A 55,941-nucleotide genomic window follows, 5' to 3' on the forward strand; every position below is an offset into this window, starting at 1 on the left:
GACGACGCACGCCTGCGCGGCGCCGTGCACGACGGCCGCGCCGTGTGCAATCATCATGTCGAGCGTGACGCGCAGCGTATCGGGCATCCCGTACAGCACCATGCCGACGGAGTCGCCCACGATGATCACGTCGGCCACTTCGTCGACGAGCTTCGCCATCGGCGCGGAATACGCGGTCAACGACACGAGGCTGCCGATGCCCTTGGTTGAACGGATCGCGGTGACGGTCTTGCGGGTGGTGCGGGGATGAGCGCTCATGAACGGAAGCCGTGTGAAAGAAGAGCCGCCACGGTAGCATCGCGCTCGTTCGTGCAATGACCTTCGGAGGACGTCTTATGTTGCTGGCGGGACAATCGGGTGACCCTTACGCGGTGCCGCCGATGGCGCGCCTGCCGAGGCCGCTGTACGTGCGTGCGTTCGGGATTCCCGGCAACGTGAGCATCGACGCGCACAGTCATCCGTGGGCGCAGCTGATGTATGCGACGAGCGGGGTGCTCGAGGTGTCCACGCCGTCGGGCCGGCACTTGCTGCCGCCGCACTATGCGATGTGGATTCCGCCGCACGTGTCGCATGCGGTGTCGACGCGCGATTGCGTCGCGTTCCACAGCCTGTACCTCGATGCGGCGATCGCGCGCGACGACGTGCACGACCATTGCGCGATCCTCTGCATGACGCCGCTGCTGCGCGAGCTGGTGCTCGCCACGGCGGAATTGCCGGTGAACTACGACGAGACGGGGCCGGACGGTGCGCTCGTCTGCCTGATCGCCGACCGGATCGCACGGATGCGGCAGGCGCCGCTGACGGTGCCGCTGCCGCGCGATCCGCGTCTGCTGAAAATCGCGCGTGCGTTGCATGCGTATCCCGGCGATACGCGCAATCTCGACGAATGGGGCCATCAGGTCGGCGCGACGCGACGCACGCTGTCCCGGCTGTTCCGGCAGGACACGGGGCTGTCGTTTACCGAATGGCGGCAGGCGGTGCGGCTGTTGGCGTCGTTGCCGCTGCTCGATGCCGGCGAGCCGATCGGCGCGGTGGCCGCGCAACTGGGCTACGACTCGACGTCGTCGTTCATCGCGCTGTTTCAGGCGAAATTCCAGGTGACGCCCGGCGCGTATGCGAAGCGTGAAGCGCGCCGGCCCGTGCTGAACGCGTAGCGCGGCCGCACGCCGACATTCAGAACGCGAGCGCCTGCTGTACCGGATGGTAGGCGCCGCGCTCGAACCCCGCGCCTTCGAGCGACAGCAGCGCGCGCTTGCGATCGATGCCGCCCGCATAGCCGGTCAGGCTGCCCGACGCGCCAACGACGCGATGGCACGGCACCATGATCGACACCGGGTTGCGGCCGACCGCACCGCCCACGGCGCGCGCGCCGCTCATCGGCAGTCCGACGCGCTCGGTGATGTCGCCGTACGTCACGAGTTCGCCGAACGGAATCGCGAGCAGTTCCTTCCATACCCGTCGTTGAAACGCGGTGCCGCGCAAGTGAATCGGCACCGAGAACGTCTCGCGCGTGCCGGTGAAGTACTCGGCGACTTCTTCCGCGACCTTGCGCGCGAGCGGCGACATCGCGAGCGCATCCGCATCGGTCACGATCGCAACCGGCGGGAAGTATTTCTGGCCGACGAAGTAGAGGCCTGTGAGTGCATCGTCCTCGATGCGCACGGCGATGTCGCCCAGCGGGCTCGGAATCAGGTGAGCGGGAGTCATCGCAACACATCTCCATGAAGGCGCCACACGTGCAGTGCGGCATACGCGCGCCACGGCGCCCAGCGCGCCGCATGCGGCGCGGATGATGGCACACGGGCGCGTTCGGTGCGCGCGGGCAGCCACGCATCGTCGGCCGGGAACGCATTCGGCCAGGCCATCGCGCGCATCGCGACGTACTGCACCGCGTGCTCGTCGAAGCCGGGCAGCGTGCGCAATGCGTCAAGCGTCGTGTCGAGCGGCGCCATCGGTTCGAGTGAGAGCGTGCCGTCGTCGACTGCGCGGGCGAGCGACATGATCGCCCGTGCGGTAGCGCGCGCGATGCCGATCGTTTCAAGTGCGGAAAGCGGCAGGGCGGCCAGCGTCGCGGCGGAGGGCAGCGCGTGCGTGAGGCCCGGCGGCGCGCCTTCGATCGCCGTGCCGAAGCGCTCGGCGATGCGTGCGAGCACGGGCGTGCCCGCCTGCGTGGCCGCAAGCCGTTCACCTGCAATCGCACGGATTGCAATCTCGACACCGTCGAACGCGCCGGGGACACGCAGGCCCGGCGAGCCGCTCGCGAGTTCGCCGAGATGCGCGTCGATCACGTCGGGCCGGCTGTCGAGATCGAACAATCGGCGCACGCGCGCGAGCACGACCGGTACGACCGGCGTCAACGACGGCGACACGGTGACGGCCAGCGCGAAGCGCTGCGGCACGTGCGCGACGGACAGCCAGCCGGCCACGCGCCCGTTGTCGGCCTGGGTGCGCCCGTCCCGGTTCGGCAATTCAACGACGCGCGCATAGCCCTGCGCATCGATCCGCTCGACACCGTCGATCTGCCGCTGCGAAAGAAAGCGCATCAGGTCGTCCCAAGCGAACGGCGGGCGATACGGCAGCGGAAACGTCATGTCGCCGTCGGCCGACGCGCGGGCTCCTTTGCGCAGTCGTAATGGATTGAGCCCGTAACGCTGCAGGAACAGGTCGTTGAAGCGCCGCACGCTGCCGAATCCGGCCGTGGACGCGACGACGGCCACCGGCAGCGCGGTATCGGTCAGCAGCCGCTTCGCCATCAGCAGCCGGTGCGTCTGCGCGAACTCGACCGGCGACACGCCGAACTGCGCGCCGAAGATCCGGCGCAGATGGCGTTCGGTCACGCCGACGCGCTGCGCGAGCGCATCGACGGAATGGGTGTTCAGGAAACCGTCCTCGATCAGCGTGGCGGCTGCGTCGGCGAGCGTGCCCGACAGGTCGAGCAGCCCGTGGCCGGGCGCGAGCTCCGGGCGGCAGCGCATGCAGGGTCGAAAGCCGGCTTTCTCGGCGGCCGCGGCGCTCGGATAGTAGCTGCAGTTCTGCGCTTTCGGCGGCTTCACCGGGCAGACGGGGCGGCAATACACGCCCGTCGTCGCGACGCCGACGAAGAACCAGCCGTCGAAGCGGCGGTTCCGCGAAAGCAGAGCGTCGTAGCAGGTGTCGGGATCGAGGCGCATGAGACGACTGTAAACCATCCCGCCCGCCGATTCTGGCTGGAATCGGACATGTGTCTCGGCGGCCGTCCCCGTACGCGCCGGTCAGGAAAATCCGGGAAAAACGGTTAATGCCATGTAGTGAAACAGTCGTCTCTTTTGCCGTGACCATTTTGAGATGACTCATCGAAATCCCCGACTGACAGGGCGCCGGCGCACGCCCTATCCTTTGAAAAACGTTTTCCAGATTGATTGGCGGAATTGGCCGTGCGCGACAGGCGCGCCGCCGTCCGCCCCGGCGCCGGTCGCCGGTCAACGAACATCGTGCGGCGCGACGGGCGCGGCCGCGCATCGGAGACATTCATGCAATCTGCCGTCGTCGGTGCCGTGCGCGCAGCCGCCAGCCGCTACCGCTGGACCGTCTGTGCGCTGCTGTTTTTCGCGACTGTCATCAACTACATGGATCGGCAGATCCTCGGCCTGCTCGCGCCGATGCTCCAGCACGACATCGGCTGGAGCCAGGTGCAGTACGGCCGCATCGTGATGGCGTTTTCCGCGTTCTATGCGCTGGGCCTGCTCGGCTTCGGGCGCATCGTCGACCGGCTCGGCACGCGCATCTCGTATGCATTGGCGATGCTGGTGTGGAGCATCGCCGCGATGCTGCACGCGGCAGTGGGTTCGGTGATGGGGTTCGCGTTCGTGCGCGCGCTGCTCGGGATCGGCGAGGGCGGCAACTTCCCGGCCGCGATCAAGACGACGGCCGAATGGTTCCCGCGCCGCGAACGCGCGCTCGCCACCGGCATCTTCAACTCGGGCGCGAACATCGGCGCGGTGTTCGCGCCGGCGATCATCCCGGCGATCGCTGTGGCCTACGGCTGGCGCGCGGCGTTCGTGATCATCGGCGCGATCGGCATCGTGTGGCTCGCGGTGTGGCTCGTGCTCTATCGCCAGGCCGATACGCGCGCACTCGCCGCGGAGTACGACGAGCCGCGCGACGAAGCCGAAGCGCTCGACGCGGCGAACGCGAACGCCGGCGCGCCGCGCTGGGGCGAACTGATCCGCAAGCGCGAGACGTGGGCGTTCCTGATCGGCAAGTTCCTGACCGACCCGGTGTGGTGGTTCTACCTGTTCTGGCTGCCGAAGTGGCTCAACGAATCGCGCGGGATGGACATGCAGCACATCGGCCTGCCGCTCGTCTGCATCTATGCGCTGACGACGGTCGGCAGCATCGGCGGCGGCTGGCTGTCGTCGATGCTGCTGCGCGCGGGCTGGAGCGTGAACGGCGCGCGCAAGACGGCGATGCTGATCTGCGCCTGTTGCGTGCTGCCGATCGCGTTCGTGTCGCAGGTGCAGAGCCTGTGGGCCGCGGTGCTGATCGTCGGCCTCGCCGCCGCCGCGCACCAGGGCTGGTCGGCGAACCTGTTCACGACGGCGTCCGACCTGTTCCCGCGCCGCGCTGTGGCATCGGTGGTCGGCATCGGCGGGATGGCCGGCTCGATCGGCGGCGTGCTGTTCTCGGAAGTGATCGGCCAGGTGCTTCAGCGCACGGGCCACTACTGGGTGCTGTTCGCGATCGGTGCGTCGGCCTACCTGATCGCGTTGGGCGTGATGCACATGCTCACGCCGAAGATGAAGCCTGCGCAGCTCGACGCGTAATCGCGTAACCGTGTAATCGCACGCCTGCAAACGAACGCGCCGCCTTTGGGCGGCGCGTTTTTTTTGAAGGCTTGAAGCGGGAAACTCAGCCGACCGCGGCCGTGGACGCGCGCATGATCAGCCGCGGCTCGAACGTCGAATAGCTCGCATCGGTGCGGCCCGCGAGCGCGTCGATCAGCTTCTGCATCGCGAGTTCGCCCATGTTCTCGCTCTGGATGTCGACGGTGGTCAGCGCGGGCGCCGCGTATTCGCCGTACGGCACGTTGTCGATGCCCGCGACCGACACATCCTGCGGCAGCCGGAAACCGAGCGATGCGGCTTCCTTCATGAAGCCGAGCGCGATCAGGTCGTTGTAGCAGATCACGGCCTGCGGGCGCTGCGGCCCGAGCATCACGCGCGAACACGCTCGCTCGCCGGCCTCGGCGGTCGGCGCATGCGCATCGTGCACGTCGAGCGTGAGCCCGGCTTCCGCGAGACAGTCGCGCGCGCCCTGGATCCGCTCGTCGTTCACGCGTGCGGTGCCGAAGCCGAGATACGCGATGCGCGTGTGGCCGAGATTGAGCAGGTGGCGCGCGAGCATGTAGGTCGACAGCCGGTTGTCGATGCCGACGCTCGGAATCGGCAGGCCGGGGCTGCGCCGCAGCAGCACGAGCGGCTTGTTGAGATCGAGCATCCAGCCGGCTTCTTCGTCCGGCATCCGCGTGCTGACGATCAGCCCGTCGACGCGCTGCGCGAGCGCCTCGATCAGCGAGCGTTCGCGCGCCTGGTTCTCTTCGGTATCGACGAGCAGCAGCGTGTAGTCGTGCTGCAGCGCGACGCGGTTCGCGCCTTTCACCACGTTCGTGAAGTGCGGGTTGCTGATGTCGAGGATCACGAGGCCGATCGTGCGCGTGCGGCCGGTGATCATCGAGCGCGCGAGCGGGTTCGAACGGTAGCCGAGCCGGTCGATCGCCTCCTTGAGCCGTGCCTCGACGGTCGGCGAGAAGCGCTGCGTGCCGTTCACGTACTTCGATACCGTCGCGACCGACACGCCGGCTTCCGCCGCCACGTCGCGGATCGTCGGGGAAACTTTTTTCATTCGAAGGGTAACGTTTTCGTTCGATAACGCCGGATTGTGGCAGAAAAAGGGCACGCGCGGCCACGCGCCGATATCGGGAAAGTGCGGATGGCTGCGAACAGGTTCGACCATTGACGTTCGGCGGTGCGCCAACGTATAGTTGGAAAACGTTTTCCGATTCAGTCAGATTTCAGGTCAGATTAAGGAGATTCGATGAACGCCTCATCCACCGGCGCGCGCAAACCGTTCGGGCGCCTGCTGCTGACGGGCGCGGCCGGCAACCTCGGCCGCCAGTTGCGCGGCGCGCTCGCCGACTGGGCCGACGTCGTGCGCGTCAGCGACATCGCGACGCTCGGCGACGCGGCCGCGCATGAAGAAACGCGCGTCGTCGACCTGGCCGACCGGGCCGCGGTGATGCAGCTCGTCGACGGCGTGGACGCGATCGTCCACCTCGGCGGCATTTCGGTCGATGCGCCGTTCGACGATCTCGTCGGCGCGAACATCACTGGCACGTACAACCTGTACGAAGCCGCGCGCAAGCACGGCGTGAAGCGCGTCGTGTTCGCGAGTTCGAACCATGCGATCGGCTTCCATCCGGTCACGGAAGTGCTCGACGCCGATGCGCCGCTGCGCCCCGACAGCCTGTACGGCGTGACGAAGTGCTTCGGCGAATCGCTGTCGCGCTACTACTTCGACCGCTTCGGGATCGAAACCGTGTGCCTGCGGATCGGCTCATCGTTCGAAGTGCCAAAGAATCCGCGCATGCTCGTGACGTTCCTCAGCTATCGCGACTTCATCGAGCTGGTGCGCTGCTCGCTGCTGACGAACCGCGTCGGGCACGCGATCGTCTACGGCGCATCGGACAACCCGGTGAAGTGGTGGGACAACACGAAGGTCGGCTTCCTCGGCTTCCGCCCGCGCGACAGCTCCGAGCAGTTCGCCGGGCTGTTCCCGGTCACGGCGCCGACCGCCGACCACGACGATCCCGCGCAGCGGTTCCAGGGCGGCGGGTTCGTCGTCGGCGAGCCGATGGAGCGCAAGGCGTCGTAAGCGTCGCCGGCGTCGCGGCTCAGCGCAGGATGTCGGTCGCCTTGTGCCGCGCATCGACGCCGTCGATCAGGATCAGCGGGCCGTTCGCGTGCCGCGCGCGCAGCGGCTGGATCTGCCGGTACGCATCCGATTCGTACCACGCGCGCGCCGTGTCGAGATCCGGAAACGCGATCGCGATCAGGTCGCCGCGCCACACGCCTTCACGTACCTCCGGCCGCGCGCCGTGAATCACGAAATGACCGTCGTACGGCGCGAGCGTGCCGTCGATGCGTTCGAGGTATTCGACGATGTCGTCGCACATCTCGACATCGTGCAGGTGGGCGATGGCGTAGGCGGTCATGGCAGGCTCCTTGGCGTGATGCGGTTCGTGAGTCGATGGAGCCATGATCGTGGCGCGGGCGATGCGCGTCGATTACCTGGGACGTAAGCAAATCTGGGCGGCTGCGGAAGGGCGCCAGCGCCTGCGCGTGCCGGCAGATGCACCGGTCGCGCAGCACGGCAGCACCCTGTGTATCGCTTGCCCGCACGGACCGTCAGCCAGTGCAGCCGTGCACTCGCGTCGCCATCAATGCGTCTTGCTGCAAGCCGGATCGGTGCCTCGCCGCTCGGCCGAATCGCACCAGTAATCCGGCCGCCACGCTTCGAACGTGACCGCTTTCGCCGCATTGGCGCGCGTGACGCGCACCGGGTCGGCTTTCAACACGTCGCCGTTCGGGTCGTCGTTGAAGCGCCAGTTCCGGAACACCTCGCGATGGAATACCCACGTGCGGTGCGCATTGTCGTAGCGAAACGTGACACGGTCGCGCCAGTGGTCATGCCCTGCGAATACACCCTGTTCGACCGTGAAGGTGCGCGGTTCGATCGTGAGCGCGTTCTCCGCGACGCCGTCGAGATACGGGTCGCCCATCCCGCCTTCGTCGGCCTTCATGATCACGGTGTCGTTGCGCGCCGCGAGCCGGTAGTGCCCGTCCTTGCCCGGCAGGAAGATCATCAGCGGACGCAGCGACGCCTTGCGCATCGAGTCGTCGGGCTGATGCGCGACGACGACATAGCCGATATGGGGGCTGTCGGTCAGTCGCCCTGACGCGGCATCCATTGCTTCGTAGCCGGCGGGCAACTGCGCGACGATGTCGTCCGGAAGGTCGGGGGCGTCGGGGCACGCGTACGAAGCAGGCGTATCGGCGCACGTCCTGGCGCAAGCGCTGCCGATGCCGAACGTCAGCAGCGCGGCGAGGAGGAATCCTTTGATACGGGGGATCGTCATTCGGATCGGGTCTTGAAGTCGCGTTGCGGAAGCCGGCGCACACGCGTCGACCCGTCTCGCCGCCGCGCGGATTGATGGTTTTTCAGGTGCCGCAGTGTAACCACTCATGCGCGCTTGCGTGTCGGCCGCGGGACCGGCACGGGCGCCGGTACGGACGCCGGCGGTTCGTCGGCCTGCGCGCACAGCCGGTCGAGCATCCGTTGCGCGGTTTCCGCGCAATCCTCGCCCGCCGGCTTGTTCTCGATCTCGTCGATCAACACCTGCAGCTGTTGCCGGTTCTGCGCGAGACGCTGTTCGAGCAGCACGATTTCGTCGACCTTGTTCCGCAGCGCCACCAGCAGCTCGTCATGCGGCCACGCGCCGAGATCGGGCGGCAGCACCGCGCGGATCTCGTCGAGCGCGAAGCCCGCGCGCTGCGCGCGGTCGATGATCGCGAGCCGTGTCAACGCTTCCGACCCGTATTCCCGATAGCCGTTCGCCTGCCGGCGAGCCGGTTCGAGCAGCCCGCTCGCTTCGTAGAAGCGGATGCGGGACGCCGCGAGGCCGCTCGCCTTCGCCAGTTCGCCGATTTTCATGCTGTGCTCCAGAAGGGGCTTGACCTTAAAGTTGACTTTAAAGTTATCGTTGAGCATCGTCAATCGAGGGTGCCCTCCATGAACCTGTTTACACCGCTGACACTGCCCAACGGGGCGGTGATTCCGAACCGTCTGGCCAAGGCCGCGATGGAAGAGAACATGGCCGATGCGAACCACGCACCGTCCGACGCGTTGCTGCGCCTGTACCAGGCGTGGGCCGACGGCCAGGTCGGCCTGATCCTGACCGGCAACGTGATGGTGGACGGCCGCGCGATGACGGGGCCGAACGGCGTCGTGCTCGAGAGCGATGCGCATCTCGAGCGCTTTCGCCGCTGGGCGCAAGTGGCGCGCTCGGGCGGCGCGCACGTGTGGATGCAGATCAATCACCCGGGGCGCCAGATGCAGGCGGCGCTCGGCCAGACGACGCTCGCGCCGTCGGCCGTGCCGCTCGCGCTCGGTGCGCTGTCGAAGCAGTTCCCGGTGCCGAAGGAGATGACGCAGGCCGATATCGCCGACGTGCAGCGGCGCTTCGTGCGCGCCGCGCAACTCGCGGAGCAGAGCGGCTTCACCGGCGTGGAGATTCACGCGGCGCACGGCTATCTGCTGAGCCAGTTCCTGTCGCCGTTGACGAACCGCCGCCAGGATCAGTGGGGCGGCAGCATCGAGAATCGTGCACGCCTGCTGCTCGACATCGTGCGTGACGTGCGCGCGACGGTATCGTCGCAATTCGCGGTCGCGGTCAAGCTGAACTCGGCCGATTTCCAGCGCGGCGGCTTCAGCGCGGACGATGCGAAGCGCGTGGTCGAACTGCTGAATCCGCTCGGCGTCGATCTCGTCGAACTGTCGGGCGGCAGCTATGAAGTGCCGGCGATGCAGGGCGAGGCGCGCGACGGGCGTACGCTCGCTCGCGAAGCGTATTTCCTGGAATTCGCGCGCGACATCACGGCGGTCGCGCGGATGCCGCTGATGGTCACGGGCGGCATCCGGCGTCGCGTGGTTGCCGAGCAGGTGGTCGACAGCGGCGTGGCGATGGTCGGCATCGCGACCGCGCTGTCGATCGAGCCGAACCTGCCGCGCGACTGGCGGGCCGGCAAGGACAGCGCGCCGGTGCTGGAACCGATCCGCTGGAAGAACAAGGCGCTGGGTGCGCTGGCCAACATGGCCGTCGTCAAGTTCCAGCTCACGCGGCTGAGCGTTGGCCGGCGCACGCACCCGCAGGTGTCGCCGCTGCGCGCGCTGGTCACGCAGCAACTGGCCGCGCAGTGCCAGACGCGGCGTTACCGGAAGTGGATGGCCGGGCGCGCGGCGGGTACGCGTGCGTGACGTGCGGTCATGCGGCCCGGCGAGGGGTTTGCCGGGCCGCTGTTCGCCGGTCCAGGATGTTCATGCGGTCGGGTGAGCGGCCGCGCATTCGCGGTGAGGCCGCGATGAATGCCCCCGCCGCAATGCATACGTGCCGGCGTCGGGCGCGGCGCACCGCATCGCGCCGCGTCAGAACCGGTAGTTCGCCACCACTTCGAGCCGTCGGTCGTTGCCGAGCAGGTACTGCGTTTCGTTGTAGTACGCGGACTGCACGAAGCGCCGGTTGAACACGTTGTACGCGCGCGCGGTGATCGTCGTGTCCTTGCGGGGCTTCCACGCGAGGCCGAGATCGACCGTGGTGTACGACGGCATCACGAGCTGGTTCGCGGTGTCGGCGAAACGCTTGCCGACATACTTGACGCCCGCGATACTCGTCCAGTCCGGCGCGAAGCGCCAGCTCACCCACAGGTTCGCGAGCCGTTGCGGCACCGACACCGGCACGTTGCCCGCGCGCGAGACGGTCGTGCCGCCGGACGTCTGCTGGAAGTCGTCGTATTTCGCGCGCAGGATCGACACGTTCGCGTCGACGCGCCAGTCCTTCGCGATCTCTGCCCCGACCGTCGCCTCGAGCCCGCGCGACGACTGCTGGCCGATCTGGATCGACTGGTTCGGGTTCAGCGGATCGGCGGTCAGCAGATTGCTCTTGACGATCCGGTACGCGGCCAGCGTCCATTCCGCCTTGCCGCCGAGGAACGACTGCTTCACGCCGATCTCGATCTGCCGGCCGGTCGCGAGCGTGAAGTTCGCCTTCGACGCATTCAGCGACAGCAGCGAGGTGATCGGATCGGCCGCGACCGAGTACTGGCCGTACACGGCGAGGCCGGGCTGCACGTCGTACACGGTGCCGATGCGCCAGCCCGTGTTCGCGAACACCTTCGCGAACGCGCCGCCGTTCACGAGATCGTCGCGGTTCACGCTCGCATGGTCGTAGCGCAGCCCGCCGATCACCGACCAGCGCGACGTGATTTCCAGCCGGTTCTCGGCGAACAGCGCGTACTGGTTCGCCTGGCTGCGGTATTTCGGATAGGTGCCGGCTGTGTTGATGAAGCTGCCCGGATCAAAGTTGAACGGATCGACCGTCGACGTGCCCGAATACGGCGAGTTGTTGTCGTGCTGGAACGTCGTGTGATTGAACTCGAAGCCCGTCGAGAACGTGTTGCGCATCCCGAGCAGCGCGGTGGTCACGGTGGCCGCCGTCACGTTGCCGTATTGCTCCTGGTCGTGGAAGATTTCCGTGAAGCTGCTGCGCCGCACTTGCGCGGTCGACGGCAGGTACGTGTAGTACTCGGCGTCTTTCCAGTGACGGTTGCTCTTCATCCGGTACAGCGTGCTCGTCACGTTCAGGCTGTCGCTCGGCTGCCAGTTCGCCGACACCGTCGCCCAGCTGTCGCGAAACGCGATGTCGCTGTCGCCGACGTTGTAGTTCTTCTTGTCGAGCGCGCGATCGCGCGCGCCGTTCACGAGCGGCGCGCCGAAATACTGCATCGGATGCTGGAAGCCCTGCGCGTACGATGCGGTCACATACAGGTCGGACGTCACGTCGTAGCGCAATGCGCCGGAGATCGACAGGTTGCGCGAATTGCCGCGGTCGATCCAGTTCGACGAACGATTGCCGCTGACGTCGAAGCGGTACGACAGCTTGTCGTTGATCGCGCCGCCGCTGCCGAACGCGACCCGCGCGGTGCCCTCGGTGCCGCCGCCAGCCTGCAGCTCGTTCTGGATCGCACCGCGCGTCGGCTTCTTCGGCACGATGTTGACGACGCCGCCGATCGCGCCTTCGCCGTAGATCACCGACGCCGGGCCGCGCAGCACGTCGATATGGTCGACCGACCACGTGTCGAACGGAAACGTGACGCCGATCGCGCCGTACGGGCGCACGCCGTCGTAGAGCTGCGTGACCGACGACGCGCCGACGAAGCCGCGCGCGCCGAGCTCCGAGCCGCCGTTGCCCGGATGCGGCGATGCGCTGATGCCGGCGGCGCGGCTCACCGCATCGACGATCGCGCTGTCGCCACGCGTGTCGAGCGTCTTGCGATCGATCTGCTCTACGCTCGCGGGCGTCTCCAGCGACGTCAGGCCGAGACGGCTGCCGGTGTCGAGCGGCTGCGTGAGCGGCGTCGCCTTCCGGGCATTGACGCGAATCGGCGCAAGCGTGGCGCCGGCGCTCGCGGCATCGCTTTCCTGTGCGTGGCCCGCGGGCGCGAACGCCGCGAGAACGGCGGCAGGCAGCATCAATCCGAACTTCATGTTTCGATTTCCTTTGAATCTGTTCAATGCGGTGTTGCGTGAAAGGCGGCGCATCAGAACGCGTACCGCATGCCGGCGAACACGCTGCGCCCTTCGCCCGGATAGAAGATCGCGGTGTTCGCGGTGCGCGCATTCGCGACCGTACTGATGTCGCTCACATAGCGCTTGTTGGTCAGGTTGCGCGCGTCGACGAACAGCGAGAGGCCATTGCGGAAGTCGTAGCCGGCCTGCAGCCCGAGCAGCGTGTAGCTCGGCACGCGCAGCGTGTTCGCATCGTCGGCCCACGCGCCCGACGGCACCCAGTCGAGCGTCGCCGCGATGTGGAAGCCGTTCGGCCGCGCGTAACCCAGCGTCGCGCGCAGCACGTTCAGCGGCACGCCGGCGATCCGGTTGTTGCCGTACTGCGGGTCGTTCTTGAAGCGGAAGTCGTTCAGGTTCCAGATGCCCGACAGCGTGACCTTGTCGCCCACGCCGCGCCCGGTGACGTTGCGCAGCAACTCGACCGACGCGCCGGCCTCGATCCCTTGCAGCACCGTCTTGTTCGCATTGAACGTCGATGCCGGGACATCCGGGTTCGTCGTGTACTGCAGCAACTGGTCGCGCACGAGCGAGCGATAGGCGGTTACGTCCCAGCTCACGCGCTCGCGCGAGCCGCGCGTGCCGAACTCGATCGTCCACGCGTGCTGCGCCGCGAGCGGCGTGAAGCGCGTCGTGTTCGAGAAGGTCTGCGTGAGGTCGCTGAAGTCGGGCACGTCCTGGCTGCGCGTGATGTCGACGTAGGCCTGGGTGTGCGCATCCGGCTGCCACATCAGCCCGAGCTTCGGATTGACGCCGCTGTAGCTCGCGTTCGTCGACTTGTAGTTCGGGTTGCGCGGCAGCCCGCCGTTGTCGATGTACTCGCGCACCGAGTGCAGCACCTTCACGCCCGTCATCAGCGCGACGGTCGGCACGAAGAACAGCCGGTTCTCGACGTACGCCTCGTAGTTGAACGCCGTCTGCGTCGAGTCGAGCGTCTGCGCGCCCTTGTTGCCGTTGACGTTCACGTACTGGTTCGCCTGCGTGCGGCCGCCGAAGAAGCGCGCGCCGACGATCAGGTCGTTGCGCATTCCGCCGAGCGTCAGGTGGCCCGTGTAGCGCGGTGCGAAGCCGTAGGTCCAGCCGTCCTGGTCGAGCGCCTGGAAGATCGGGTGATAGAGGCTCTTGTGGATCGCCCACGTGTCGAACTGCAGTTCGCCCGAATCGAGTTTCACCGTCGTGCGGTTCGCGATCCGCTCGGTGCGCGTGTTGCGCGCCTGGTCGCCCGATATCGCGTTCGGCGCGGCCTTGGTCGGATTGTTCAGCGCGTCGGACAGCGACAGCGTGCCGGGCAGCAACTGGTCGACGACGTACACGCCGACGTAGAAGCGCGTCTCGACCGTCGGGCTGAACCGGTAGCCGACGTTCGCGTTGAACTGCTCGTATTGCCCCTTCGAATGATCGCGATAGCCGTCCGCGTGATTGACGCTGAAGTTCGCAAGGAAGTCGAGCGGGCCGAGCACGCGCGAGATCTGCGCGCTGGTGCGCACCGTGCCGTAGCTGCCGCCTTCCACGCGCAGGATGTTCGGCGCGTCGGCGGTATGGGCGGTCGGCGTGATGAAGTCGATCGCGCCGCCGAGTGTCGACGCCCCGTACGCGAGGCCGTTGCCGCCCTTGTAGACCTGCACCGCCTGCAGCGCGAGCGGATCGATCTGGTAGTAGTCGCCGCTGCCGTCCGCGAGGTTGGTCGGGATGCCGTCCTGCAGGATTTCGAGGCCGCGCGTGTGGTACGAGCGGGCGATCCCCGAGCCGCGAATCGACAGCCGCAGCTCCTGGCCGTAGCGGTTCTCGACGAACACGCCGGGCACATCCTTCAGCACGTCGCGGAGCGTGAACGCATAGGTATTCCGGTAGCTGTCGGCATCGACGAAGCCCACCGAGCCGACCGTCTGCTCGAGCGTGCGCTTCAGGCTGTCGGTCGATTTCGATGTCAGCGAGTCCATCTCGCGGGTTGCGTTGACGTGGATCGCGGGCAGTGTCGACGCGGCCGGCGAGTCGGTCGGCGCAGCGATGGCCTGTGCGCACGCGGCCGACGTGAAGAGCACGGAGCACGCGCCGGACAGCGCGACGGCAATACGGGTCGGGGTAAACATGTCGTTGTACGTAAGGTGATGGTGACGATGATGAGTCGGACACGATGCGCACCATGCACGGCGCCGGCCGCCGCGCGTGGTCACGCGCGCGGGTTCGGCATCGGGCACCGGCAGGGCGGGCAGGCGAAGCGGACGGCGCCGCGCGGTGTGCGGCGGCGCGGGTCGCGAAGAGCGTCAGGCGCGGGCGGAAGGCGGCCCGCGCGCGGCGTGCGCGTAGCGCTTCGGCGGATGGCAGGCAGAGGGGATCAGCGGCTCGGGCGGCGCATGCCGCACGGCCGGGGAAGCGGAGAGCAACACCGCGTATTGCAGCGGCGGATGGCCGGCAAGCAGGCCGCAATAACCGCAGCGGTCGAAATGACCGGCGGATCGAGCATCGGACGGCGCATCCGGTTCCGCGTGCGCCACGAGCGTGTTGCCGGTTGCCGAGCAGATCGGCGAGGCCGGCAGGCCGTCATGGGGAGCGGCCGCGCGCAGTTGCGAGATCAGCGGCGCGACGAGCGCGAGCACGAGCGCGAACAACCCGAGCCACGCGGTGGCCCGGGTGTGTCGCGTCGTCGCGCGGCGTATGCCGGCGCGCGATGAATCAGGCCGCTGCGCGTGCCGCACGGCCGAACAGCAGACGGTCGATCAACCAGACCGCGACGATCGTCGCGCCCATCAGCGGGAAGACGACGCCGAGCAGCACGAGCCCCGCGATCCAGCCGCGCATCGGCGGCGTGCCGCGTTCGCGCGACGGCGCGCCCAACTTGCGAGCCGGACGGCGCTTCCACCACATCACGGTGCCGGTGACGGCCATCGCGGCCAGCCCGAGCGACAGCACCGCGCAGACGATCTGGTTCGCGAGCCCGAAATAGCGGCCCATGTGCAGCGACGTGCCGTACGACACGGCGCGCGATACCGCGCCGTAGTCGTCATAGCGGATGTCCTTCAGCACGGCCCCGCTGTACTGGTCGAGGTAGATCGTCCGCTCGGCTTTCGGGTCGTCCGGGAAGTACGACGCGGTGTACACGCCATCCGCGCCGGACGGCAGCGCGAGCGTGTAGCCGCTCGTCACGCCGAGGCCGGCGACGATCGCGATCGCGCGGGCCAGCGGCAGCGGTGCCGGCGTCGGTGCCGACGGCGAGTGCGGGACGGGCACGCTGCCGACTGCCCACGGCGTTTGCGGCAACGGCAAGTCGTCCATCACCATCCCCGGCATCGACTCGCCGGATTCGTGGTGATGGCCGGACGGTGCGCCAGGCTCGGCAGGCGCGGGCGCCGCGGCGGCACCGGGGCGCGTCGAGCGTACCGACGCGCCGCCCCATGCGCCTTCCGGCGCGCCGAGGTTCACGGTGGCGGCCAGCGCCTTGAAGTTCTTGCCCCACGAGCCCGACCACGGCAGCCCCGTCAGGATGAACGCGACCGTGCCGGCCGCGAGCCAGATGCCGGCCGTCGCGTGGAGGTTTTTCCACAGCGGCCGGCCGCGCAGCGACAGGTCGGGGCGCAGTGCCTGCCCGACGCGTGTCGCGCCGCGCGGCCACCACAGCGCGATGCCGGTGCCGATCATCACGAAGGTCCAGCACGCGGCGAGCTCCATCAGCAACTCGCCCGTCTTGCCGAGCAGCAGCTTGCGATGCAGCATCCGGTCGATCTGCATGAAGCGGTTCTCGACGCTCAGCGTGCCGAGCACGCTGCCGTCGTACGGGTTCACGTACACGCTCTCGCGGCTGCCGTCGCGCAGCCGGAACACGTATTCGGCGCTGCGGTCAGGTGCGGTCGAGACCTGGACGGACACCGGCGTCGCGCCGGCCGGCATCGCGGTACGCGCATTCGCGAGCAGTGTGTCGGCATCGAGCCGCGGCGTGGCGCGCGGCTCGACGACGAGCCGGTGCGGATACAGCAGCGGCTCGATCTGCGGCTGGAAGCAATAGAGCGTGCCGGTGATCGCGAGGACCACCAGGAACGGCATGACGAACAGGCCGGCATAGAAGTGCCAGCGCCAGAGCGTCCGGTAGCCGGCGTGGGCGGATTGGGCGGGCGAGATTGCCCGTTCGACGGTGGTCGACATGGTGTCAGCTCCTCGGGTTCGTTGAGCGGCCGCGCCGGCGCGGGCCGGCAGGCGTCAACGCGCGTTGCGCCCGCCTGCGCGCAGCGACGGAACGGGCGGCGCGGCGCCATGCGCGTGCGAGGCGCATGACGGCGTCGCCCGCGCGAGGCGGGCAGGCGGGTGAACGCTTGAATCAGGTCGTGTGAGACGAACGGCATGCGGGCCCGCGCACGTCGACGTGCACGAGCCGCGGGGCGGAACCGTCAGCAGAACTGCGGAGGTGCGCGGGAGGGTGGGCGATCGTCGAAGATCGATCGCACGACCGGAATACGGTCGACGTGAATCCGGAAGCGCCGTGGCGCGGCGGCGGGAAACAGCAGCACCAGCAGCACGAACGACGCCAACGCGGTGAACAGCGCGGCGCCGAATGCGCACAGGCTGTCGCCGCTGCCGGACGACGCCGTGTTGTCGGCATGCCCGTCATGCTTGAGCGCATCGGCGAGCGCGAGCGCATCGTTGGCCGGTGTGATCGGCGCGCCGGCATCGAAACGCGCAGCCAGTGCCGCCACGTCGACGATCAGCGGGCCGCGGCCCGAACACAGCACCACCGAGCCCGCATCCGGACCGTCCGGATCGAGCATCACGGCGCCCGACATCAGCGCGCGGGACAGCAGCGTCACGAGGAGGACCCCCCACAGAAGCTGTCGCGCGACGCCTTGCCGGAGCAGGAAGTGGCGAAGTGCGTTCATGGCGCGCGATTGTACCTCCGTTTGCGGCGCGGGGCCGTCCGCCACGCTGATGCACGGCATCAGCCCGGCGTGCTGCCGGAAGCGGACGAAAGCACGCGGGCGGCTATTCGGAACCGGACGATCCGCTGCCGGGCGGCGCGTTCGCCGGGCCATACGACCAGCTGCCGTCCGCGCGGGCGGTCAGCACGTTGCCCGAGCGCCGGTCGTACAGATGCCACTGTTCGTCGGCCGGGTCGTCGCCGTACGGCCAGGTCGTCAGCTTGCCGCCGAGGTCGAAAGCGAACGCCCACGAACCGGGCTGGGCATACGGCGTGACCGATTGCAGGATCTGCCCGTCGAGCCGTTGCGCGGCGGCTGCGATGTCGCCGGATCGGGATTCGCTGTGCGCGAGTTCGAGACCGTCGAGCGTGATCGACCAATGGCAGTAGCAGATCCACAGGTGCCCGTTGCCGGCCACCGTCACGTGCCGCGACGCGAGCCTGTCCCGCGCGGTCGCGGACAGGCCGGGCGAGCCGGCGAGCGGCTCCCTGATATGCAGCACGGGTTGCCCGAATTCGAACGTGAGAAAGCTGCCCTGGCCTTTCGTCACGGACCAGGCAGGGGTTTCGCAGATGGCCGGCCAGATCTGGTCGAAGTCGACAGCGGTCACGGCGTGGGTCTCACATCGGCGAAGCCGGCCTTGGCCTCTGCGTCGTCGGCGTGGCCGTCATCGTTGGCCAGCAGATCGGACAGGTCGGCCGGCGACAAGCACCGCATCGTCCGCTCGACGTCGTGATCGTAGCGGCGATCGTTCGGGGCGAGCGGCTTCCGCGCGTTGCGGCCGCAGCGTTTCACGAACACGCCGAGCGTGCCGGCCAGTCGGGATGTGCGGTTCCTGGGGATCATGCGGCGAGGTCATCGGGCATGCGCGTGCCGCGAATCGGGAAAGGCCGCCGTGGCCGCGCGTGAGGCCAGCGGCAACCGGAGCATTGCGTCGGCTCAGGCCGGATACGCATCGTCCACTTTCAGGTTCGCGAGCCGGAACAGCGTGCGCAGCGTCTGCGGATGAATGTCGCGGTGCGCTGCGAGCGACGTCAGCATGAAGTCGAGCACCTTCGCGTAGCGGAGCAGCACGAGGCAGCGCGCGAGATCGGGCGTGCGGCCGCGCATGTCCTCCGCGAGGTGAACCATTTCGGTGGACAACGAGCGTGCCATCTCGAGTTCCATCTGCTGTTTTTCGGTCCAGTCGGGCAACGGCTGTTCGAGCAGCTTCGCGAGAAAGAGCTGGAACGACGTGTCGGACGAATTGGGCAGCATATCCATGAAGGGCCTCGTTACTTGCTCGGATCGTTCGGGCGTGTCCGCTGGATGCGCCCGACGGTGGGTTCGTGTCCGCGCGGTGATCGGCGCGGCGGTTACCCGAACGGGATGCAGGTTTCGTACCAGCGGCGCGAGACGATTGTTGAGTATTGTTGAGATGCGCTGTGGCGCAGGTGGCGAGTCCCGCCGGTACTGGGTTGCGGAGGGGATCGAGGAGGACATCTACACGCGCGGCGCGATGCATGTGAGGGTCAGGGAACGGCTCGCCGAGGCGAAATGCTTCACGGATGTAACGTAACGCCCGTTTAAATCTCGTGACGCGTTTGCGCGGCGAACCGCGCGAATCCCGCGACCCGCGGCGGCCCGCGCATTCCGCCTGCGCTTGCCGGGCGTTCGGCAGGCCGGACGCGGTGCGACAGGAGGTTCGCCCCGGGGCGGCGGACGCTACCGGCGAATGTGCTGGATGTTTCAAATCCGAGACGGATTGGCGCGCGGCGATCCGGCGGCGCGCCTCGTCCAACTGGCCCAGCGAATTGTCGGTCAATTGTCCATGGGCAGACGGCGCGCGTTTGCCAACAATCCCAGGATCATCCCTGCGAGGTTCGACATGAGCGTCCACGCCTTCTTCTCGGCCAACCTGATGCTGGCCTACACGGCTTATTTCATCGGGACGGCCAGCCCCGGGCCGAGCAATCTCGCGATCATGTCGGTCGCCGCGAACCAGGGCCGCAAGGCGGCGCTCGCGTTCGCGCTGGGCGTCATTTCCGGGTCGATGTGCTGGGCGACGGTGGCGGCGCTCGGCGTGTCGGCCGCGCTGCTCGCGTGGTCGAAACTGCTGGTCGCGATCAAGTTGTTCGGCGGGCTGTACCTGCTGTGGCTCGCGTTCAAGTCGGGGCGCACGGCGTGGTCGGGCAAGGCGGCGGCATCGCTGAACGCGGCGGGCGAGCAGCGGCTGTCGCGCTTCTATGTGCGCGGCGCGATGCTGCACCTGACCAATCCGAAAGCGATCCTCGTGTGGGTGTCGATCGTCGCGCTGTCGTCGAACGGTGCGGGCGCGTCGCACGGCGCCGTCGTGCCGGGCTGCCTCGTGATCGGGTGCCTGGTGTTCGGCGGCTACGCGCTCGTGTTCTCGATGGACGGCGCGCGCCGGCTGTACGTGCGCGGCCGGCGTGCGATGGAAGCGTGTCTCGCCGTCGTGTTCGGCGTGGCGGGGATCCGGTTGCTGGTGTCGAACGTGTAGCGTGTGCGAATGTCTTGCGGGTGAGCGATTGCCGCGGAGGGGAACATGAGCCGTTCCATCGGGATCTGGAGAATCGGCATGGTGCCGGCGCCGACGGGTACGCGTAACCGGATCCATGCGTTGCCGGTTGATCGGCCTCGGGGCGCAGGCTCGACGCTGCCCTGGAACATCTGAACGAGAGCCTTTGAAGTGAGCCCATTCCGCACCAACGTCCTGCGCCTGCTGGGCGCGGGGTTGTTCGTTTCCCTTGCAACTGCCGGTGTTGCGCGCGAGCCGGCGTTGCCCGAAATATCCGCGGCCAAGGGGCCCGTGCTACGCGATTTTGCTGACATCCGTCTCGCAGTCCGGTCGATCGAATGCGACGACCGCAATCAATGTTCGGTGCTGGCGCGCGGTGTCTATCAGGGCAAGACGGTGGGCGTCAAAGTGGTGTTCGGTGCGCGCGAAGGCTCGCGCAGCGGAATCGCCTATCAGTCGATCGGCGCCGAAAGCGATGCGTTACTGGGCGCACTGTCGACGCTGTACGGGCAGCCGCTGCCGTCGGCGAAATTCGCGGCACGCGCGTACGGCGACGTCGTCGTGCTGCGCGGTAACCTCAGCGAGGTCGGCACATACCCGATGCAGGCGAAAGTCTTCTTCTTTGCCGACGGCCCCGAATCGCGCTATGCCGAGCTATATACGAACATCGACGTCACCCGCGGGGTGCTCGAGATTCGTGAAAAGGACATGAGCTACCGAGCGAACGTGCTGGCCGCGCTCGCAAGGTGAGCGGTTCAAGCGTATCCGAGGCGGACATCCCGCGCGTGATCCGGGCGGGATGTCCGCCGCTTCAGAAAATGAAGCCCGTATTGATGAACTTCGAGTAGTGATCCGACACGATCGAATCGAGCAGCTGCTTGCTGCCTTCGGTCTGCTTCGCCGCGACCATCGAGCGGATCGAGAACGCGCGCAGCGCGTCGCTCACCGACAGCGTGCCTTCCGCCGAATCCTTGCGCCCCGCGAACGGGAACACGTCCGGCCCGCGCTGACACTGGCAGTTGATGTTCACGCGGCACACCTGGTTGACGAGCGGGTCGACCAGCGCGCCGATCTGCGCCGGGTCGGAACCGAAGATGCTGACCTGCTGGCCATGATCCGACGTCGTCACGTAGTCGAGCGCGGTGTCCACGTCGTCGAACGTCGCGACCGGAATGATCGGCCCGAACTGTTCCTCGCGGTACAGCTTCATCCCTTCCGACACCGGGTACACGACGGCCGGATAGAACAGCGTCTTGCTGAACTCGCCGCCCGAATGATTGACGACCTGCGCGCCCTTGGCTTTCGCATCGTCGATCGCGTCCGTCATGTACGCCGTGCGATGCATGCCCGGCAGCGGCGTGATGCTGACGCCTTTCTCCCACGGCATGCCGATCTTCAGCTGCTCGAGCGCGGCGGTGAAGCGCTTCAGGAATTCGTCGACGATCGAGCGGTGCACGAGCAGCATCTTCAGCGCGGTGCAGCGCTGGCCGTTGAACGACAGCGCGCCGAGCAGGCACTCCTTCACGGTGAGGTCGAGATCGGCGTCGGGCAGCACGATCGCCGCGTTCTTCGCGTCGAGGCCGAGGATCGCGCGCAGCCGGTGCGATTTCGGGTGCTGCTTCTTCAGGTGGTCGGCCACCTTGCTCGACCCGATCAGCGCGAGCACGTTGATCTTGCCCGACGCGAGCATGTGCGGCACGACCACCGCGCCCGGCGCGTAGATCGTGTTGATCACGCCCTTCGGAAACGCGTCGCGGAACGCTTCGAGCAGCGGCTCGAACAGCAGCGTGCCGTACTGGGGCGGCTTGAACACCACGGTATTGCCCATCAGCAGCGCGGGGATCAGCGTCGCGAAGGTTTCGTTCAGCGGATAGTTGTACGGGCCCATGCACAGCACGACACCGAGCGGCGTGCGGCGGATCTGGCCGATCGTGCCTTCGGCGATCACGAAGCGCGAATTCGCGTTGTCGAGCTCCTTCAGCGCGTCGATCGTCTGCGTCATGTACGTGACGGTGCGGTCGAACTCCTTCTGCGAATCGGCGAGGCTCTTGCCGATTTCCCACATGATCAGGTTCACCACCAGCTCACGCTGCGCGACCATCCGCTTGATGAAATCCTGCATGCACGCGATGCGCTGCTCGACCTTCATCGTCGGCCACTCGCCGCGGCCGGCGTCGTACGCGCGCACCGCGGCGTCGAGCGCCGCGTCGCTTTCCGTTTCGCCCATCACCGGGTAGCTGCCGATCTCGACCTGCTCGACGCTGCCGTCCGCCTGTCGCACGCACACGGGCGACAGCACGGTCTTGGTCGCGCCGTCCCACGGCCGTAACGCGCCGTCGACGAGCGACACGCGCTGGTGAATCGGCGAAGCGAGCCGGTACTCGGCGGGGATGTCCTGAAAGGCGGGAAACAGCTGCTGCAGGGAGGCGGAATCGGGCATGACGGTCTCGTTTGACGGGGTGTCCGGGAAGGACGGGCGATGCGAATCCTGAGCGGGGAGATCCTCGATCCTGAATCGGCATCATGACGCGCGGACGACGTCGCGTCACGCATGACCCTGGCCGATTCAACGACTGGAACCAGTTCCATTAAAAAGGAACGCCGGCGCGAATGCAAGAATTGCCGAATCGCGCCGCATCGATCGTAAGCATTCGGAAAGACTGTTGCCGAATGCCTGGTATAACACGCCGATTGCACTCGCAAACGTTTCCCTTGGGCCGGATTGCGCGGATAATGGCCCGGCGCGGCGAAGAAAAAAATGAAGTGAGCCTGAGAGCATAGGTAGTGAAGAAAGGAAGAAAGTCCGCCGCGCTGCCGATGCGAGGTCGGCTGCCCGGAGCGCCGGGTCGGGGTTGCCCGGTCCGGCGCGCACCGGACTTCGAATGCGCACCGTCCGCTGCGACGGATGCTTCGTGATCCTCTCCAGTCCTTTCGTCGTCGTCTCCCGAATCCCGACTGTCGCCGGCCCTTCATCAACTGATGCGGTCGATGGAATGCTTTCGTTTTTATTACGCATGAGTCGCGTAAAACGACGAAACAGAAAGGTATTCGTCAGGAATGCGGAGCGCCAGGCGCCTGCACGTTGCGAGCAGGCGACACGTTAAAAATTAACTAAAAACACGAATCATTCTCGTTTAATATTTCGCTCCGTTACGAGCCGTGACTGAGCGTCACGGCTTATTTCGTGCCGGTCCTGCCGGCCGGCTGCCACCCGCGCCGGCCGTTCACCGGCTCGCCCGCGCGACGAGGCGATCCCCCGCGCGCCGCTTCATTTCACGGAAAGGATTTCGCCAGCCCGATTCACGGTGTGGTTTCGCGCGTTGGCCGGATGCGTTTCCGTTTGCCGTTTTCCCTCAGCCTCTACTTCAACGATGAAACTCAACAAGAGCGCCTGCCATGCGCTGCTGATCGCCACGTCGCTGGCCGGCGCACGCACCTCCTTCGCACAGGCGAGCGACGCCGCGGCGACCTTGCCCGCGATCTCGGTCAAGGCGACCGCCGAACATGCGTTGTACGACGGCGGCCGCTCGCGTGCGGCGACCAAGACCGACATGTCGCTGATGGACGTGCCGCAGACGGTGAACGTCGTGCCGCACGCAGTGATCGAGGACCAGAACGCGACGTCGATGCAGGACGCGCTGCGCAACGTGCCGGGCGTCGGCTTCTCGGTCGGCGACGGCCAGCGCGACCAGATCACGATCCGCGGCTTCAACAGCATCACGGACCAGTACGTCGACGGCATCCGCGACGATGCGCTCTACTATCGCGACCTGTCGAACGTCGATCACGTCGAAGTGCTGAAGGGGCCGGCGGCGGTGCTGTACGGGCGCGGCTCGGCAGGCGGCATCGTGAATCGCGTGTTGAAGCGGCCGGAGGCGAACCCGGTGCGCGACGTGGGCGTGACGCTCGGCACACGCGGCGAGCGGCGCGGCGAATTCGACCTTGGCTGGAATGCGAACGACGCGGCGCGTTTCCGCATCACCGGCGCGGCCGAAAACTCGAACAGCTTCCGCGACCAGTTCCAGCTCAACCGCCAGGCGATCGCGCCGTCCGCGCAGTTCAAGCTCGACAGCAACACGGTGCTGAACGTCGAATTCGACTACCTGCACGACCGCCGCACGTCCGACCAGGGGCTGCCCGCGTATCTCGGCCGGCCGGTCGACGTGCCGATCAACACGTTCTACGGCTCGGCCGACGCGGCGAACAGCTCGTACAACGACGTCTCCGCGAAGAGCGCGACGGTGTCGCTCGATCATCGCTTCAACGATTCGCTGTCGTTCCGTGGCGCGATCCGCGCATACGACTTCTCGCTCGAACGCAAGAACTACGTGACGTACGAGCCGATCAAGACGGCCGCGCACCCGGTCGTCACGCTCGACCAGTCGACGCGCCAGCGCACCGACCACGGCATCGACGGCCTGTTCGAGCTCACGCAGAAGACGTCGCTGTTCGGCATGCGCCACGAGCTGCTGTACGGGCTCGAACTGTCGCAGCAGCAGAAGTTCGACACGATCTACAGCGTGTCGAAGGTCGCGACCTACGATCTGTTCAATCCGCAGCAGGTGGTGCTGCCCGGCGTGCCGACCGGCGCGCGGGCCAAGACGAACGCGTCGACCGTCGTCGGGCTCGCGGGCGTCTATGCGCAGGACCTGATTTCGCTGACCGAACACTGGAAGGTGCTCGCGGGGCTGCGCTTCGACTACCTGAACCAGATCCGCCACGACTACACGTCGTCGAACGTCAACCTCGATCGCACCGATCACGCGTGGAGCCCGCGCGTCGGCCTGATCTACGAACCGCTCGACTGGCTGACGCTGTACGGCTCGTTCAGCCAGTCGTTCTCGCCGCTGGCCGATACGCTGATCAGTTCGGGCGCGTTCTCGAACGGCGCCGCGCTCGCGCCGCAGAAGACCACCGCGTATGAAGTCGGCTCGCGCTTCGACCTCGGCGGCAACGCGACGGCCAGCGTCGCGCTGTTCGACATGCGCCAGACCAACCAGCAGATCGGCGACCCGGCGAACCCCGGCTATGCGCTGCCGATCGGCACGCAGCACGTGCACGGGATGGAGCTGGGCTTTACCGGCGAGATCGCGCCGAAGTGGTCGGTGTATGCGGGCTACGCGTACCTGAACGGGACGGTCGACGGCTCGGCGCAATCGACGGCGGCCGGCGTCGCGGTATCGAGCAACACGCCGGGGCTGATGCCGCGCCACAGCGCGAACCTGTGGGTGAAGCGGGAGCTACCTGCCGGCTTCTACGCGGCGGCCGGCATGCAGTTCCAGTCGGCGCGTTACACGTCGGCGAGCGATCTCGTCACGCTGCCGTCGTTCACCGTGTTCAACCTGGGCGCCGGCTATCGCAGCAAGAAGGTCGACGTGACGCTCACGCTCGACAACCTGTTCAATCGCCGCTACTTCATCGCCGCGCACGGCAATGCCGACCTGTACAACATGCCCGGCGATCCGCGCACGCTGACCGCCACGGTGAAGTGGCACATGTAATGCACGCGATGCATGTGCCGGGTGACAATGCGGGTCTTCGTCACGATGACCCGCACCTCACTGCCCATGATCCGCCAATCGATTGATGTGTCGAACCTGACCGGCCGCGCCCGCGTGCTGTGCGCGGTGTTGTGGCTGGCGGGCGGCGCGGTCGCGGCGCACGCGCAGACGATCCCGGCCGAGGCCGAACCGGAATGCCATTCGGTGCACGTCGGCCGGTCGATCACGCTGTCGGGTCGTTACACAGTCGATTACGGCGACGAAGAGAGCGGGGAGGACGTGTGGTTCGACGAGGACGACGCTTCGGCGCGGCGCTTGCCCGACCGTTCTCGACGCGCGGGTGTGATCCGGTTCACGAACCAGCGCGACGCACGGCGCAGTCTGCGGCTGCCGGCGGCGCAACCCGATGGCGTGTGCCGCTTCGACGGGCGCGCGACGCTCGTGATTCGCGATCTTGAAACCGTGTGCCCGGGGCTGGAGGAGCCCGATCACGCACGGCTGGTGAGGGTGGTGAAGGCCAGCCCGCCGACGCCATACGCGTGCGAGGCCATCGCGCGATGAGGCTGGCGCGACCGCGCCGTTACTCGACGTCCTCGTCGTCCACCAGATCGTCGCCATCCGCATCGGGATCCGGCGATGCATACGCGCTCGCCTGCTCGAGCAGCCAGCCGCGAAACAGCTCCAGCGGCTTGCTGTGGCTGAGCTCCGTCGGATACACGAGGTAGTACGCGGAATCGCCGACGGTTGCCGCATCGCACGGCACCACCAGCCCGAGCTGCTGCAGCTGTTCCTCGACGAAGAACTTCGGCACGAGCGCGATGCCGAGCCCGGCCGCGGCCGCGCTGATCAGCATCGTGTGCAGCTCGTAGCGCACGCCCTGCATCGTGCGGATATCCTCGACGCCATGCGTCTCGAACCACTGCGCCCACGCGCCGGGGCGCGTCGTCGAGTGCAGCAGCGGGTAGGCGAGCAGGTCCTCGACGCTGTGCACGGGCCCGTCGAGCAGCGCGGGCGAGCAGATCGGCACGACTTCCTCGCCGAACAGGTAGTCTGACGACGTGCCGGGCCAGGTCGGCTTGCCGTAGTGGATCGCGGCCTCGAAGTGGGTGTCCTCGAACGAGAACAGGTCGGTGCGGCTGCCCATGTTCACGCGCACGTCGGGCGTGCGGTCGTAGAAGCTCTTGATGCGCGGAATCAGCCAGTGCGACGCGAAGGTCGGCAGCACGGCCAGCTCCAGGTAGCCGCCGCCGCTGCCGTGCGCGATGATCGACAGCGTGTCGCGGTCGAGCGCCTCCAGCGCGCGCCGCACCTGTGTGCCATACAGCTTGCCGGCGCGCGTCAGCACGACGCGCTGCTTTACGCGGGCGAACAGCCGCACGCCGAGGCTCGCTTCGAGCGTCGCGATCTGGCGCGACACCGCGCTTTCGGTCAGGAACAGCTCCTTGGCCGCGTGCGTGAAGCTCTCGTGGCGGGCGGCGGCTTCGAAAGCCACGAGCGCGCCCATGTTGGGGATCTTGAATTTACGCATGATGTTCGATTCGTCTGACGATCAGGCCGCCACGGCACAAGGCGGACGGTTGGGCAGGGGAGCCGCCGATAATTCCAAAAACTCATCACATATCAATTTAATCTCGCTTTACGCCCGGCTGCAACCCTTTGAATAATGCTCTCCACGCAAGGTCAGGCGCCCGTGGGGCGGCCGGCCGACGAGTTGCCGGCACGTTTGCCGGCGGTCCCCCGAGACGAGAATCCAGATGCGCAATCCGAATATCGAGAGCTTGCTGACGAAGCTGCTGGGACAGGCGAAGACCGACGCCCTGTTCTCGACCCTGAACATGCCGGCCATCCTCGAAGAGTGGGAAGACGGCGTCGTGACGCGCGCGGAAATCGCGCAGGCGATGAACATGGCGCTGTTCGAAGGGCTGCTCGAGCGTTCGGCGAACGGCCGCGCGTATACGGCCGAGACGATCGAAAGCGGCGGCTCGGTGTATTTCGACCACGGCGCGCTGCGCACGGTGCGCTGGCCGCACACGGGCGCGCTGCCGCCGGGCGAGGCCGCGTTCACGCGCATCCTGCGTCCGCTCGGCTTCCGCCTGAACGGCCGTTACCCGCTCGACAAGCTCGGCATGACGGGCCGCGCGTATGCGCACGAAGACGCGCCGGACGAAATCGCGCAGTTCTTCGTCAGCGAACTGCACCCGGAACGTTTCTCGAAGGAATTCCAGCAGGCCGTGACGAACGTCGTGAGCTCGTCGCGCGATCCGCTGTCGCCGGCGGCCGTCGCGCTGCTGTGGGAAGTCGAGCGCGAAGGCTGGCTGTCGCTGGAGGCCGCGCATGCGCTGCTGCCGGAGATCGTCGGGGCATTCGCGCGCCAGCACGACCTGCCGAACGAGCTCGACTACGAAACGCTGCTGCTCGAATCGGCGGAAATGGCGTGGATCTCGACCGAAGGCAACGCGTTCAACCACGCGACCGACCGTGTTGCCGACGTGTTCAAGCTGTCCGACGCCGAGAAGGCGAAGGGCCGGCCGATGAAGCCGGAAGTCGAGCGCTCGCGCTCGGGCCGCGTGTTCCAGACCGCGTATCGCGCGGACACCGTCGAGCGCGAATTCCGCACGCGCGACGGCGGCACGGTGAAGCGCAACGTGCCGGGTTCGTTCTACGAGTTCATCACGCGCAAGCGCACGTTCGACCAGGCGGCGCGCCGCTGGGTGACCGACCTGCGTTTCGATGCCGGTAACGCGCAGGGCATCTTCAAGATGACCGCGAACGCGGCGAAGTAACGAAGCGAAAGCGGGGCGCTGCGCCGGCCGGGACGGTTGGCCGGCGCGTGCGCGAAACGCTGCCTGAAGCGCCCTGAGGATTCAGGGCGTTTGCCATTTCGGGGAAGGGCCGTCATTGACGGCGCGGCCGGACGCGCGGGTTTGCGCGGCCCCGAAAATCTCATCGAGTCGCGTCACATCCACCGGTACGGGACGACACACGTCTCGCCAGTCGAACCATCGCTCATCAACCGATTCGTCGTAGCACTTGTCAGGGATGCTCGAACTCGGCAAGGAGTGCCAAGCGTAGCGAGCCCGGTGTCGAACGCCGGGCTCGCCCCTCATGGCGTTGAACCTGTCATGCCGGCGTGTTTGCCGGGACACTTCCCCGGCGCGCCGGATGACCCGTCACGCTGCGCGACGGAACAGGCGAATCACGAGCAACAGGATCACCGCACCGATGAGGGCGATGACGATCGAGCCGAGAATCCCGCTGAAGCCGATACCGAGCAATCCGGCGAGCCAGCCGCCGATTACCGCGCCCAGAATCCCGACGACGATGTCGACGAGCAGGCCGAAACCGCCGCCCTTGACGAGTACGCCCGCAAGCCAGCCGGCGATGGCGCCGATGACCAGCCATATGATCAAGCCATGCATATCCATGAACGATATTTCCTCTGGATTGGCGAAATGGTTGTAAATCCGGCGGTCACGCCTTTACCCGCGGTATCAGGCATGCAGCGCAAAGCCGGCCGTTCCGAAGAACGGTCGGCCGGCCGCGTCGTGACTCGTTCGTTGCGAGGCGGCGGTTGCCGCGCTTGCGGCCTTCGCTTTCTTTGCCGCGTGGTGGTGGCCGATCGCGCAACCGGCGGCGGCACCCATTGCCCCGTGGTGCCCCGCGACATGGCCGGCGACGCCGCCCACGGCTGCACCCTTCAGGCACCCCGCCGCAAATCCGGGGATCGATGCGGTCATCAACGCGAGGCAGGCGACCGATATCGAAAGAAATTTCATTGTTTATCTCCCTGAAAACCGAGTTGTACTAATTGGATTTGATCGAACAGGCACGCTCAGAAGACGTGCGTGATCAGAAAGAACAGCACCAGCAGCCCGACCGGCACGCCGAGCAGCCAGGCGATCAGGTATTTGCCCATGTCGTTGTCCTGGTGGCCGCGACGCCATCGGCGCCGCGGCGGGTTATGTCGATGCGCTATCGCATCACAGCTCGCGGTCGAAGTCCTTCAGCTGCTTCTCGGCTTCATCGCGTGCGATGCCGTAACGCTCCTGGATCTTGCCGGCCAGGTACTCGCGATTGCCGTCGGCCACCTTCAGGTCGTCGTCGGTCAACTTGCCCCACTTGGCCTTCAGCTTGCCGGAGAGTTGTTTCCACTGGCCCTTGATCTTGTCCTCGTTCATCGTGTGCTCCTTGTCATGCAGGGAAGAAAAGCGCGGCGGCGTGCCGCGCCGGGAGGTCAGGCCTTTGCCTTCAGGCCGGATGCGTCGACGTGCTTCACGCCCTTGATCGCGCGCGTGACGGCGACAGCCTTCTTCACGGCGACCTTCGTCGGCAGCACGCCGGTGAGCGTGACGACGCCGTCGACCGTCTTCACGCTGATGTCAGTGCTCTTGACGCCGTCGGTGGTCGCGAGCTCACCCTTCACCTTGGTCGTGATCCACGTGTCGGTAACGGGCTGGTTCGATTCGGCCGTCATGCCGCTGTCGGTGGACGAGGCTTGCGCCTGCGCGTTCGTGAGCGGTGCGGCGCAAAGCAGGAAGGCCGCGCTGGCGGCGAGCAGCGTCGAAAGGTGCGAGGTCTTGTTCATTGATGTTCTCCTTCGATTGGCGTGATGAATGAATCGATCACCGAGCACGGCGCGTGCCCGGCTCAATGGGCGATCGCGGATCAATGGGCGATCGGCGTGTCGTAGCCAGGCTCGCGCGGCGGGATGTCCGGGCGCGGCACGTCGGGCGGCAGCGGAACCGGCGGATCGGTGCCGGGCGGCGGTTCGGGCGGATTGTCCGGGGCCGGTTCGGGCCGCGTCGGATCGGGTGTCTGATGCAGCTTCATCGTGCTTCTCCTCTGCGGTTCGGAAGGCAGCGCATGAGCGCCGATGCAGTACCAGCGTACCGGGGCGATCGTGCGCGTACATCGCGCAAATTCACCTGATCGGCTAGTGCGTTTGCACGGGGCGTCGAGAAGGGGAAGGCGGTGCGCCTGTCGGCCGGGACGTGCGGAAAGCCGCTGCGATGGATGCTTCGGGGATCGGCGGGACACCGCACGGTGGAGCGGGCCGTGCGCATGTACTATGACGAATAGTGCATCCGCGACTGTCGTGCACCGGTGCGGGCACGCGATCATCGCCACACGCGCCGGCCGGCGCGTGTCGATGTAGCGGCAACCGGGCCGGCAGTCAGTCATGCTGACGACAGGGACAACCATTCGATGAACGAACAGGTAAACGAACAGGCGCTCAAGTCGCATACCGACCGGCGCCAGCTGCACCAGATCATCGCGGGGCTCACCGAGGGCGTGATCCTGATCGAGCCCGACCAGCGGATCGTCTGGGCGAACGAGGCCGCGCTCGCGATGCACGGCGTGACCGAGCTGGAGGCGCTCGGCGCGACCGTCACCGATTACCGCGAGCGCTTCCGGCTGCGCTACCGGAACAACCACCCGGTGCGCGACGGCCACTATCCGATGGATCGCGTGATCGCGGGCGAGGAGTTCAGCGACGTGACGGTCGAAGTCGAATCGGCCGCCGACGAAACCATGAGCTGGGTCCACCGCATCCGCAGCCTCGTGCTGACGAACGCGGCCGGCGAACCCGATTGCCTCGCGCTCGTGCTGCACGACGCGACCGAGTGGGCGAGCGCCGAGGAGCGCTTCGAGCGCACCTTCAACGCGAACCCGGCGCCGGCCGTGATCTGCCGGCTCGACGACCTGCGCTACGTGAAGGTCAACCAGGGCTTTCTCGACATGACCGGCCACGCGCGTGAAGACGTGCTCGGCCGCTCGGTGTACGAGCTCGACGTGCTCGACCAGGCCGAGCGGCGCGAGCTCGCGATCGAGCGGCTCGGCGAAGGCGCGACGATCCCGCAGATGGAGGCCGTGCTGAAGCTCGCGGACGGCGGCACGAAGGCGGTGGTCGTCGCCGGGCAGCCGATCGACATGAACGACGAGGCGTGCATGCTGTTCACGTTCATGGATCTCGAGCCTCGCAAGCAGGCCGAGCGCGCGCTGCGGCAGAGCGAGGAACGCTTCGCGACGGCGTTCCGGATGGCGCCGGTCCCCACCGCGATCGTCACGGCCGACCGCTTCGAATTGCTCGACGTGAACGGCGCGTTCGCCGCGATGACGGGCCACGCGCAGGACGACCTGCTCGGCAAATCCGCGGACGAGATCGGGCTATGGGCCGAGCGCGGCGCATGGCAGCACATCGAGAGCCAGCTCGCGCGCGACGGCAGCGTGCGCAACGCCGACGTGCAGATCCGCACGCGTGAAGGCGACGTGCGCGATTGCGTCGTGTCGGCCGATCCCGTCGCGATTCACGGGCGCGACTGCCTGCTCGTCGCACTGCTCGACATCAGCGACCGCAAGCGCACTGAGATGGAGCTCGTCTATGCGATCGAAACGGCGATGCAGGATGCATCGTGGTTCAGCCGCACGCTGATCGAGAAGCTCGCGAACGTGCGGCGTGCGAATGCGCCGGATGCGGGCGCCCAGCTGTCGGACCTGACCGCACGCGAGCGCGACGTGTTCGACCTGCTGTGCCACGGTCTTGCCGACAAGGAGATCGCCGGCCGCCTCGGGCTCGCGCCGAACACGGTGCGCAATCACGTCGCGACGATCTACGCGAAGCTCGACGTGCACAGCCGCGGCGAGGCGATCGTGTGGGCGCGCGAACGCGGGATCGTCGGCGCGGCCGAGGCGAACGGCGCGCGCGGCGACAAGGGCGGCGCGAAGGACAAGGGCTGACGCAGTCGGTACGAATGCACCATGCGCGCTGGTGCATCCGCATCTGCCGCGCGCGGCGCCCGCTTGCGATCCTGTCCACTCGGCGGTGCGACGCAGCCCGTCGCATCGCCGGCTCTCTCCAACCATCGCAGGAGACGACCATGGACAGGAATCGCATCGAAGGCAAGCTCAAACAGGTCAGGGGTTCGGTCAAGGAAGCGCTCGGCAAGGTCACGGGCGACCGCAAGACGGAAGCGGAAGGCGTCGCTGAACAAGAGGCCGGCAAGATGCAGGAGCAGGCCGGCGAGGCGGCCGATGCGGTGCGCAATCAGACGGGCGCCGATCGGCACTGACCGATGACGCGGCGCCGCGGGCGTCGCGATGGCCGGCCGGGCCATTATTGCAACGATGATGCGCCGCCGGCATGACCACTGCCGCCCTTGATGGCCGGGCGCCGCCACGGTATTGCACGGCGCCGGTTTACCCGCGGCCCACCGTTGCGTGGGCCGCGCGCCGCCCGCGAACGCGGAACTTGATGACAAATCCTCACAACATAGTTCCGATATTTCGTTTGCTGCACGGGTATTGGCTACCCACAATCCATTCACCTCTTTCGCGATGAAAGGCTCTTCGGAGACGGAGCCGCGGCGATCGACCGGCCGGCAAGGGCGTCGCATGACGCCCCGCAGGCGGGCGACATGACCGGCACGCGCGGGAGGTTGCCGACGCGCGGCAGTCGCGCGTTGCATCCCGGCCCCCAGAACAAGGATTGTCATGACGTTCCGCATTCGTTCGCTTTCCGGCGTCGCATTGACCGCCGCGATCCTCGCGCTCCAGACGGGCGCGGTTCACGCGCAGGAGACGGTGGTCAAGGTCGGCGTGGCCGGCCCGCTGACGGGCGGCGGCGCCGCCTACGGCAAGGACATCGAGAACGGCGTGCGCATGGCCGTCGACGAAGCGAATGCCGCGCATACGACGGTGGGCGGCAAGCCCGTGAAGTTCGTCGTCGCGTCGCAGGACGACCAGAGCGATCCGCGCACCGGCGTGCAGGCCGCCCAGCAGCTCGCCGACGCGCAGGTGGCCGTCGTGATCGGCCACTTCAACTCGGGCACGACGCTGCCCGCGTCGAAGATCTACGCGAAGGCCGGCATTCCGATGATCACGCCGTCGGCGACCAATCCCGACATCACGCGTGCCGGGCTCGGCACCGTGTACCGCGTGATTGCGACCGACACGCAGAATGCCGGCAACGCGGGTGCCTATGCGGCGAGCGTGACCAAGGCGAAGCGCATCGCGATCATCGACGACCGCACCGCGTTCGGCCAGGGCGAAGCCGACGAATTCGAGAAGTCCGTGAAAGCGACCGGCGGCACGATCGTCGCGCGCGAATTCACGAACGACAAGGCGGTGGATTTCAGCGCGCAGCTCACGAAGATCAAGAGCACCAATGCCGACCTCGTGTTCTTCGGCGGCCTCGACGCGCAGGCCGCGATGCTCGTGAAGCGCATGCGCCAGCTCGGCATTCGCGCGCAGTTCCTCGCGGGCGGCGGCGTGATGAACGCGAACTTCATCAAGCTGGCCGGCAATGCGGCTGAAGGCGCGTCCGTGTGGGAATACGGGCAGCCGCTGTCGCGCCTTGCGAAGGGCAAGCAGTTCGAAACGAAATTCAAGCAGAAGTACGGCATCGACATGCTCGCGTACGCGCCGTTCGCGTACGACGCGACATGGATCGCGATCAACGCGATGCAGAAGGCGAACTCGACGAAGCCGGCCGATTTCAACGGCGCGCTGAAGGGCACGCGCTACGACGGCATCACGGGCACGATCGCGTTCACGAACACGGGCGACCTGAAGAACCCGAGCTCGACGCTGTATGAGGTGAAGAACGCCGCGTGGCAGCCCGTCACGACGCAATCGGCGGATTGAACGCCACCCGCGCGCGGACTTCCGCGGCGGCGCCGGACGTGCTGAAATGCCATCAACGATCGGTTGCGATCGCGGCGCACACCGGTGTGGCAGCCGCACGAGCCTGCCCGCGCGACGCCGCGCGTGACGCGGCACGAACAACCCATGGGCGGGGGCCGCTGGCCGCGCCCGATATGTGCAACTGGAGTCAGTCGTGAGTTCTCAAGTCGTCATCGTCGGCGGTGGTGTGATCGGCAGCTCGATCGCCTATTTCCTGCGCGCCACCGATCCCACGGTTTCCGTGACCGTGATCGAGCGCGACCCCACCTATGCTCGATCGTCGTCGGCGTTGTCGGCCGCATCGATTCGCCAGCAGTTCTCGACGCCGCTGTCGATCGAGATGTCGCTGTTCGGCATCGACTTCCTGCGCACGATCGGCGAGCGCCTCGAAGTGGACGGCCACCAGCCGTCGATCGACCTGCACGAAGGCGGCTACCTGTTCCTCGCGACGCCGGCCGGCGACGCGACGCTGCGCGAGAACCACGCGCTGCAGACGAGCCTCGGCGCGGATATCCGGCTGATGGACCGCGATGCGCTGCGCGCGAAGTTTCCGTGGCTGAACGTCGACGATCTCGTGTCGGGTGCGTACGGCGTGAGCGGCGAAGGCTGGTTCGACGGCTACGGGCTCGTGCAGGCGCTGCGCAAGAAGGCGCAGGCGCTCGGTGCGCGCTATGTGCCGTCCGATGTGAAGGACGTGGTGCGCGACGGCCGCAAGGTGACGCACGTGGTCACGGCCGACGGCGAACGCTACGCGTGCGACACGCTCGTGAACGCGGCCGGAGCGTGGACGCGCACGCTGTCGTCGATGATGGGCATCGACATTCCCGTGTATGCGCGGCGCCGCAGCATCTTCAACGTGTCGTCGCCGGCGAAGCTCACGGATTGCCCGCTGCTGATCGACCCGACCGGCGTGTATTTCCGGCCGGAAGGGCGCACGTATATCTGCGGGACGTCGCCGAGCCCCGATCGCGACCCGGACGACCTGCCGCTCGACGAAGTCGACCACGACCTGTTCGACGAGGTGATCTGGCCGACGCTCGCGAATCGCGTGCCGGAGTTCGAGGCGCTGCGCGTGGAGAACTGCTGGTCCGGGTACTACGAGTACAACGTGTTCGACCACAACGCGATCATCGGGTATCACCCGGAACTCGACAACGTCGTGTTCGCGAACGGCTACAGCGGCCACGGGCTGCAGCAGGGGCCGGCGACGGGGCGCGGCGTCAGTGAACTCATTCTGGGCGGGCGTTACGACACGCTCGACCTGTCGACGCTCGGCTGGGCGCGCGTGCTGGAGAACCGGCCGATCGTCGAAAAGAACGTCGTGTAGCGCGGCGTGATCCGCCCGGTGTGGTGGGCGGGATTCTCCTTGTGTCTCACCTCATTGGCCCGACCGTGTCGGGCCTTTTTTGTTGCGCGTGCAATTACGGGTGTCAGCCGACGCCGTAGATCGCGTCGCGCAGATCGAGCGTGTACGGGCCGTTCATCCCTTCGTAGAGCGTGTTCGACAGCGACACGACGGTGAGCCCGCGTGCGCGGTCGACGAACCACGAATGACCGTAGACGCCGCCCCAGCGCCACGTGCCGGGAGACTCCGGCGACAGCGCCGCGCGCGGGTCGCGCAACACGGAAAACCCGATTCCGTAACCGGCGCCGGGCAGGTCGGGCAACTCGAGGTTGCCGGTGTGGATGCGGCCCATCTCGTCGACCAGCTCGGCCGGCAGAATGGTGCCGCCACCTGCCCGCAGCGTGTCCAGCACGTTCAGCACGTCGCCGGCGGTGCCGACCATCCCGGCGCCGCCCGAAGCGAACGCATCCGCGTTGAGCGCGCGCGACGGCGAGTACGTCACGCCGATGGAGCCTTCGTAGATGGGTACGACTTCGTTCTCGGCGAGCCGGTGCGGCTGCGGCGTGTCGTTGACGTAAGGCGTCGCGAGGCGTGCCGCGTCGCGTGCGACGAATCCTGTGTCGCACGTGCCGAGCGGGCGAAGCACCAGCGCATCGACCGCATCGGCGAGCGGCAGCCCGCTGGCGGCCTCGATCACCGCGCCGACCACGTCGATGGAGAGCGAGTAGTTCCAGCCGGTGCCGGGCGCGTACTGCAACGGCACGCTCGCGATCCTGCGCATGTTCTCGGCGAGCGTGATCGATGCGCCATCGAGGCCGTCCGAGACGCCCGCGCGTGCATACGCGCACGTCGCGTCGGGTTCCGCGTAGCGATAGCCGAGGCCGGCGGTATGCGTGAGCAGGTGGCGCACCTTGATCACCGGCACGCTGCCGTCACGCAGCGCCGGACGGAACTCGGGCAGCCAGCGCGTGACGTCGTCGTCGAGCGACAGCTTGCGCTGCGCGACGAGCGCCATGGCGGCCGCCGAGACGATCGGCTTCGTCACCGACGCGAGCCTGAACAGCGTGTCCTCCTGCATCGGCGTGCGAGCTTCCCGGTCGGCGAACCCGGCCGCGCGGCGATAGACGAGCTCGCCGTCGCGTGCGACCAGGACGACCACACCGACGAGGCGTTGCAATTCGAGTTGGCGGGACAGTACCGCATCGACGCGCTCGGCAAGCGCGGGATCGGCCGACGGCTGCTGTGATGATGCTCGGTTGGGGATCATCGAAGACTCTGTCGTGAAGGGGGAGCAGACATGGTAGGCGGCGCGCGGCGGAAGTGCCATTTATCCATGCATGGACCAGGGCTTCGTGGGCTTCGCGCGCTGCAACGGCCGGCGTGGACGGCCACCGGGCGGGCGATTCAGGCGGGGGGCGCGGTGGTTCCGTTGCAGTGCGGCGCGCCGGCAGGCGGCGGCGCCACGCCTTCCCTGCGCCGGGCAGCCGACAAAATATGCCCCAAGCGGCGCGCGGCCTTCGTTAGAATCTGCTTTCGTCGAGAAAATAACGCAATTGCATGGGTGCAGCGCGGTATCGCATCACGGACACTGCTCGCCCAGATTTCATCGTTCATCTTTCACCGGAGGCGAGCATGCCAGGATTACTTCCCGATGTTGACCGCGAGGGGCTCCTCGAATATTCGGTGGTGTACACCGATCGCTCGGTCAACCATATGTCGCAGCGCTTTCAGGGCGTCATGCGCGACATCTCCGGCACGCTGAAGAAGGTCTACAACGCGAAGTCCGTCGTGATCGTCCCCGGCAGCGGGACGTTCGGCATGGAAGCCGTCGCGCGGCAGTTCGCCACGAACAAGAAGTGCCTCGTCATCCGCAACGGCTGGTTCAGCTTCCGCTGGTCGCAGATCTTCGACATGGGCAGCATCCCGTCCGAAACGACGGTGCTGAAGGCGCGCCCGGTCGAAACGGGACGGCAGGCCGCGTATGCGCCGGCGCCGATCGACGAAGTGGTCGCCGCGATCAACGAACACAAGCCGGATCTGGTCTTTGCGCCGCACGTCGAAACCGCGTCCGGGATGATGTTGCCCGACGGGTATCTGCGCGCGGTGTCGGATGCCGTGCATGCGGTCGGCGGCATGTTCGTGCTGGATTGCATCGCGTCCGGCACGGTGTGGGTCGACATGCAGGCGAGCGGCGTCGATATCCTGATCAGCGCGCCGCAGAAGGGCTGGAGCGCGTCGCCGTGTTGCGCGATGGTCATGCTCGGCGAGCGGGCCCGCGAACGTATCGACGGCACGACCAGCACCAGCTTCGCGTGCGATCTGCGCAAGTGGCTGCAGATCATGGAGGCCTATGAAGGCGGCGGGTTCGCGTACCACGCGACGATGCCCACGGACAGCCTCACGACGCTGCGCGACGTGATGAAGGAAACCGAGGCGTATGGCTTCGACAAGGTGAAAGAGGAGCAGCTCGAGCTGGGCAAGCGGATTCGTGCGTTGCTGGCCGAGAAGGGGTTCCGGAGTGTGGCGGCGGAAGGGTTCGAGGCACCGGGTGTCGTGGTCAGTTATACGGACGACGACGGAATTCGAACCGGGAAGAAGTTTGCCGACGTCGGTTTGCAGATCGCGGCGGGCGTGCCGTTGATGTGTGACGAAGGGGACGATTTCAAGACGTTCCGTCTCGGGTTGTTCGGCCTCGACAAGCTGCATGATGTCGATGGGGCGGTTGGGCGGTTCTCGGATGCGTTGAACCGGATTCTTTAAGGCGCTTGGCGGATTGGGCGAGGCAGTGGACGGTGGGGGTGTGCGCCCGTGGTCGGCTGTCTCGCTGGATCGATGGTCATTGTGTTGTCTGATGCGCGCGGTCGGGTTCAGGGTTCGATGGACTCATGCGCAGCGAGGCCGGTCCATTGGTCTGTATGGCTAACCTGAAGGGTTCGCATGGCATACGTCGTTCGACAGGAAGTCCCGTCGGTATCCGACTACATCGGCATTCGTCTCGCCGCAGGGTTGAGCAGAAAGTCGGAACAGGCTGCGACGATCGGGCTGAAGAATGGTCTTTTCAGCGTCGTTGCCTACTGCGACAGCGATCCGGTTGGCATTGGCCGCGTAATCGGCGACGGCGGCTGCTTCTTCGAGATCGTCGATATCGCGGTGTTGCCCGCTCACCAGAAGAAGGGCGTGGGCGACCTGATCATGCGGGCACTCATGGGCTACGTTCACGAGCACGCGCCGCCGACCGCCTACGTCAGCCTGATGGCGGATCACGGGACACCGAAGTTCTACGAGCGCTACGGTTTTCAACCGTCGGTGTTGCCTGAGAAGGCGGGGATGTTTCTGCGGATCACGTAACGGTGGGACATCGTTTTTCCTGTCTCGGTGCGGCGGCCCAGTGTGCGCCGGTGCGCCTGCGCTAATTCACGCATACCGGCACCACCGGGTCGTTGCTGCCGGTATAGACGAATCCGTCTGATATCCATTGATTCGACTCGAGTCGATACCAAAGCCGTGTGGCGCCCCAGTTGCCATTCACGGAGTCGCCGTACTGGTGACAAGCGAGCTGCACGGTGCGCCCATTCTCGAGCGAACCGACGACCGGCGCCGACAATGAAGGCGCGCTGCGCAGATTCGCCGGGCCCGGTGCCTGTACACGCGCGCTGACGGGCGTGGACGGATCGCCGGAATCCGCGCTCCCGTAGTTGACCAGCCATGCCTGCGGGGAGACGCGCCGCTGATTGCGAACCGCGTATCCGGAATACGGCGAAGGGCCTTCGAAGAATTGCCAGCCGCCGATCGTCATGCCATTGACGGACACGTCGTTGCCATCCTTGCTCAGTGAAAAGTGAACATGCGGCCCCGTCGTTTGTCCGCCGCACGGCAGGCCGTTTCCGACGCTGCCGAGATATTCCCCCTGACGGACACGCGTACCGCTGTTCAGCGACGTCAGCCGGACCATGTGGTAATAAGTCGTCGCATAGCCATTGTCGTGAACCACTTTCACGATGGCGCTGCCGTCGCGCTCGCAGCTCTTGTACAGATAGCCGTCACGCGCCGCCAGCACGCGGCCGTTGCCACCCGAGAAATCGAGCGAGTTAAACGGCCTGCTTTGTCCGGACCAGCCGTGTGCACCGCCCGTCCAATACCACCCGTCATTCGGTTCCCACGGCAACGCAAGGCCCGGTTGCGGCAATGCAGCCGATCGTGGTGCAAGCGATGCGCGTCTCGACGCCAGGTTTTTCCGCTCGTCGGCCGCGAGCAGCGTGGGGGGCGCCGCATCGAGCAATTCTCCGAACTTGCTGCTGCCCTCCACACCCGAGATCCATTGGCCATTCACGTTGCGCGCAATGAACAGCTTCGTGACGGGATCGCCGGATTCATCCTCGCGCAGGATTTGTGTCGCAGTGCCAAATGCCCATCCGGAAGCGTCGTCTGTTTTTATTGCCTCGACCAGGCTGTCGTCCGAGCGGGCCGGCAGCTTCAACGTCCCACCCGATCGGGATTCAAGCGCCTGCCCGATCGAGCGTTGCAACGACGTCTCGATTGGCGCCGCATGCGCGATTTCGGCAAGGTTGGCCGCAATCAGCAGGATTCCAATGGAGTATTGAATCGAATTCGAGGTGGAACGACTTGGTAAATTGCGCATTGTCAAATGAACCACGAAGAGGGTTTGTATGAAGTTCATGACGGCGCCAGCAAGCCTACATCATTCTCCAGTCATTGCAAGGAAAATGAAATATATCTGGATGCATTTTTAAATTGACTGCTTCAGGTGAAATTTTTGATGCGATAGTTTCAAAGCGATTTGACCACTCGGGAAACCGGAGCCGATTGATCTGGAATCGCCGTGCGGGGCGGTCTCAAAACGTCATCCAGGCGCAGCCTCGCGGCGAGCCGCGTCGTGACGCTGCCTGGATCGGAAAAGGATTCAATAAATGTCGAATTGGATTGGATCGTTTATGAAAAAGAAACGACCGGGATAGGGTCTTGCCAATATAAATTACATCGTCCTGACAAATATAACAGTTTGTTTTCAATCGAATCGAGATTCAAATTGAGTCGCGACAAAATAAGTCATTTCGATTGGTGAATTTTCAGGAGGGATGTGATGCATCGAATGCTGCTTGGCCGGCTGTTTGCCGGTGCGCTCGTGCTTGCGACGGCAATTCCTGCCCACGCGGAAAGCGCCACGGACGTTTCGCCCGTCTGCACGACGGTCCGGACCGAAACGAGCAAGAATGCGCTGTTGAGCCGGACCAGTTACTGCCAGAAAACCGAGCCGCTCGTCTATGTCGCGATAGACGGCCAGAACAATGAAATCGGCCGAGTGGCGATTGATGCCTATGCGTATTCCGACAATCCGTCGAACCAGCTCGCATGGCCGGTGACGTTCCGCTTCCGCACGCGGGTCCTGTCCGGCAATCCGCCCGGCCTGATGATCAAGCCGATCGTCGAATGCGGCTCCGATTGTACGGTTGCGCCCAATGCCGGCGTGCCGCTCGCCCTTGGCGGGCTGTCCAACGAGCTATCGGTGGTGATCACGCCCAACATGGGATCCGGTAATCCGCTCAGGTTCAGTCCGACGCTCGAGTACCGGGTGGCCAAATCGGGAGACTCGTTCGAGAACGGCGCAAGCATGAATCCCTACGCGGGCGCAGGCTATATTCCCAACATTCGATGCGACGTCGCGCTCGTCAAGAGCAATTCGCAAGGATGCATTTACGCGGACGCACCGGCCGTTCTGCGTACCATCGTCGCCACGAATCCCGACGTCGACGAATCCGCGATCCATATCCGCGAGGCGCAAGCTGCCGGCCGTCCCGGCAAGTTCGTACCGATGGGCGATGGCACGATCTTTCCGGATACCTTTGCGTCCAAGCCGCTGACACGCACCCGCGACGCAGCACTCCGGCGGGCCAATCGGGACACGTCCAAGCAGCAATGCGTCGCGAAATTCGGTTCGGTCACCGGCCAGTGCACGTTCACCGGCGACCCGGACGAAACGCCGTCCGATTGCGATTGCGACGAGTATCCGTTTGCCTCGACAGAGGAAGGCGCATCAAGGGATCCGGAAGTATCGGTCAAGCGTATCGATGCGAGTGATAATCGACGTGCGGGCGCTTTCCTCGGCAATTTCTATTTGAATCAGCGCGTGCTCGACCAGGAGCAGTTCTACGTCGATGTCGGTTCTCCGCAGCCTGCGGCAAAACGTTGAGCCACGGGCGACGATAACCGTACCTGTGCCGCGGTTCGCAGGCATCCTTCGAACCACGGCATGACAACACCCATCACCATGAACGATCACGAGAACTTCCCCTTCTGGCTCGACCAGCCCTACAAGCTCTGCCGACGGGTCGTGCCGGGCGCGATGCAATCCGAGACGATTCCGGTCGAGGATGCGCTGACGCGCGTGACGGCGGCGGACGTTTTCGCGCCCGAGAATGTTCCGCCCGTTCCGCTTGCTGCGGTCGAAGGCTATGCGATGCGCGCATCCGATACCGCGCATGCCGCGCAGGGTGCACCGGTCGAGCTCGAATTCCAGTTCAGCCGGCGCGCGCTTGCCTCGCCGGCCGGCAGTCCGGCGGCTCGCGCAATCGGCGCGCAGTGTGCGGTCGATGTCCCACCGTATTTCCCGCTGCCGGAAAATGCCGACGCCGTCGTCCCGAAAAGCGACCTCGAGGTTTCGTACCGTGGCGCTCGATCGTTTCTGCTGCTGCATGCGCCGCTATCCGCCGGCCAGCATGTGATCGCACCGGGCAGCGAATTTCGGCAAGGCAGCCTGCTCCTGCCCAGGGGCAGCCGGATAACCGCCGAACGGCAGATCGCGCTGACGGCCGCAGGCGTACGCGACATCGAGGTGACGAAACGGCCGCGCATCGGCGTGGTGATCGTCGGGTATGAGCAGTGCGCAACCCGCACCGTTCGCGAGCGCTGGCAGCGGCCCGACACGAGCGGACCGTACATCCGGGCGGTACTGCAGCGCTGGGGATACGAGGTGGGTTCGGTCGAGTACATCGAGCCGCCGGACATGGCACGGCCGCCGCTTGAGGTGCAGCAGAACGAATACGCGTTCAAGAAGAAACTGGCCGAGCTCGCGCAGCGTTACGACCTGATCGTCGGTGCCGGGCTGCCTGCCGTGCCGCCCTTTCGGAATCTGGGGCTGAATATGCCGTTGGTGTATGCCTACGACGAAACGACTGTCGACATCAAGCAAACGCCAGCCGATCGGTTCAACTTCGGACGCAGCGACAATCGCTCGCCGCCGAAGAAAACCATGCTGACGCTCACGCGCCCGGACGGTACGCAAGGCGGGACGACGCTCCTGACCAGCTACGATCAGGCCACGCTGATCAACCTGCCGGGCCACACGAGCGCAGTGGCGATGCTGATGCACGCGATCATGCCGCGTGTGCTCGATTCACTCGAGCACGCGTCAACACCGGGGCCTCATTGGGAGTCCGGGATCGTCGACCACGGCGTCGAGCGCGATGCCCGACTGAACGCGATGCGATGGGGCAATCTGCATCGCGGCGTCGACGGAAAGCCTGTCGTCCGCCTGTTGCCGTCCGATGCCGACGGGCTGGTCGGCGGCGTCGTTCGTGCCGATGTGCTCGTCGCGATCCCCGCCGGGGAGTTTCCCCTGGCAGCAGGGTCGTCCGTGCTGTTCCTGCGTCTCGACCGCGACCTCGCCAGTGAACCGCCGCGCCCCGTGGCGGAGGCAGCCGTCGAGGCGGCCACACCGTCACCGGTGGTCGACGCCCGCGTGACGACCCGCGATACCGACGACGCGCGCAGCATCGATCTTCGCGAAACATGGCGGCAGCTCGAAGCGGCCTTCGTCGCCGACGCGTCACGTCTGCCGGGTGGCCTCAACGGGCCGGCGTCCGACGACGAGATCGCAGCCTTGCAGGCTGCGCTGGGAACGCAACTGCCTGACGCATTCGTCGACAGCCTGCGCATTCACGATGGCCAGGCCGATTCGGGGAATGAATTTTCCGGAAGTGATGCGCTGCTGAGCGCGCACGAGATCCTCGCGCAATGGCGTATCTGGAAAGGTCTCGTCGACGGAGGCGATTTCGACGGTATGGAATCGGAGCCGGATCCGGGCATCAGGGACGACTGGTACAACCAGAAGTGGATTCCGTTCACGCACGACGGCAGCGGCAATCATCTGTGTATCGACCTCGATCCCGCGGAAGACGGTATCCCGGGGCAAGTGATTCGGGTCTGGCATGATGACGCGCGACGCGAGCGCATCGCCGGGAGCTTTTCGGCGTGGCTTGCCCGCGTCGCCGACGAGGGGCAATCAAGCTGAGCACCCGCCGGCCGTGATGACGGCGGGGTGTCGGCCGCTACATTGATGAGCATGCTCCAAGGGCAATGCCGGTGGACCCTTGGGCGAGCGCTTGTCTGCGCAGGGCATACAGGCGTTTCGTGCGCTACCGGGTCAGGCAGTACAAGACGTCAGGACACCCTTCCTCGTTCCTGCTTCCGTCGCTGTATGCAATTGCAACGAACCCCTGCCGCTCGTAAAACGCAGCAGCATCGCGATTCATCTGGAACGTGTAGAGCTGGAGCTTGCCAGCCGTCTGCGACTTCACCGATTCGAGGAGCGCAGAACCAACCCCTTGCCGCTGGAATTCGGGGTGCACATACAACTGGTCAAGCCATGCCACGCCATCAGCAACAACGTGTGCGGCCATGCCGACGATGCGGTTATCGTTCACGGCAACGGTGACGTTGCCCGACGGCACAAGCATGTTGGCAACCCAATCGCGGACGGCGGCTTCCGAATGCGCCAGCGGCGCATACGATGCCAGCGTGTTGCGCGACCGTAGATAGACTTCGGCTACCTCCGCGGCATCATCTGAAATCGCTCGACGCAAGATCAAGGGCATGTATCTCCCGCTCCGAAGTCGTCAAAAGGTGCACCACGATAGCAGCACGGAATCCAACTTCCAATATTGCGCAGCATGCTGTTGAAACGAGAGAAACCGGGAGTTCAGCGCGACATATCGAGTCCGCGCAACAACGAATCGGTAGCGCGATCGCGTCACCGATTCGCAGCTTCATTCCCGGATTCCCGGGGGCCGACATTCCCGTATCATCTGTCCGATTCGCCGGATCACACGACCTGGCGATTCCGCACATTGGAAAGGACGAGCGATGAAGGTCGAAGGGCGCGGCCACGGTAAAGCGAACGAGCGAAACGCAACGGCAGCCCCGAAGCGTGCCGGTAATGCACCCGTCACGAAGAGCACCGACCCGCGCGACTACCAGCATGCACCCGGCATCGCCGCGGTCATGCCGAAAGCCTTCCCCGACGGCTTCGTCGTCGCAGAGCACCGGCACTCGCGCGCACAACTCGTTTACACGACGACCGGCATCGCCGAAGTCGTCGCGTGCCAGTCGCTCTGGATGATCCCGCCGCATCGGGCACTCTGGATTCCGCCCGACCTGCCGCACGCGATGCGCGCCCACGGGCAGCTCGAAATGCGTACCGCCTACGTCGACCCGCAAGCGTACCGATCGGCAACCCCGGATCAGCCGAGCCTGGTCAACGTGTCGCCGCTGCTGCGTGAACTGATCGTGCGCGCGTCGTCTTTCCCGGTCGAGATCCCTCCCGACGGCCGCGACGATCTCGTCATCCAGCTCATGCTCGCCGAAATCGAGTGGTCGCCCGAGCAACCGTTGCGGCTGCCGTCCGGCCAGGACCGGCGCCTTGCCCGCGTCTGCGACGCGATTCTGGCGAATCCGGCCGACCAGCGAACGCTGACGGAATGGGCCGATGAAGTCGGTGCGTCGAGCCGGACCCTGGCCCGGCTGTTTACCGCCGAAACCGGCCTGTCGTTCAGCCAGTGGCGCCAGCAGGCCCGGATTTCGGCCGCGCGCCCGCTGCTGGCATCGGGCCGCTCCGTGATCGCCGTTGCTGCCGAACTCGGCTACGAAACCACGAGCGCCTTCTCGACCGTGTTTCGCCGGTTTGCCGGCATGACGCCGAGCGCTTACGCGAAACTGTCCGATTCCGCGTAGCAAACGTCTTTCCAGCAAACGCAGGGCGTGGCGCACACGCTTATCGTGTCGGTCATCGAATCACTCACCGAACGAGGTAAGCCGACATGACGCGACACGACATCGAATTCCAGTCCGAAGGTGCCACGCTCCGAGGCTGGTACTACGAGCCGGCGCAGCACATCGCCGATACCGCAACGTATCCGGCCATCGTGATGGCGCACGGCTTCTCCGGCGTAAAGGAACAGTATCTGGACCGCTATGCCGAGGTATTCGCCGCCGGCGGCTTTGGCGTGCTGCTCTACGATCACCGGAATTTCGGCGCGAGCGACGGTTACCCGCGGCAGGAGATCGACCCCGTGCAACAGAAGCGCGGCTATCGCGATGCGATCAGCTATCTGCTCACTCGCCCGGATGTCGACGCCGAGCGCATCGGCATCTGGGGCACCAGCTACAGCGGCGGCCACGTGCTCGAAGTGGCGGCGATCGACCGGCGCGTCAAATGCGTGGTGTCGCAGGTGCCGACGATCAGCGGCTATCAATCGGCGTTGCGCCGTACGCGTTCCGATCTGGTGCCGGCGGAGCTGGCTCGCTTCGATGAAGATCGCAGGCAGCGATTCGCGGGCGGCGCGCCGGCGATGTTGCCGGCTGTCAGCGCCGATCCCGCGACCGCCTGTGCGATGGCCGGTGCGGATGCATACCGGTTCTTCACGGAGTCGGCAGCGCAGTTCGCCCCGAACTGGAAAAACGAAGTGACGCTGCGCAGCGCCGAGCTGTCGCGCGAGAACGAGCCGGGCCAGTATGTCGATCGCATCTCGCCCACCCCGTTGCTGATGATCGTGGCCGACCAGGATCTGCTGACGCCCACCGACCTTTGCCTCAACGCGTGGGGAAGTGCGCTGGAGCCGAAGCGGCTGCTCATGATCAAGGGTGGGCACTTCACGCCGTATATCGAGCACTTCGAAGCAACCAGCCAGGCGGCAGTGGAATGGTTCACGCTGCATTTGCGCGGCACGCGTTGATCGGGCCCGTTGCGGCGTTCGTCGTCTCCGCGGCTTGCATGAAGACCGCCGCTGCCGGTTCCGACGGCGACTGCGTTTGCAAGGACCTTGTATCCCGCTCGCTGGCCCGACTGTGTCGGGCCTTTTTGTTCGGTCGCGAGCGGGTGTGCCGGCGACGGCCACCTGTGGCAACATCGCGGTGATTTCCACATTCCATCCGGGTGCCGGCAGACCCATCTATCCGAGGGGGAGTCATGTTTGACCATGTCAAATTCGGCGTGACCGACTTTGCAGCCAGCAAGGCGTTTTACCTGAGCGCACTCGAGCCGCTTGGCGTCGTGGTGCAGGGCGAGGGCGAGCCGTCGTACGGTATCGAGATCTCTCCGCCGGGCAAGCCGTCGTTGTGCCTGTTCCAGACCTCGGAGAAACCGGCGCACCTTCACATCGCGTTCGTGGCCGACAACCGGCAGCAAGTCGACGCGTTCTATCGCGCGGCGCTGGCGGCCGGCGGGAAGGACCATGGCGCGCCGGGGCTGCGGCCGCACTATCACGCGAATTACTACGCGGCGTTCGTCATCGGGCCGGATGGGCACAATATCGAGGTGGTTTGCCATCAGGCGGAGGGGTGAATCCCTTGCGAGCGGAATGGGGACGTCACGCGTTGATGAACCGTAGGTGACCGATGCCTCCGAAACGATGAGCAAACTCACGCCCCGCACGAGCAACGGAGCTTTCCGAAATGAGCGACATCGCCATTGACATCCCTTTTCCCGTCATCGCGATGATCTACGGCGCCATCTACTGGCCCCTGACGCTGTGTGTCGGCGCCGTGGGCTTGTATGTTGGCGTGACCCGTCTGCGCGGCGTCTGGCGCGTCGTGTGCGTCGTCATTGCGCTCTTGTTCATCGGTGACGCTGGCGCGGGGATCTATGAGTCCGTCAGGCAAGGTCTGAATACCTGACTCGCCGGTGTACTACACCGGCGGACACGCGTTGCAGCGTGATATCGACAAGCGGCGAATACGATACCAACACCATTCGGGGCGGGAGGCGCAGGCTTCCTGAAAGAGACGATGCCAATCAGCAAATTGAAGGCAATGCCGGCGTTTCGCGTCGATGCGCCGCAGCAGATCCGTCACGCGATCGCGCTCTTCACGATTGTCTGGCTCATCGAGGTCGGATTCGCCGTCTGGCTCGTGATGATGGGTTTCGATCAGGCAGGCCAGGTATCCGCGGCCAAGGCCGTGCTCATGCGTCAAGGCATCTTGCTGGTTGCGATAGTCCAGGGCTCCTGGCTTTTTTTTAACGCCAGCCTGATCGTGGGCCTCTGCCAGCGACAGAAGCTGGCGCGCATGCTGGAACTCGTGCTCACGATCATCACGACGCTGGCCTTTATCGTGGTGGGACCTCCTTTCAGGGTGAGTCTGATCGAAGTGGGCTTTTTCGCGAATGCGATCGCCACCGTGCTCATTTATACGGGCCCGTGTACGCGCTGGTTCCAGGCAGTGGCTTCTTCATAAGCGCGTCGCGCCTTTGCAAGGTGGCGGCGTTCGAGCCACGACATGAAGACTCAACGGAGAAACGAGCGATGACCCCGAGAAGCATCCGCAGGGCAACGGCGGACGACGTACCGGCGCTGACGCAGATCCGGAATGACGCGCACGCGAAGAAGCTCACATACGACGACCATGTGTGGGGCAAGGAAGGCGACGGATTTTCCGAGGCGTGGGTACGCAACAACGTGTCGCAAAAGGACGTGTATGTCGTCGAAGTGGACGGCGCGTTGGCCGGAACGTTCTCGCTCGCCTTCGACGAGGACACGCACTGGGGGCCGCAGGAACCGATCGCCGGCTATGTGCACGGGCTGTGCGTGCGGGAAGGGTTCAACGGGCAAGGGCTCGGCAGCTTCATGCTCGACTGGTGCGGGCGCAAGGTGAGCAGTCTGAACCGGCGTTTCGTTCGACTCGATTGCGCCGTGGAGAACGTGACGCTCTGCGCTTACTACGAGTCGCTGGGCTTCATTCGCGTCGGGTTGAAACCGGACGGGATCGTCTGGTCACTGTACGAAAGGGCGGCTGAGTAGCTCTCTGTCGTACCTGACGCCACGACAAGCACGCTCATTCGACAGAACCGGCCGGATCATCGACAATTCGCGCCTGTCAAAACATGAGAGAAGAGGGCAGGTGCATGCGCGGGTTCCGTAAAACGCTTGGGGTGATCCTGGGCCTTTCCGTCGTTGGCGTTACCGGTGTTCAAGCCGCCTCCGGCGAACTGGCCTTCCCGCGTTTCACCCAGACGGAGGGCCGGACGGATAGCGACGGGCTCCCGCTGTCCGGCGCGAAACTCTGCGTGCTTCCCGAGCGTGCGCCGTGTTTCCAGATGCCGCCAGCGCCGCTTCCCAATTCGCCGAAGGAGTTTTACCAGTTCGGACTGATGCCACGGTCCGAACGATTGCCGATTGCGTCGGGCGGTTCCTGGGTGTTCTTCTCGGGGATGTTCTCGGGCGGCGGCAGCGGGATGCTGGAGCGCGTGGCGATCCTGCGTTACGGCGCGAACGGCAGGATCGAGAACCTGATGCCGGAAGTCACCCAGACGGAGTCGGCCGACCGCGCGATGTGGAAGGTGCCGGACGTGTCGCCCTATCCGGTGTTCGTTCGGGCGGACTTCGTGTGGGCCGACAACGAGGATCATTTCGGCAAGCACTTCTTCGAAGTCGACGCGTGGGTGTTCGATCCCGCGACCAGCCTGTACAGGAAGCGGTTTTCGTACCGGACAACCAAGCGCTATGACCGCGGCGAGGGCTCGGACCATGTGCTGAGCGCCGAGCGTGCGGAAATTCTGCGGCGCCTCGCAGCCGGCAAGTAGCCGCCTACCGCTGCGCGTCCCCGTAAGTCTCCCTGCAAACCTCGCGCAACGCGTCGACGAGCAGATCCCGTGCGGGCGAGCGCGAATCGGCGGCGCGGGTAAACAGCGCGATGGGTGGAAGCGTCCACACCAGCGAGTACGGCACGATCGCCACGCCGGCGATCCGCACCAGTTCTTCCGCGATATCGGCGGGCACGATCGAGACGGCCTCGTCGCTCGACGCGATCATCTCGCCGATCAGCTTCGACGAGTAACTTTCGACGATCGGGACGGGCGGTGCGATGCCGGCCGACAGGAACAGGTCGGTCACCTGTTCGCGCATCGGCGTATGCGGCGCGCCGAGAATCCAGTCGAGCGCGTGCAGCTTGTGCCAGTCGAGCGCGGTGCGGGCCAGTTTCGCGGCAAGGCGCCGGCTCGCGATCACGCGCGGCTGCTGCTGGTACAGCACTTCGAAGGAAACCTGGCCCAGGTCGATCGCCGACGAGGCCCGCCCGATCACGATGTCGACGCCGTGATCCCTGAGCTGCATCAGCAGTTGATCGCTGGTGCCTTCGTGAATCGTCACGGTCAGGCGCCTTTCCATGCGCGCCTGCAGCCGCTTGAGCGCCGCCGACAGCATGTGCCCGGAAATGAACGGGATCACGCCGATGTGCAGGTGGGCCGCATGCCCGGCGGCGACGGCCTCCATCTCGCGGGCGAGGTGGTCGAGATCCTTGATCATCGCCTTCGCCCGTTCGAGCACGACCGCGCCGAGCGCGGTGGGCCGCATGCCGCGCGACGAGCGCTCGAACAAAGGCGTGCCGAACATGCTCTCCAGCTCGGACAGCGCATTCGTCACGGCGGGCTGGCTGCTGGCCATGTGCTCCGCGACGCGCGTCAGCGACCCGTGCTGCTGGATCTGCAGCAACAGCACCAGATGCCGCATCTTCAGGCGGGCGCCCAGCCGCCTGACCACGTCGTTTGCGTCAAAAGTCATTGACTGGTCACGTATTCATCATGAAAAAGTGATGGGCCGATATTAAAACAGAATCATCACCTTATGGCGGATCCCTAGAATCATCTTCATGGATCGCGCCGGGACTGGCCTGGCGCCCGTGCCCGGATCGAAAAACATGAAACAGACTGAGACACAGCAGCAGGCCGCGTTCGACTATCACGAATTTCCGACCCCGGGAAAGATCTCGGTCGTCGCCAGCAAGCCGCTCGTGACCCAGCGCGATCTCGCGCTGGCGTACACGCCCGGCGTGGCGGGCGTATGCGAGGCCATCGCCGCCGATCCGCTGCAGGCGCACCGTTTCACGAGCCGCGGCAACCTGGTGGGCGTGATCACGAACGGCACGGCCGTGCTGGGCCTGGGCAACATCGGCCCGCTCGCGTCCAAGCCGGTCATGGAAGGCAAGGCCGTGCTGTTCAAGAAGTTCGCGGGGATCGACGTCTTCGACATCGAGATCAACGAAACCGATCCGGACAAGCTGGTCGACATCATCGCCGGTCTCGAGCCGACCTTCGGCGGCATCAACCTCGAGGACATCAAGGCGCCCGAGTGCTTCACGGTCGAGCAGAAGCTGCGCGATCGCATGAAGATTCCGGTTTTCCACGACGATCAGCACGGCACCGCCATCACCGTCTCCGCCGCGTTCATCAACGGGCTGAAGGTGGTCGGGAAGTCCATCAAGGAGGTGAAGGTCGTGACGTCGGGCGCCGGTGCGGCCGCGCTCGCCTGCCTGGACCTGCTGGTCGACCTCGGGCTGCCGGTCGAAAACGTCTGGGTGACCGACATCGAAGGCGTCGTCTATCGCGGCCGGACCACGCTGATGGACCCGGCCAAGTCGCGCTTCGCGCAGGAAACCGATGCGCGCAAGCTGGCCGACGTGATCGGCGGCGCGGACGTGTTCCTGGGCCTGTCGGTGGGCGGCATCCTCACCGCCGACATGCTGAAGGCAATGGCGCCGCGCCCGCTGATTCTCGCGCTGGCCAACCCGACGCCGGAAATCTTCCCGGAACTGGCGCATGCGACGCGTGACGACGTCGTCATCGCGACGGGCCGCTCGGACTACCCGAACCAGGTCAACAACGTCCTCTGCTTCCCGTACATCTTCCGCGGCGCGCTGGACGTCGGCGCGACGACGATCACCCGTGAAATGGAGATCGCCGCCGTTCACGCGATCGCCGGGCTGGCCGAGGAAGAGCAGAACGAAGTCGTCGCGGCGGCCTACGGCGCGTACGACGTATCGTTCGGCGCGCAATACCTGATTCCGAAGCCGTTCGACCCGCGCCTGATCGTGCGGATCGCGCCGGCGGTGGCCAAGGCGGCGATGGAGGGCGGCGTGGCGAAGCGCCCGCTGACCGATCTCGACGCGTACGTCGAGCAACTGCAGCAATTCGTCTACCATTCCGGCGCGTTCATGAAGCCGCTGTTCGCGACGGCGCGTCGCCTGGTGCGCGACGGCGGCAAGGCGCGGATCGTCTTTACCGAAGGCGAGGACGAGCGCGTGCTGCGCGCGGTGCAGGTGATCGTCGACGAGAAGCTGGCGCGGCCGATCCTGGTCGGGCGCCCGGAAGTGCTGCTGGCGCGCATCGAGCGATTCGGCCTGCGGATCCGGCTCGGTCAGGATGTCGAAGTGACCAATCCGGAATATGACGAGCGCTTCCCGCAGTACTGGACGAAGTACTGGGAGCTGCGCTGCCGGGACGGCATCTCGAAGGAGATGGCGCGGGTCGAGATGCGCCGCCGCCTGACGCTGATCGGCGCCATGATGGTGCGGCTCGGCGATGCGGACGGGATGATCTGCGGGACGGTGGGCGAGTATCACAACCACCTGCGGTTCGTGGACGAGGTGATCGGGAAGAAGCCGGGTGCGTCGACCTATGCGGCGATGAACATCCTGTTGCTCGACCAGCGGACGGTCGCGCTGGTGGATACGCACGTCAACGACAATCCCGACGCGGAGCAGATCGCGGAATTCACGATCGCCGCGGCGCGTCAGATGGAATGGCTGAACCTGACGCCGAAAGCGGCGTTGCTGTCGCGATCGAACTTCGGGTCGGGGAGCGCGGCGTCGGGCGTGAAGATGCGCCGGGCGCTGGAGATCGTCCGGGAGCAGGCGCCGGATATCGAGGCGGACGGCGAGATGCATGGCGACTGCGCGCTCGACGAGGGCTTGCGGTCGAAGCTGCTGCCGATGTCGCCGCTGAAGGGTGCCGCCAACCTGCTGGTTTGCCCGAACGTGGATGCGGGGAATATCGCGTACAACCTGCTGAAGACCGAGGCGGGCAGCAACGTGGCGGTGGGGCCGTTCCTGCTGGGCGTCAACGCGCCGGTGAACATCCTGACGTCGAGCGCGACCGTGCGACGGATCGTGAACATGGCCGCGTTGACGGTGATCGAGGCGAATCGCAACGCATCTGCCTGAGCAGGCAATGGAAGCGGGGCGGTGGCGGCCCCGCGAGGCGCCGTGTAGCGGAATCCGGGCGGTAGCGGGTTCCGCTATCCGGCTGCCTGGTGAACGAGTGTGGCGGGTGCTTCGTGTCGTCGAGCCGCATGTGTCGGTAGCGGTTGGCAGCGGGCACCGTCGGGCGCCGGCAATCGTTTGCACGCAGAGCCGGACCTCGGCTTTACCCTGACGCGCACCCGCCACATCCCGGCATCGAAGTTGCAGTGCATTTAATCAGTATCACGTAACAACTTGCTCGGCGCGACACCCTGCCGCATCCCTTTTTGATACCGATCCTAACGATCTTTTTAGGGCTCGCCACTTTCGATATCTTCCGATAATTGCCTTTTATTTTCGTCTAAAATCGCGCTTCTTCTTACTTTAGGATGGAAAGCGTTTTGAAAAGACTGACGAAAAATCTCTCGCGCACGGCCATCGCCGCATGCGTTGCTTATGCTGGGCTCCTGCCTTTATCCCAGTCCGCCCAAGCCCAGGTCGAACCTCTGAAGAATCCCGTCTACGGCGTGACCCTCGACGACCTGACCAAGCTCGACGCCATCGTCGCGTCGCTGCAGAACCTGCCGTACAAGCCCACCGTGCGTGTCGTGTTCGACCCGGGCACGTCGGCCGCCGACTACTACGCACCGCTGCTGCGCCTGCATGCCGTCGCGTACGTGATGGGCGAAGTCTACGATTCTTACTATTTCCCGACAGATCTCGCCACGTACAAGGCCAGAACGCAGGAACTGGTGTCGCAGCTGAAGAACACCGTCGACGTCTGGGAGATCGCGAACGAAATCAACGGCGAATGGCTGCGTAACGACCCGAGCGGCACGAACAGCGTGGTCAACTCGGAAGAGCAGCAGATCGGCCAGATGGTTGCCGCGGCCAACCAGATCGTCAAATCGAACGGCGGCAAGACGGCCATCACGCTGTACTACAACGACGACAGCAAGGGCACCAACTGCTGGGAGAAGCCGCAGGATTACTGGAAGACGTGGCCGACCACCTTCCTGTCGTCGACGGTCCGCCAGCAAGCCGACTACGCACTGTTCAGCTACTACCCGTACCAGGATTGCCCGGGGCTGAATCCGTCGTGGAAGAACGATTTCGCGGCGCTGGAAAGCATCTTCCCGAACGCGAAGGTCGGCTTCGGTGAAATCGGCACCTCGGATACCGCCGCGCCGGCGTCGGTGCAGCAGAACCTGATCAAGACGTACTACCCGATGGTCAACAGCATGACCGATCCGCGTTTCATCGGCGGATTCTTCTGGTGGAACTACGTCGAGCAAATGCTCCCGTATTCGACGAGCTCGTACTTCCAGCTGTTGCGTCAAACGATCCTTCCGCTCAAGTCGCCCAACTAAGCGAAAAGCGTCGTTCAAGATCAAGCGTCAGCGTCGATGGCTAGAACCACAATGTCGCGCGTACCACGAGACCACGTGCGCGTGCCGCTGACGTCAACCCGAACCGGTATTGCACCGTGACATCCAGATAGCTTGCCGGCGCGCTATATCGGCCTTCGCGAAACCAGTACCGAAACTGGATGCCGGGCCCGGCGCCGATCGCCGTCTTGTCCGGCTGCCGATTGTCGTGATCGCCGGCCACCGCGGCATGCGGGTAGATGGTCAGCCGATCGCTGATCATCGGCAAACGCCAGGTGTGCCCGTAACGCAACTCCGAATAAATGATGTATCGCCCCGCGCTGATGAAGTAGGCGCCCTCGACATACGCCTGCCAGCTGCGCCAGCTCGGCTCGGTGACCCTCAGGTCGGTCCCGCCTTCCGACGAATAACCCACGCGCATCAGCCAGTCCGTCATCGACAGGCTGCCGACGTGGAACAGCCGCTCGGCGGTCAGCACGACGTTCTGGTCGGGCAGCGGTTTGTAGCGCGCGCCCACCGAACCCTGCACGGTCGGCAGTCCGGTCGTGTTGCCCGATCCGTCGTAGGCCGTGCCGTATCCGCGTACGAAGAACTGGAAGATGCGGCCGTTCTGATAGCCGATCTTCGGCGGCTGCCAATACACTTCCACGCCCGGCTGCAACACGCTGATGGTGCCTTGCGGGCCGAACGCGGCCGACTGGTACGGCGCGCTCAGCACGAAACCCCAGCTGCGCTGAAGCTGCTCGACCTCGCGCCGATAGCCGAACTTGTGCTGCGCATCGAAGGTGTGCTCGTTTTCATCGGCGTCGAGGCTGTGCTCGAACAGATCGATGGACTCCTGGTTCAGCCCGATCCGCTTGGCGGCGTAGCCCGCGTCCGCGTAGTTCATCGCATTGCCGGCGCCGCCGGAAAATCCCGCCTGAAATGCGTCGAGCGCCTCACGATCCTTGTGGTCGCGCAGGAGGTCATAGGCCTCCTGCAACTTCTGTTGCGCGGTATTGTCGACCGGCGCCTCGGCGGCCTGATCTTCCTGCCGCGCCTGCGCCGCGATCGACGCGGCCATGTTGCGCTCGCCGTCGGTCGTCGCGTCGCCGGCCGCCAGGTCGGCCATGCGGATGGCGGTGTCGCGGTCGCCTGCCTGCAGGCTCATCTGCGCGATGCGCACCTGGATCACGGCCGATTTTTCATCGGCCAGCGGCGCCAGCGCGATGCCGGCTTCGTGCGGAAGCTTCGCCGCGAGCGCACTGTCCGCCCAGGCAAGGCGCAGGTTGCGCTGCTGTTCCTGGCTCCAGTTCCCGGACGCAACGGCGGCCGCGAAATCGCTGCAGGCAACGTCGTAGCGCATCTGACGCTGCGCCAGGTAGCCATGCTGCGCGCGTACCGCCGCACTCTTCGGAAAACGAACGATCAGCGAATCCACGATCGAGTCCGCTTCGTCGACCTTGCCTTCACGTCTGTATACGTCGACGAGCAGCAGCCCGAGCTGTTCGCTTCCGGGCTGAATCTTGATGGCGCGCGTCGCATACACCTCCGCGAGGGGCAGGTCCCCGGCATTGATGGCCTTGTAGGCGCTGTCGGCGAGCTTGTAGGCCTTGGGTGTCAGTTGCTGCGCGGCGGATACCGGCGCCTGCCAGGCCAGCGACATGGCGATCGCCAGTGCGCTCAACCGCGCGCAGCGCCTGAGGCCCGCCGCAATCGGGCGTGTCGAATGCTTCATGCCTGTTCTCCCGAGGGTTTTTGCACGGGAGCACCCTGCTGCGCTGCCGGGTCGCCGTCGCGTATGTGAGCGAGTTCGACGAAGCGCGAGTGCCGGGAGAGTTCGGCGGCAATCTCCGCATCGCATGCGATGAAGTAGGCCACGTTTGAT

The 55,941-nt window shown here is 65.8% G+C and carries 56 protein-coding genes (2 of these 56 running past the window's edge); 27 read left to right on the forward strand and 29 right to left on the reverse strand.

The window, feature by feature from the left end; genetic code table 11:
* A protein-coding gene (gene panB / locus FFS49_RS19630; RefSeq protein WP_105817338.1) for a 3-methyl-2-oxobutanoate hydroxymethyltransferase crosses the window boundary here: on the reverse strand, positions 1-258 show its 5' end (the start). It extends 600 nt beyond the left edge of the window; the window shows 258 of its 858 coding nt (coding positions 1-258); the start codon lies at positions 256-258; its stop codon lies beyond the left edge, outside the window.
* Between the two features lie 77 nt (positions 259-335).
* Between panB and FFS49_RS19635 the strand changes: the two genes are divergently transcribed.
* Positions 336-1,154: a helix-turn-helix transcriptional regulator gene (locus FFS49_RS19635; protein ID WP_105817337.1), complete on the forward strand. Its 819-nt coding sequence runs from the start codon at positions 336-338 to the stop codon at positions 1,152-1,154.
* A gap of 19 nt (positions 1,155-1,173) precedes the next feature.
* Here the strand turns inward: FFS49_RS19635 and FFS49_RS19640 are convergent, their stop codons facing one another.
* Complete coding sequence (locus FFS49_RS19640; protein ID WP_105817336.1) at positions 1,174-1,707, reverse strand: methylated-DNA--[protein]-cysteine S-methyltransferase; 534 nt, start codon at positions 1,705-1,707, stop codon at positions 1,174-1,176.
* Positions 1,704-3,188 carry a DNA-3-methyladenine glycosylase 2 family protein gene (locus FFS49_RS19645; RefSeq protein WP_105817335.1) on the reverse strand — a complete coding sequence of 495 codons (1,485 nt, stop codon included), beginning with the start codon at positions 3,186-3,188 and terminating at the stop codon, positions 1,704-1,706. Before FFS49_RS19645 ends, FFS49_RS19640 begins: the two co-directional genes overlap by 4 nt.
* Positions 3,189-3,509: 321 nt before the next feature.
* Here FFS49_RS19645 and FFS49_RS19650 point away from each other — a divergent pair, with 321 nt between their 5' ends.
* The gene (locus FFS49_RS19650; RefSeq protein WP_105817422.1) at positions 3,510-4,802 is read left to right on the forward strand and encodes an MFS transporter; all 1,293 of its coding nucleotides are present in this window, start codon (positions 3,510-3,512) and stop codon (positions 4,800-4,802) included.
* A gap of 85 nt (positions 4,803-4,887) precedes the next feature.
* Here the strand turns inward: FFS49_RS19650 and FFS49_RS19655 are convergent, their stop codons facing one another.
* On the reverse strand, positions 4,888-5,991 hold the full coding sequence (locus tag FFS49_RS19655; RefSeq protein WP_105817334.1) for a LacI family DNA-binding transcriptional regulator: 1,104 nt from the start codon (positions 5,989-5,991) through the stop codon (positions 4,888-4,890).
* Positions 5,992-6,072: 81 nt separating this feature from the next.
* Between FFS49_RS19655 and FFS49_RS19660 the strand changes: the two genes are divergently transcribed.
* Positions 6,073-6,909: an NAD(P)-dependent oxidoreductase gene (locus FFS49_RS19660; protein WP_105817333.1), complete on the forward strand. Its 837-nt coding sequence runs from the start codon at positions 6,073-6,075 to the stop codon at positions 6,907-6,909.
* 19 nt (positions 6,910-6,928) lie between these two features.
* Here FFS49_RS19660 and FFS49_RS19665 read toward each other — a convergent pair whose 3' ends face one another.
* The 3 genes from FFS49_RS19665 to FFS49_RS19675 form a co-directional block, all read right to left on the reverse strand.
* A complete protein-coding gene (locus FFS49_RS19665; protein ID WP_039354194.1) occupies positions 6,929-7,249 on the reverse strand; it encodes a DUF1330 domain-containing protein in 321 nt (106 codons plus the stop codon).
* Positions 7,250-7,474: 225 nt separating this feature from the next.
* Positions 7,475-8,173 (reverse strand): hypothetical protein, encoded by a 699-nt coding sequence (locus tag FFS49_RS19670; protein WP_105817332.1) that lies wholly within the window; start codon positions 8,171-8,173, stop codon positions 7,475-7,477.
* A 104-nt stretch (positions 8,174-8,277) separates the two neighbouring features.
* A complete protein-coding gene (locus tag FFS49_RS19675; RefSeq protein WP_105817331.1) occupies positions 8,278-8,748 on the reverse strand; it encodes a MerR family transcriptional regulator in 471 nt (156 codons plus the stop codon).
* 78 nt (positions 8,749-8,826) lie between these two features.
* Here FFS49_RS19675 and FFS49_RS19680 point away from each other — a divergent pair, with 78 nt between their 5' ends.
* Complete coding sequence (locus FFS49_RS19680; RefSeq protein WP_105817330.1) at positions 8,827-10,071, forward strand: NADH:flavin oxidoreductase/NADH oxidase family protein; 1,245 nt, start codon at positions 8,827-8,829, stop codon at positions 10,069-10,071.
* 168 nt (positions 10,072-10,239) lie between these two features.
* On the opposite strand, the gene FFS49_RS19685 is transcribed toward FFS49_RS19680, so the two are convergent.
* The 8 genes from FFS49_RS19685 to FFS49_RS19720 all read right to left on the reverse strand — a co-directional run bounded on the left by FFS49_RS19685 (position 10,240) and on the right by FFS49_RS19720 (position 18,602).
* A complete protein-coding gene (locus FFS49_RS19685) occupies positions 10,240-12,357 on the reverse strand; it encodes a TonB-dependent receptor (protein ID WP_105817329.1) in 2,118 nt (705 codons plus the stop codon).
* A gap of 53 nt (positions 12,358-12,410) precedes the next feature.
* Positions 12,411-14,525 (reverse strand): TonB-dependent receptor, encoded by a 2,115-nt coding sequence (locus tag FFS49_RS19690; RefSeq protein ID WP_105817328.1) that lies wholly within the window; start codon positions 14,523-14,525, stop codon positions 12,411-12,413.
* A 174-nt stretch (positions 14,526-14,699) separates the two neighbouring features.
* Positions 14,700-15,044 carry a DUF2946 domain-containing protein gene (locus FFS49_RS19695; RefSeq protein ID WP_171026793.1) on the reverse strand — a complete coding sequence of 115 codons (345 nt, stop codon included), beginning with the start codon at positions 15,042-15,044 and terminating at the stop codon, positions 14,700-14,702.
* Positions 15,045-15,108: 64 nt separating this feature from the next.
* Positions 15,109-16,572, reverse strand: coding sequence for a PepSY domain-containing protein (locus tag FFS49_RS19700; protein WP_105817326.1), 1,464 nt, complete (start codon positions 16,570-16,572; stop codon positions 15,109-15,111).
* Positions 16,573-16,814: 242 nt separating this feature from the next.
* Positions 16,815-17,300 carry a hypothetical protein gene (locus FFS49_RS19705; protein ID WP_071333700.1) on the reverse strand — a complete coding sequence of 162 codons (486 nt, stop codon included), beginning with the start codon at positions 17,298-17,300 and terminating at the stop codon, positions 16,815-16,817.
* 103 nt (positions 17,301-17,403) lie between these two features.
* Positions 17,404-17,949 (reverse strand): hypothetical protein, encoded by a 546-nt coding sequence (locus FFS49_RS19710; RefSeq protein ID WP_071333203.1) that lies wholly within the window; start codon positions 17,947-17,949, stop codon positions 17,404-17,406.
* Complete coding sequence (locus FFS49_RS19715; protein ID WP_105817325.1) at positions 17,946-18,185, reverse strand: hypothetical protein; 240 nt, start codon at positions 18,183-18,185, stop codon at positions 17,946-17,948. The genes FFS49_RS19710 and FFS49_RS19715 overlap by 4 nt, the downstream gene beginning before the upstream one ends.
* Positions 18,186-18,278: 93 nt before the next feature.
* A complete protein-coding gene (locus FFS49_RS19720) occupies positions 18,279-18,602 on the reverse strand; it encodes a hypothetical protein (protein ID WP_039354216.1) in 324 nt (107 codons plus the stop codon).
* A 604-nt stretch (positions 18,603-19,206) separates the two neighbouring features.
* On the opposite strand from FFS49_RS19720, the gene FFS49_RS19725 reads away from it, so the two are divergent.
* From FFS49_RS19725 to FFS49_RS19730, 3 genes are read left to right on the forward strand one after another with little or no spacing between them, the layout of a single operon-like run.
* A complete protein-coding gene (locus FFS49_RS19725) occupies positions 19,207-19,839 on the forward strand; it encodes a LysE family translocator (RefSeq protein WP_039354655.1) in 633 nt (210 codons plus the stop codon).
* Between the two features lie 45 nt (positions 19,840-19,884).
* The gene (locus tag FFS49_RS42950; protein ID WP_258181725.1) at positions 19,885-20,013 is read left to right on the forward strand and encodes a hypothetical protein; all 129 of its coding nucleotides are present in this window, start codon (positions 19,885-19,887) and stop codon (positions 20,011-20,013) included.
* 15 nt (positions 20,014-20,028) lie between these two features.
* Positions 20,029-20,607 (forward strand): hypothetical protein, encoded by a 579-nt coding sequence (locus FFS49_RS19730; RefSeq protein ID WP_135370727.1) that lies wholly within the window; start codon positions 20,029-20,031, stop codon positions 20,605-20,607.
* 61 nt (positions 20,608-20,668) lie between these two features.
* On the opposite strand, the gene FFS49_RS19735 is transcribed toward FFS49_RS19730, so the two are convergent.
* The gene (locus FFS49_RS19735; RefSeq protein ID WP_105817324.1) at positions 20,669-22,297 is read right to left on the reverse strand and encodes an NADP-dependent glyceraldehyde-3-phosphate dehydrogenase; all 1,629 of its coding nucleotides are present in this window, start codon (positions 22,295-22,297) and stop codon (positions 20,669-20,671) included.
* A 126-nt stretch (positions 22,298-22,423) separates the two neighbouring features.
* The gene (locus FFS49_RS42400; RefSeq protein ID WP_137909805.1) at positions 22,424-22,873 is read right to left on the reverse strand and encodes a hypothetical protein; all 450 of its coding nucleotides are present in this window, start codon (positions 22,871-22,873) and stop codon (positions 22,424-22,426) included.
* A gap of 355 nt (positions 22,874-23,228) precedes the next feature.
* Here FFS49_RS42400 and FFS49_RS19745 point away from each other — a divergent pair, with 355 nt between their 5' ends.
* Positions 23,229-25,358 carry a TonB-dependent siderophore receptor gene (locus FFS49_RS19745; protein ID WP_105817323.1) on the forward strand — a complete coding sequence of 710 codons (2,130 nt, stop codon included), beginning with the start codon at positions 23,229-23,231 and terminating at the stop codon, positions 25,356-25,358.
* Positions 25,359-25,385: 27 nt separating this feature from the next.
* Positions 25,386-25,919 carry a hypothetical protein gene (locus tag FFS49_RS19750; RefSeq protein WP_224755716.1) on the forward strand — a complete coding sequence of 178 codons (534 nt, stop codon included), beginning with the start codon at positions 25,386-25,388 and terminating at the stop codon, positions 25,917-25,919.
* Positions 25,920-25,938: 19 nt separating this feature from the next.
* On the opposite strand, the gene FFS49_RS19755 is transcribed toward FFS49_RS19750, so the two are convergent.
* Positions 25,939-26,886, reverse strand: a complete 948-nt coding sequence (locus FFS49_RS19755; protein WP_071333199.1) for a LysR family transcriptional regulator — start codon at positions 26,884-26,886, stop codon at positions 25,939-25,941.
* Between the two features lie 226 nt (positions 26,887-27,112).
* On the opposite strand from FFS49_RS19755, the gene FFS49_RS19760 reads away from it, so the two are divergent.
* Positions 27,113-28,141 carry a DUF1338 domain-containing protein gene (locus FFS49_RS19760; RefSeq protein WP_039354228.1) on the forward strand — a complete coding sequence of 343 codons (1,029 nt, stop codon included), beginning with the start codon at positions 27,113-27,115 and terminating at the stop codon, positions 28,139-28,141.
* A gap of 387 nt (positions 28,142-28,528) precedes the next feature.
* Here the strand turns inward: FFS49_RS19760 and FFS49_RS19765 are convergent, their stop codons facing one another.
* The 5 genes from FFS49_RS19765 to FFS49_RS42040 form a co-directional block, all read right to left on the reverse strand.
* On the reverse strand, positions 28,529-28,777 hold the full coding sequence (locus FFS49_RS19765; protein ID WP_076841438.1) for a GlsB/YeaQ/YmgE family stress response membrane protein: 249 nt from the start codon (positions 28,775-28,777) through the stop codon (positions 28,529-28,531).
* A gap of 72 nt (positions 28,778-28,849) precedes the next feature.
* Positions 28,850-29,134 (reverse strand): hypothetical protein, encoded by a 285-nt coding sequence (locus FFS49_RS42625; RefSeq protein WP_224755715.1) that lies wholly within the window; start codon positions 29,132-29,134, stop codon positions 28,850-28,852.
* 204 nt (positions 29,135-29,338) lie between these two features.
* Positions 29,339-29,536 (reverse strand): CsbD family protein, encoded by a 198-nt coding sequence (locus FFS49_RS19775; protein WP_039354235.1) that lies wholly within the window; start codon positions 29,534-29,536, stop codon positions 29,339-29,341.
* A 56-nt stretch (positions 29,537-29,592) separates the two neighbouring features.
* Complete coding sequence (locus FFS49_RS19780; RefSeq protein ID WP_039354238.1) at positions 29,593-29,943, reverse strand: BON domain-containing protein; 351 nt, start codon at positions 29,941-29,943, stop codon at positions 29,593-29,595.
* Positions 29,944-30,023: 80 nt separating this feature from the next.
* Positions 30,024-30,188, reverse strand: a complete 165-nt coding sequence (locus FFS49_RS42040) for a hypothetical protein (RefSeq protein WP_171026795.1) — start codon at positions 30,186-30,188, stop codon at positions 30,024-30,026.
* A 375-nt stretch (positions 30,189-30,563) separates the two neighbouring features.
* Between FFS49_RS42040 and FFS49_RS19785 the strand changes: the two genes are divergently transcribed.
* The 4 genes from FFS49_RS19785 (at position 30,564) to FFS49_RS19800 (ending at position 35,367) form a co-directional block, all read left to right on the forward strand.
* Positions 30,564-32,096, forward strand: coding sequence for a helix-turn-helix transcriptional regulator (locus FFS49_RS19785; RefSeq protein WP_105817322.1), 1,533 nt, complete (start codon positions 30,564-30,566; stop codon positions 32,094-32,096).
* Positions 32,097-32,236: 140 nt separating this feature from the next.
* Entirely contained in the window at positions 32,237-32,428 is a 192-nt protein-coding gene (locus FFS49_RS19790; protein ID WP_071333196.1) for a CsbD family protein, read from the forward strand.
* A 421-nt stretch (positions 32,429-32,849) separates the two neighbouring features.
* Complete coding sequence (locus FFS49_RS19795; RefSeq protein ID WP_105817321.1) at positions 32,850-34,001, forward strand: branched-chain amino acid ABC transporter substrate-binding protein; 1,152 nt, start codon at positions 32,850-32,852, stop codon at positions 33,999-34,001.
* Between the two features lie 193 nt (positions 34,002-34,194).
* Positions 34,195-35,367 carry an FAD-binding oxidoreductase gene (locus tag FFS49_RS19800; protein WP_039354247.1) on the forward strand — a complete coding sequence of 391 codons (1,173 nt, stop codon included), beginning with the start codon at positions 34,195-34,197 and terminating at the stop codon, positions 35,365-35,367.
* A 103-nt stretch (positions 35,368-35,470) separates the two neighbouring features.
* Here FFS49_RS19800 and FFS49_RS19805 read toward each other — a convergent pair whose 3' ends face one another.
* Positions 35,471-36,652, reverse strand: coding sequence for a serine hydrolase domain-containing protein (locus FFS49_RS19805; RefSeq protein ID WP_071333193.1), 1,182 nt, complete (start codon positions 36,650-36,652; stop codon positions 35,471-35,473).
* A 365-nt stretch (positions 36,653-37,017) separates the two neighbouring features.
* Here FFS49_RS19805 and FFS49_RS19810 point away from each other — a divergent pair, with 365 nt between their 5' ends.
* Both FFS49_RS19810 and FFS49_RS19815 read left to right on the forward strand, forming a co-directional pair.
* A complete protein-coding gene (locus FFS49_RS19810) occupies positions 37,018-38,145 on the forward strand; it encodes an aminotransferase class V-fold PLP-dependent enzyme (protein WP_105817320.1) in 1,128 nt (375 codons plus the stop codon).
* Between the two features lie 177 nt (positions 38,146-38,322).
* Positions 38,323-38,733, forward strand: a complete 411-nt coding sequence (locus FFS49_RS19815; RefSeq protein ID WP_071333191.1) for a GNAT family N-acetyltransferase — start codon at positions 38,323-38,325, stop codon at positions 38,731-38,733.
* Between the two features lie 61 nt (positions 38,734-38,794).
* Here the strand turns inward: FFS49_RS19815 and FFS49_RS19820 are convergent, their stop codons facing one another.
* Positions 38,795-40,024 (reverse strand): peptidoglycan DD-metalloendopeptidase family protein, encoded by a 1,230-nt coding sequence (locus FFS49_RS19820; protein WP_105817319.1) that lies wholly within the window; start codon positions 40,022-40,024, stop codon positions 38,795-38,797.
* A 462-nt stretch (positions 40,025-40,486) separates the two neighbouring features.
* Between FFS49_RS19820 and FFS49_RS19825 the strand changes: the two genes are divergently transcribed.
* Positions 40,487-41,593, forward strand: a complete 1,107-nt coding sequence (locus FFS49_RS19825; protein WP_224755714.1) for a NucA/NucB deoxyribonuclease domain-containing protein — start codon at positions 40,487-40,489, stop codon at positions 41,591-41,593.
* Between the two features lie 153 nt (positions 41,594-41,746).
* Positions 41,747-43,693: an SMI1/KNR4 family protein gene (locus tag FFS49_RS19830; protein WP_224755718.1), complete on the forward strand. Its 1,947-nt coding sequence runs from the start codon at positions 41,747-41,749 to the stop codon at positions 43,691-43,693.
* A gap of 124 nt (positions 43,694-43,817) precedes the next feature.
* Here the strand turns inward: FFS49_RS19830 and FFS49_RS19835 are convergent, their stop codons facing one another.
* Positions 43,818-44,276, reverse strand: coding sequence for a GNAT family N-acetyltransferase (locus FFS49_RS19835; RefSeq protein WP_105817317.1), 459 nt, complete (start codon positions 44,274-44,276; stop codon positions 43,818-43,820).
* 268 nt (positions 44,277-44,544) lie between these two features.
* On the opposite strand from FFS49_RS19835, the gene FFS49_RS19840 reads away from it, so the two are divergent.
* The 7 genes from FFS49_RS19840 (at position 44,545) to FFS49_RS19870 (ending at position 49,255) form a co-directional block, all read left to right on the forward strand.
* On the forward strand, positions 44,545-45,411 hold the full coding sequence (locus FFS49_RS19840; RefSeq protein WP_105817316.1) for a helix-turn-helix transcriptional regulator: 867 nt from the start codon (positions 44,545-44,547) through the stop codon (positions 45,409-45,411).
* Between the two features lie 86 nt (positions 45,412-45,497).
* Complete coding sequence (locus FFS49_RS19845; protein ID WP_105817315.1) at positions 45,498-46,412, forward strand: alpha/beta hydrolase; 915 nt, start codon at positions 45,498-45,500, stop codon at positions 46,410-46,412.
* A gap of 233 nt (positions 46,413-46,645) precedes the next feature.
* Positions 46,646-47,020 carry a VOC family protein gene (locus tag FFS49_RS19850; RefSeq protein WP_046549210.1) on the forward strand — a complete coding sequence of 125 codons (375 nt, stop codon included), beginning with the start codon at positions 46,646-46,648 and terminating at the stop codon, positions 47,018-47,020.
* A 110-nt stretch (positions 47,021-47,130) separates the two neighbouring features.
* The gene (locus FFS49_RS19855; RefSeq protein WP_105817314.1) at positions 47,131-47,352 is read left to right on the forward strand and encodes a hypothetical protein; all 222 of its coding nucleotides are present in this window, start codon (positions 47,131-47,133) and stop codon (positions 47,350-47,352) included.
* Between the two features lie 111 nt (positions 47,353-47,463).
* The gene (locus FFS49_RS19860) at positions 47,464-47,910 is read left to right on the forward strand and encodes a hypothetical protein (protein ID WP_105817313.1); all 447 of its coding nucleotides are present in this window, start codon (positions 47,464-47,466) and stop codon (positions 47,908-47,910) included.
* Positions 47,911-47,978: 68 nt separating this feature from the next.
* The gene (locus FFS49_RS19865) at positions 47,979-48,473 is read left to right on the forward strand and encodes a GNAT family N-acetyltransferase (protein ID WP_039354271.1); all 495 of its coding nucleotides are present in this window, start codon (positions 47,979-47,981) and stop codon (positions 48,471-48,473) included.
* 104 nt (positions 48,474-48,577) lie between these two features.
* Positions 48,578-49,255, forward strand: a complete 678-nt coding sequence (locus FFS49_RS19870) for a hypothetical protein (protein ID WP_105817312.1) — start codon at positions 48,578-48,580, stop codon at positions 49,253-49,255.
* Positions 49,256-49,259: 4 nt separating this feature from the next.
* On the opposite strand, the gene FFS49_RS19875 is transcribed toward FFS49_RS19870, so the two are convergent.
* A complete protein-coding gene (locus tag FFS49_RS19875; protein ID WP_105817311.1) occupies positions 49,260-50,231 on the reverse strand; it encodes a LysR substrate-binding domain-containing protein in 972 nt (323 codons plus the stop codon).
* A gap of 136 nt (positions 50,232-50,367) precedes the next feature.
* Here FFS49_RS19875 and FFS49_RS19880 point away from each other — a divergent pair, with 136 nt between their 5' ends.
* Together FFS49_RS19880 and FFS49_RS19885 are read left to right on the forward strand one after the other, a co-directional pair.
* The gene (locus FFS49_RS19880) at positions 50,368-52,668 is read left to right on the forward strand and encodes an NADP-dependent malic enzyme (RefSeq protein ID WP_105817310.1); all 2,301 of its coding nucleotides are present in this window, start codon (positions 50,368-50,370) and stop codon (positions 52,666-52,668) included.
* A gap of 407 nt (positions 52,669-53,075) precedes the next feature.
* Positions 53,076-54,056, forward strand: a complete 981-nt coding sequence (locus tag FFS49_RS19885; RefSeq protein WP_105817309.1) for a hypothetical protein — start codon at positions 53,076-53,078, stop codon at positions 54,054-54,056.
* 40 nt (positions 54,057-54,096) lie between these two features.
* Here the strand turns inward: FFS49_RS19885 and FFS49_RS19890 are convergent, their stop codons facing one another.
* On the reverse strand, positions 54,097-55,740 hold the full coding sequence (locus tag FFS49_RS19890; RefSeq protein ID WP_224755713.1) for a bacteriophage N4 adsorption protein A: 1,644 nt from the start codon (positions 55,738-55,740) through the stop codon (positions 54,097-54,099).
* A 47-nt stretch (positions 55,741-55,787) separates the two neighbouring features.
* Positions 55,788-55,941: the 3' portion of a glycosyl transferase family protein gene (locus tag FFS49_RS19895; protein WP_224755712.1), read on the reverse strand. It continues 1,805 nt past the right edge of the window; the window shows 154 of its 1,959 coding nt (coding positions 1,806-1,959); its start codon lies off the right edge, out of view — the gene reads right to left on this strand; it ends in the stop codon at positions 55,788-55,790.

This window comes from Burkholderia sp. 4NA327C6 (assembly GCF_005502655.1).
Taxonomy (GTDB): Bacteria; Pseudomonadota; Gammaproteobacteria; order Burkholderiales; family Burkholderiaceae; genus Burkholderia; species Burkholderia contaminans.

Coding starts and splice junctions, on each gene's coding strand:
- FFS49_RS19635 (WP_105817337.1), top strand. CDS start 336: ATGTTGCTGGCGGGACAATCGGGTGACCCTTACGCGGTGCCGCCGATG.
- FFS49_RS19640 (WP_105817336.1), bottom strand. CDS start 1,707: ATGACTCCCGCTCACCTGATTCCGAGCCCGCTGGGCGACATCGCCGTG.
- FFS49_RS19645 (WP_105817335.1), bottom strand. CDS start 3,188: ATGGTTTACAGTCGTCTCATGCGCCTCGATCCCGACACCTGCTACGAC.
- FFS49_RS19650 (WP_105817422.1), top strand. CDS start 3,510: ATGCAATCTGCCGTCGTCGGTGCCGTGCGCGCAGCCGCCAGCCGCTAC.
- FFS49_RS19655 (WP_105817334.1), bottom strand. CDS start 5,991: ATGGTCGAACCTGTTCGCAGCCATCCGCACTTTCCCGATATCGGCGCG.
- FFS49_RS19660 (WP_105817333.1), top strand. CDS start 6,073: ATGAACGCCTCATCCACCGGCGCGCGCAAACCGTTCGGGCGCCTGCTG.
- FFS49_RS19665 (WP_039354194.1), bottom strand. CDS start 7,249: ATGACCGCCTACGCCATCGCCCACCTGCACGATGTCGAGATGTGCGAC.
- FFS49_RS19670 (WP_105817332.1), bottom strand. CDS start 8,173: ATGACGATCCCCCGTATCAAAGGATTCCTCCTCGCCGCGCTGCTGACG.
- FFS49_RS19675 (WP_105817331.1), bottom strand. CDS start 8,748: ATGAAAATCGGCGAACTGGCGAAGGCGAGCGGCCTCGCGGCGTCCCGC.
- FFS49_RS19680 (WP_105817330.1), top strand. CDS start 8,827: ATGAACCTGTTTACACCGCTGACACTGCCCAACGGGGCGGTGATTCCG.
- FFS49_RS19685 (WP_105817329.1), bottom strand. CDS start 12,357: ATGAAGTTCGGATTGATGCTGCCTGCCGCCGTTCTCGCGGCGTTCGCG.
- FFS49_RS19690 (WP_105817328.1), bottom strand. CDS start 14,525: ATGTTTACCCCGACCCGTATTGCCGTCGCGCTGTCCGGCGCGTGCTCC.
- FFS49_RS19700 (WP_105817326.1), bottom strand. CDS start 16,572: ATGTCGACCACCGTCGAACGGGCAATCTCGCCCGCCCAATCCGCCCAC.
- FFS49_RS19705 (WP_071333700.1), bottom strand. CDS start 17,300: ATGAACGCACTTCGCCACTTCCTGCTCCGGCAAGGCGTCGCGCGACAG.
- FFS49_RS19715 (WP_105817325.1), bottom strand. CDS start 18,185: ATGATCCCCAGGAACCGCACATCCCGACTGGCCGGCACGCTCGGCGTG.
- FFS49_RS19720 (WP_039354216.1), bottom strand. CDS start 18,602: ATGGATATGCTGCCCAATTCGTCCGACACGTCGTTCCAGCTCTTTCTC.
- FFS49_RS19725 (WP_039354655.1), top strand. CDS start 19,207: ATGAGCGTCCACGCCTTCTTCTCGGCCAACCTGATGCTGGCCTACACG.
- FFS49_RS42950 (WP_258181725.1), top strand. CDS start 19,885: ATGAGCCGTTCCATCGGGATCTGGAGAATCGGCATGGTGCCGGCGCCG.
- FFS49_RS19735 (WP_105817324.1), bottom strand. CDS start 22,297: ATGCCCGATTCCGCCTCCCTGCAGCAGCTGTTTCCCGCCTTTCAGGAC.
- FFS49_RS42400 (WP_137909805.1), bottom strand. CDS start 22,873: ATGCGTAATAAAAACGAAAGCATTCCATCGACCGCATCAGTTGATGAA.
- FFS49_RS19745 (WP_105817323.1), top strand. CDS start 23,229: ATGAAACTCAACAAGAGCGCCTGCCATGCGCTGCTGATCGCCACGTCG.
- FFS49_RS19750 (WP_224755716.1), top strand. CDS start 25,386: ATGCGGGTCTTCGTCACGATGACCCGCACCTCACTGCCCATGATCCGC.
- FFS49_RS19755 (WP_071333199.1), bottom strand. CDS start 26,886: ATGCGTAAATTCAAGATCCCCAACATGGGCGCGCTCGTGGCTTTCGAA.
- FFS49_RS19760 (WP_039354228.1), top strand. CDS start 27,113: ATGCGCAATCCGAATATCGAGAGCTTGCTGACGAAGCTGCTGGGACAG.
- FFS49_RS19765 (WP_076841438.1), bottom strand. CDS start 28,777: ATGCATGGCTTGATCATATGGCTGGTCATCGGCGCCATCGCCGGCTGG.
- FFS49_RS42625 (WP_224755715.1), bottom strand. CDS start 29,134: ATGAAATTTCTTTCGATATCGGTCGCCTGCCTCGCGTTGATGACCGCA.
- FFS49_RS19775 (WP_039354235.1), bottom strand. CDS start 29,536: ATGAACGAGGACAAGATCAAGGGCCAGTGGAAACAACTCTCCGGCAAG.
- FFS49_RS19780 (WP_039354238.1), bottom strand. CDS start 29,943: ATGAACAAGACCTCGCACCTTTCGACGCTGCTCGCCGCCAGCGCGGCC.
- FFS49_RS42040 (WP_171026795.1), bottom strand. CDS start 30,188: ATGAAGCTGCATCAGACACCCGATCCGACGCGGCCCGAACCGGCCCCG.
- FFS49_RS19785 (WP_105817322.1), top strand. CDS start 30,564: ATGAACGAACAGGTAAACGAACAGGCGCTCAAGTCGCATACCGACCGG.
- FFS49_RS19790 (WP_071333196.1), top strand. CDS start 32,237: ATGGACAGGAATCGCATCGAAGGCAAGCTCAAACAGGTCAGGGGTTCG.
- FFS49_RS19795 (WP_105817321.1), top strand. CDS start 32,850: ATGACGTTCCGCATTCGTTCGCTTTCCGGCGTCGCATTGACCGCCGCG.
- FFS49_RS19805 (WP_071333193.1), bottom strand. CDS start 36,652: ATGATCCCCAACCGAGCATCATCACAGCAGCCGTCGGCCGATCCCGCG.
- FFS49_RS19810 (WP_105817320.1), top strand. CDS start 37,018: ATGCCAGGATTACTTCCCGATGTTGACCGCGAGGGGCTCCTCGAATAT.
- FFS49_RS19815 (WP_071333191.1), top strand. CDS start 38,323: ATGGCATACGTCGTTCGACAGGAAGTCCCGTCGGTATCCGACTACATC.
- FFS49_RS19820 (WP_105817319.1), bottom strand. CDS start 40,024: ATGCGCAATTTACCAAGTCGTTCCACCTCGAATTCGATTCAATACTCC.
- FFS49_RS19825 (WP_224755714.1), top strand. CDS start 40,487: ATGCATCGAATGCTGCTTGGCCGGCTGTTTGCCGGTGCGCTCGTGCTT.
- FFS49_RS19830 (WP_224755718.1), top strand. CDS start 41,747: ATGCAATCCGAGACGATTCCGGTCGAGGATGCGCTGACGCGCGTGACG.
- FFS49_RS19835 (WP_105817317.1), bottom strand. CDS start 44,276: ATGCCCTTGATCTTGCGTCGAGCGATTTCAGATGATGCCGCGGAGGTA.
- FFS49_RS19840 (WP_105817316.1), top strand. CDS start 44,545: ATGAAGGTCGAAGGGCGCGGCCACGGTAAAGCGAACGAGCGAAACGCA.
- FFS49_RS19845 (WP_105817315.1), top strand. CDS start 45,498: ATGACGCGACACGACATCGAATTCCAGTCCGAAGGTGCCACGCTCCGA.
- FFS49_RS19850 (WP_046549210.1), top strand. CDS start 46,646: ATGTTTGACCATGTCAAATTCGGCGTGACCGACTTTGCAGCCAGCAAG.
- FFS49_RS19855 (WP_105817314.1), top strand. CDS start 47,131: ATGAGCGACATCGCCATTGACATCCCTTTTCCCGTCATCGCGATGATC.
- FFS49_RS19860 (WP_105817313.1), top strand. CDS start 47,464: ATGCCAATCAGCAAATTGAAGGCAATGCCGGCGTTTCGCGTCGATGCG.
- FFS49_RS19865 (WP_039354271.1), top strand. CDS start 47,979: ATGACCCCGAGAAGCATCCGCAGGGCAACGGCGGACGACGTACCGGCG.
- FFS49_RS19870 (WP_105817312.1), top strand. CDS start 48,578: ATGCGCGGGTTCCGTAAAACGCTTGGGGTGATCCTGGGCCTTTCCGTC.
- FFS49_RS19875 (WP_105817311.1), bottom strand. CDS start 50,231: ATGACTTTTGACGCAAACGACGTGGTCAGGCGGCTGGGCGCCCGCCTG.
- FFS49_RS19880 (WP_105817310.1), top strand. CDS start 50,368: ATGAAACAGACTGAGACACAGCAGCAGGCCGCGTTCGACTATCACGAA.
- FFS49_RS19885 (WP_105817309.1), top strand. CDS start 53,076: ATGGAAAGCGTTTTGAAAAGACTGACGAAAAATCTCTCGCGCACGGCC.